This window comes from Streptomyces sp. NPDC007808, assembly GCF_042868655.1.
Taxonomy (GTDB): Bacteria; Actinomycetota; Actinomycetes; order Streptomycetales; family Streptomycetaceae; genus Streptomyces.
Window position 1 is genome coordinate 230,111 of sequence record NZ_JBIAEQ010000005.1, and the last position, 55,118, is coordinate 285,228.

52 protein-coding genes (2 of these 52 running past the window's edge) are annotated in these 55,118 nt (G+C 71.9%); 24 read left to right on the plus strand and 28 right to left on the minus strand.

Features of this window, described 5'->3' with window-relative positions:
- The 3 genes in view from ACFYNL_RS20165 to ACFYNL_RS20175 are tightly spaced (at most 1 nt apart) and all read left to right on the plus strand, a layout consistent with a single transcriptional unit that may run on beyond the window.
- Positions 1–184, plus strand: the 3' end of a protein-coding gene (locus ACFYNL_RS20165) for an HlyD family efflux transporter periplasmic adaptor subunit (RefSeq protein WP_388805146.1). Its footprint begins 623 nt before the window's first position; only the last 184 of its 807 coding nucleotides appear in the window; its start codon lies beyond the left edge, outside the window; the stop codon is at positions 182–184.
- Entirely contained in the window at positions 181–2,403 is a 2,223-nt protein-coding gene (locus ACFYNL_RS20170) for an NHLP family bacteriocin export ABC transporter peptidase/permease/ATPase subunit (protein WP_388805149.1), read from the plus strand. The genes ACFYNL_RS20165 and ACFYNL_RS20170 overlap by 4 nt, the downstream gene beginning before the upstream one ends.
- A gap of 1 nt (position 2,404) precedes the next feature.
- Positions 2,405–5,257 (plus strand): NHLP bacteriocin export ABC transporter permease/ATPase subunit, encoded by a 2,853-nt coding sequence (locus tag ACFYNL_RS20175; protein WP_388805152.1) that lies wholly within the window; start codon positions 2,405–2,407, stop codon positions 5,255–5,257.
- Positions 5,258–5,261: 4 nt separating this feature from the next.
- Here the strand turns inward: ACFYNL_RS20175 and ACFYNL_RS20180 are convergent, their stop codons facing one another.
- Both ACFYNL_RS20180 and ACFYNL_RS20185 read right to left on the minus strand, forming a co-directional pair.
- Positions 5,262–5,792 (minus strand): SRPBCC family protein, encoded by a 531-nt coding sequence (locus ACFYNL_RS20180; protein WP_388805155.1) that lies wholly within the window; start codon positions 5,790–5,792, stop codon positions 5,262–5,264.
- Positions 5,789–6,178, minus strand: a complete 390-nt coding sequence (locus tag ACFYNL_RS20185) for an ArsR/SmtB family transcription factor (protein WP_388805158.1) — start codon at positions 6,176–6,178, stop codon at positions 5,789–5,791. Before ACFYNL_RS20185 ends, ACFYNL_RS20180 begins: the two co-directional genes overlap by 4 nt.
- 102 nt (positions 6,179–6,280) lie before the next feature.
- Between ACFYNL_RS20185 and ACFYNL_RS20190 the strand changes: the two genes are divergently transcribed.
- The 5 genes from ACFYNL_RS20190 (at position 6,281) to ACFYNL_RS20210 (ending at position 9,652) form a co-directional block, all read left to right on the plus strand.
- Positions 6,281–7,300: a Ppx/GppA family phosphatase gene (locus tag ACFYNL_RS20190; RefSeq protein WP_388805161.1), complete on the plus strand. Its 1,020-nt coding sequence runs from the start codon at positions 6,281–6,283 to the stop codon at positions 7,298–7,300.
- Positions 7,301–7,329: 29 nt separating this feature from the next.
- Positions 7,330–7,527, plus strand: a complete 198-nt coding sequence (locus tag ACFYNL_RS20195) for a hypothetical protein (RefSeq protein ID WP_388805164.1) — start codon at positions 7,330–7,332, stop codon at positions 7,525–7,527.
- 231 nt (positions 7,528–7,758) lie between these two features.
- Positions 7,759–8,790 (plus strand): iron-containing redox enzyme family protein, encoded by a 1,032-nt coding sequence (locus ACFYNL_RS20200; RefSeq protein ID WP_388805167.1) that lies wholly within the window; start codon positions 7,759–7,761, stop codon positions 8,788–8,790.
- On the plus strand, positions 8,791–9,465 hold the full coding sequence (locus ACFYNL_RS20205) for a HemK2/MTQ2 family protein methyltransferase (protein ID WP_388805169.1): 675 nt from the start codon (positions 8,791–8,793) through the stop codon (positions 9,463–9,465).
- Complete coding sequence (locus ACFYNL_RS20210; RefSeq protein WP_388805171.1) at positions 9,446–9,652, plus strand: CDGSH iron-sulfur domain-containing protein; 207 nt, start codon at positions 9,446–9,448, stop codon at positions 9,650–9,652. The genes ACFYNL_RS20205 and ACFYNL_RS20210 overlap by 20 nt, the downstream gene beginning before the upstream one ends.
- A 33-nt stretch (positions 9,653–9,685) precedes the next feature.
- On the opposite strand, the gene ACFYNL_RS20215 is transcribed toward ACFYNL_RS20210, so the two are convergent.
- Together ACFYNL_RS20215 and ACFYNL_RS20220 are read right to left on the minus strand one after the other, a co-directional pair.
- Entirely contained in the window at positions 9,686–10,807 is a 1,122-nt protein-coding gene (locus ACFYNL_RS20215; protein ID WP_388805174.1) for an amidinotransferase, read from the minus strand.
- A 244-nt stretch (positions 10,808–11,051) separates the two neighbouring features.
- Positions 11,052–11,486: a protease inhibitor gene (locus ACFYNL_RS20220; protein WP_388805177.1), complete on the minus strand. Its 435-nt coding sequence runs from the start codon at positions 11,484–11,486 to the stop codon at positions 11,052–11,054.
- Between the two features lie 325 nt (positions 11,487–11,811).
- Here ACFYNL_RS20220 and ACFYNL_RS20225 point away from each other — a divergent pair, with 325 nt between their 5' ends.
- The 3 genes from ACFYNL_RS20225 to ACFYNL_RS20235 all read left to right on the plus strand — a co-directional run bounded on the left by ACFYNL_RS20225 (position 11,812) and on the right by ACFYNL_RS20235 (position 13,922).
- The gene (locus ACFYNL_RS20225) at positions 11,812–12,363 is read left to right on the plus strand and encodes a hypothetical protein (RefSeq protein ID WP_388805180.1); all 552 of its coding nucleotides are present in this window, start codon (positions 11,812–11,814) and stop codon (positions 12,361–12,363) included.
- Between the two features lie 76 nt (positions 12,364–12,439).
- A complete protein-coding gene (locus ACFYNL_RS20230; RefSeq protein ID WP_388805183.1) occupies positions 12,440–13,609 on the plus strand; it encodes a lactate 2-monooxygenase in 1,170 nt (389 codons plus the stop codon).
- Between the two features lie 37 nt (positions 13,610–13,646).
- A complete protein-coding gene (locus ACFYNL_RS20235; protein WP_388805186.1) occupies positions 13,647–13,922 on the plus strand; it encodes a hypothetical protein in 276 nt (91 codons plus the stop codon).
- On the opposite strand, the gene ACFYNL_RS20240 is transcribed toward ACFYNL_RS20235, so the two are convergent.
- The 5 genes from ACFYNL_RS20240 to ACFYNL_RS20260 form a co-directional block, all read right to left on the minus strand.
- Positions 13,919–15,547 carry an RICIN domain-containing protein gene (locus tag ACFYNL_RS20240; protein WP_388805189.1) on the minus strand — a complete coding sequence of 543 codons (1,629 nt, stop codon included), beginning with the start codon at positions 15,545–15,547 and terminating at the stop codon, positions 13,919–13,921. The genes ACFYNL_RS20235 and ACFYNL_RS20240 overlap by 4 nt on opposite strands.
- A 299-nt stretch (positions 15,548–15,846) precedes the next feature.
- The gene (locus tag ACFYNL_RS20245) at positions 15,847–16,224 is read right to left on the minus strand and encodes a toxin Doc (protein ID WP_388805192.1); all 378 of its coding nucleotides are present in this window, start codon (positions 16,222–16,224) and stop codon (positions 15,847–15,849) included.
- Positions 16,225–16,227: 3 nt separating this feature from the next.
- On the minus strand, positions 16,228–16,473 hold the full coding sequence (locus ACFYNL_RS20250) for a hypothetical protein (RefSeq protein ID WP_388805195.1): 246 nt from the start codon (positions 16,471–16,473) through the stop codon (positions 16,228–16,230).
- Between the two features lie 91 nt (positions 16,474–16,564).
- Positions 16,565–17,029: a hypothetical protein gene (locus ACFYNL_RS20255; RefSeq protein ID WP_388805198.1), complete on the minus strand. Its 465-nt coding sequence runs from the start codon at positions 17,027–17,029 to the stop codon at positions 16,565–16,567.
- A 48-nt stretch (positions 17,030–17,077) separates the two neighbouring features.
- Positions 17,078–19,321 (minus strand): glycoside hydrolase family 9 protein, encoded by a 2,244-nt coding sequence (locus tag ACFYNL_RS20260; RefSeq protein WP_388805201.1) that lies wholly within the window; start codon positions 19,319–19,321, stop codon positions 17,078–17,080.
- A gap of 341 nt (positions 19,322–19,662) precedes the next feature.
- Between ACFYNL_RS20260 and ACFYNL_RS20265 the strand changes: the two genes are divergently transcribed.
- Entirely contained in the window at positions 19,663–22,047 is a 2,385-nt protein-coding gene (locus tag ACFYNL_RS20265) for a SpoIIE family protein phosphatase (protein WP_388805204.1), read from the plus strand.
- Positions 22,048–22,312: 265 nt separating this feature from the next.
- Here ACFYNL_RS20265 and ACFYNL_RS20270 read toward each other — a convergent pair whose 3' ends face one another.
- Both ACFYNL_RS20270 and ACFYNL_RS20275 read right to left on the minus strand, forming a co-directional pair.
- A complete protein-coding gene (locus ACFYNL_RS20270) occupies positions 22,313–24,349 on the minus strand; it encodes a ricin-type beta-trefoil lectin domain protein (RefSeq protein WP_388805206.1) in 2,037 nt (678 codons plus the stop codon).
- Positions 24,350–24,693: 344 nt separating this feature from the next.
- Complete coding sequence (locus ACFYNL_RS20275; protein WP_388805209.1) at positions 24,694–25,614, minus strand: helix-turn-helix domain-containing protein; 921 nt, start codon at positions 25,612–25,614, stop codon at positions 24,694–24,696.
- A gap of 62 nt (positions 25,615–25,676) precedes the next feature.
- Here ACFYNL_RS20275 and ACFYNL_RS20280 point away from each other — a divergent pair, with 62 nt between their 5' ends.
- A complete protein-coding gene (locus tag ACFYNL_RS20280; RefSeq protein ID WP_388805212.1) occupies positions 25,677–26,498 on the plus strand; it encodes a phytanoyl-CoA dioxygenase family protein in 822 nt (273 codons plus the stop codon).
- Positions 26,499–26,511: 13 nt separating this feature from the next.
- On the opposite strand, the gene ACFYNL_RS20285 is transcribed toward ACFYNL_RS20280, so the two are convergent.
- Together ACFYNL_RS20285 and ACFYNL_RS20290 are read right to left on the minus strand one after the other, a co-directional pair.
- Positions 26,512–27,480, minus strand: a complete 969-nt coding sequence (locus ACFYNL_RS20285) for an aldo/keto reductase (protein WP_388806229.1) — start codon at positions 27,478–27,480, stop codon at positions 26,512–26,514.
- A gap of 61 nt (positions 27,481–27,541) precedes the next feature.
- Positions 27,542–29,662, minus strand: coding sequence for an alpha-galactosidase (locus ACFYNL_RS20290; RefSeq protein WP_388805215.1), 2,121 nt, complete (start codon positions 29,660–29,662; stop codon positions 27,542–27,544).
- Positions 29,663–29,712: 50 nt separating this feature from the next.
- Between ACFYNL_RS20290 and ACFYNL_RS20295 the strand changes: the two genes are divergently transcribed.
- Positions 29,713–30,783 (plus strand): LacI family DNA-binding transcriptional regulator, encoded by a 1,071-nt coding sequence (locus tag ACFYNL_RS20295; protein ID WP_388805218.1) that lies wholly within the window; start codon positions 29,713–29,715, stop codon positions 30,781–30,783.
- A 144-nt stretch (positions 30,784–30,927) separates the two neighbouring features.
- Positions 30,928–33,393, plus strand: a complete 2,466-nt coding sequence (locus tag ACFYNL_RS20300; protein ID WP_388805221.1) for a cellulosome protein — start codon at positions 30,928–30,930, stop codon at positions 33,391–33,393.
- Positions 33,394–33,439: 46 nt separating this feature from the next.
- Here the strand turns inward: ACFYNL_RS20300 and ACFYNL_RS20305 are convergent, their stop codons facing one another.
- Both ACFYNL_RS20305 and ACFYNL_RS20310 read right to left on the minus strand, forming a co-directional pair.
- Positions 33,440–33,967 carry a flavoprotein gene (locus ACFYNL_RS20305; RefSeq protein WP_388805224.1) on the minus strand — a complete coding sequence of 176 codons (528 nt, stop codon included), beginning with the start codon at positions 33,965–33,967 and terminating at the stop codon, positions 33,440–33,442.
- A gap of 91 nt (positions 33,968–34,058) precedes the next feature.
- Positions 34,059–34,517 carry a nuclear transport factor 2 family protein gene (locus tag ACFYNL_RS20310; RefSeq protein ID WP_388806231.1) on the minus strand — a complete coding sequence of 153 codons (459 nt, stop codon included), beginning with the start codon at positions 34,515–34,517 and terminating at the stop codon, positions 34,059–34,061.
- 111 nt (positions 34,518–34,628) lie between these two features.
- On the opposite strand from ACFYNL_RS20310, the gene ACFYNL_RS20315 reads away from it, so the two are divergent.
- Positions 34,629–35,180, plus strand: coding sequence for a TetR/AcrR family transcriptional regulator (locus tag ACFYNL_RS20315; RefSeq protein WP_388805227.1), 552 nt, complete (start codon positions 34,629–34,631; stop codon positions 35,178–35,180).
- A gap of 63 nt (positions 35,181–35,243) precedes the next feature.
- On the opposite strand, the gene ACFYNL_RS20320 is transcribed toward ACFYNL_RS20315, so the two are convergent.
- Positions 35,244–35,492 carry a ferredoxin gene (locus ACFYNL_RS20320; RefSeq protein ID WP_388805230.1) on the minus strand — a complete coding sequence of 83 codons (249 nt, stop codon included), beginning with the start codon at positions 35,490–35,492 and terminating at the stop codon, positions 35,244–35,246.
- A gap of 12 nt (positions 35,493–35,504) precedes the next feature.
- Positions 35,505–36,722: a cytochrome P450 gene (locus ACFYNL_RS20325; RefSeq protein WP_388805233.1), complete on the minus strand. Its 1,218-nt coding sequence runs from the start codon at positions 36,720–36,722 to the stop codon at positions 35,505–35,507.
- Positions 36,723–37,056: 334 nt separating this feature from the next.
- Here ACFYNL_RS20325 and ACFYNL_RS20330 point away from each other — a divergent pair, with 334 nt between their 5' ends.
- Together ACFYNL_RS20330 and ACFYNL_RS20335 are read left to right on the plus strand one after the other, a co-directional pair.
- Complete coding sequence (locus tag ACFYNL_RS20330; RefSeq protein WP_388805236.1) at positions 37,057–37,683, plus strand: LysE family transporter; 627 nt, start codon at positions 37,057–37,059, stop codon at positions 37,681–37,683.
- Positions 37,684–37,779: 96 nt separating this feature from the next.
- On the plus strand, positions 37,780–38,223 hold the full coding sequence (locus tag ACFYNL_RS20335) for a nitroreductase family deazaflavin-dependent oxidoreductase (RefSeq protein WP_388805239.1): 444 nt from the start codon (positions 37,780–37,782) through the stop codon (positions 38,221–38,223).
- Positions 38,224–38,308: 85 nt separating this feature from the next.
- On the opposite strand, the gene ACFYNL_RS20340 is transcribed toward ACFYNL_RS20335, so the two are convergent.
- Positions 38,309–39,280 (minus strand): cation diffusion facilitator family transporter, encoded by a 972-nt coding sequence (locus ACFYNL_RS20340; RefSeq protein ID WP_388805242.1) that lies wholly within the window; start codon positions 39,278–39,280, stop codon positions 38,309–38,311.
- A gap of 139 nt (positions 39,281–39,419) precedes the next feature.
- On the opposite strand from ACFYNL_RS20340, the gene ACFYNL_RS20345 reads away from it, so the two are divergent.
- Together ACFYNL_RS20345 and ACFYNL_RS20350 are read left to right on the plus strand one after the other, a co-directional pair.
- Entirely contained in the window at positions 39,420–40,433 is a 1,014-nt protein-coding gene (locus ACFYNL_RS20345; protein WP_388805245.1) for a glutathione S-transferase family protein, read from the plus strand.
- 23 nt (positions 40,434–40,456) lie between these two features.
- Positions 40,457–40,756 carry a DUF4235 domain-containing protein gene (locus ACFYNL_RS20350; protein WP_388805248.1) on the plus strand — a complete coding sequence of 100 codons (300 nt, stop codon included), beginning with the start codon at positions 40,457–40,459 and terminating at the stop codon, positions 40,754–40,756.
- 70 nt (positions 40,757–40,826) lie between these two features.
- On the opposite strand, the gene ACFYNL_RS20355 is transcribed toward ACFYNL_RS20350, so the two are convergent.
- The 3 genes from ACFYNL_RS20355 to ACFYNL_RS20365 all read right to left on the minus strand — a co-directional run bounded on the left by ACFYNL_RS20355 (position 40,827) and on the right by ACFYNL_RS20365 (position 42,535).
- Positions 40,827–41,219 (minus strand): VOC family protein, encoded by a 393-nt coding sequence (locus ACFYNL_RS20355; RefSeq protein ID WP_388805251.1) that lies wholly within the window; start codon positions 41,217–41,219, stop codon positions 40,827–40,829.
- Positions 41,220–41,297: 78 nt separating this feature from the next.
- On the minus strand, positions 41,298–41,762 hold the full coding sequence (locus tag ACFYNL_RS20360; protein ID WP_388805254.1) for a pyridoxamine 5'-phosphate oxidase family protein: 465 nt from the start codon (positions 41,760–41,762) through the stop codon (positions 41,298–41,300).
- Positions 41,759–42,535 (minus strand): TetR/AcrR family transcriptional regulator, encoded by a 777-nt coding sequence (locus tag ACFYNL_RS20365; protein WP_388805257.1) that lies wholly within the window; start codon positions 42,533–42,535, stop codon positions 41,759–41,761. Before ACFYNL_RS20365 ends, ACFYNL_RS20360 begins: the two co-directional genes overlap by 4 nt.
- A 123-nt stretch (positions 42,536–42,658) precedes the next feature.
- Here ACFYNL_RS20365 and ACFYNL_RS20370 point away from each other — a divergent pair, with 123 nt between their 5' ends.
- The 3 genes from ACFYNL_RS20370 (at position 42,659) to ACFYNL_RS20380 (ending at position 47,984) form a co-directional block, all read left to right on the plus strand.
- Positions 42,659–44,161, plus strand: a complete 1,503-nt coding sequence (locus tag ACFYNL_RS20370) for an APC family permease (protein ID WP_388805260.1) — start codon at positions 42,659–42,661, stop codon at positions 44,159–44,161.
- A 20-nt stretch (positions 44,162–44,181) separates the two neighbouring features.
- Complete coding sequence (locus ACFYNL_RS20375) at positions 44,182–45,816, plus strand: amidohydrolase (RefSeq protein WP_388805262.1); 1,635 nt, start codon at positions 44,182–44,184, stop codon at positions 45,814–45,816.
- Positions 45,817–46,244: 428 nt separating this feature from the next.
- Positions 46,245–47,984, plus strand: coding sequence for a hypothetical protein (locus ACFYNL_RS20380; RefSeq protein ID WP_388805265.1), 1,740 nt, complete (start codon positions 46,245–46,247; stop codon positions 47,982–47,984).
- A gap of 51 nt (positions 47,985–48,035) precedes the next feature.
- On the opposite strand, the gene ACFYNL_RS20385 is transcribed toward ACFYNL_RS20380, so the two are convergent.
- The 7 genes from ACFYNL_RS20385 to ACFYNL_RS20415 all read right to left on the minus strand — a co-directional run bounded on the left by ACFYNL_RS20385 (position 48,036) and on the right by ACFYNL_RS20415 (position 54,528).
- Complete coding sequence (locus ACFYNL_RS20385) at positions 48,036–49,280, minus strand: cytochrome P450 (protein WP_388805268.1); 1,245 nt, start codon at positions 49,278–49,280, stop codon at positions 48,036–48,038.
- Positions 49,277–49,882, minus strand: a complete 606-nt coding sequence (locus ACFYNL_RS20390) for an ATP/GTP-binding protein (RefSeq protein WP_388805271.1) — start codon at positions 49,880–49,882, stop codon at positions 49,277–49,279. Before ACFYNL_RS20390 ends, ACFYNL_RS20385 begins: the two co-directional genes overlap by 4 nt.
- Entirely contained in the window at positions 49,863–50,234 is a 372-nt protein-coding gene (locus ACFYNL_RS20395) for a DUF742 domain-containing protein (RefSeq protein WP_388805274.1), read from the minus strand. Before ACFYNL_RS20395 ends, ACFYNL_RS20390 begins: the two co-directional genes overlap by 20 nt.
- Positions 50,231–50,641: a roadblock/LC7 domain-containing protein gene (locus ACFYNL_RS20400; protein WP_031485587.1), complete on the minus strand. Its 411-nt coding sequence runs from the start codon at positions 50,639–50,641 to the stop codon at positions 50,231–50,233. Before ACFYNL_RS20400 ends, ACFYNL_RS20395 begins: the two co-directional genes overlap by 4 nt.
- 4 nt (positions 50,642–50,645) lie before the next feature.
- Positions 50,646–52,373 (minus strand): ATP-binding protein, encoded by a 1,728-nt coding sequence (locus ACFYNL_RS20405; RefSeq protein ID WP_388806233.1) that lies wholly within the window; start codon positions 52,371–52,373, stop codon positions 50,646–50,648.
- 251 nt (positions 52,374–52,624) lie between these two features.
- The gene (locus ACFYNL_RS20410; protein ID WP_388805278.1) at positions 52,625–53,476 is read right to left on the minus strand and encodes a hypothetical protein; all 852 of its coding nucleotides are present in this window, start codon (positions 53,474–53,476) and stop codon (positions 52,625–52,627) included.
- A gap of 77 nt (positions 53,477–53,553) precedes the next feature.
- Complete coding sequence (locus ACFYNL_RS20415) at positions 53,554–54,528, minus strand: GlxA family transcriptional regulator (RefSeq protein ID WP_388805281.1); 975 nt, start codon at positions 54,526–54,528, stop codon at positions 53,554–53,556.
- Between the two features lie 71 nt (positions 54,529–54,599).
- On the opposite strand from ACFYNL_RS20415, the gene ACFYNL_RS20420 reads away from it, so the two are divergent.
- A protein-coding gene (locus ACFYNL_RS20420; RefSeq protein WP_388805284.1) for an NADP-dependent oxidoreductase crosses the window boundary here: on the plus strand, positions 54,600–55,118 show its 5' portion. Its footprint extends 432 nt past the window's final position; only the first 519 of its 951 coding nucleotides appear in the window; it begins with the start codon at positions 54,600–54,602; the stop codon falls past the right edge of the window.

The following is a 55,118-nucleotide window of genomic DNA, read 5'->3' on the forward strand; positions in this document are numbered from 1 at the left end:
GCAGTTCACCAAGGAGGGCAGGCCCGTGGCCGTACTGGTGAAGCTGGACCGCGCGTCGGGCACGAAGAGCGGCTACAAGTGGTCGTCCGCGGACGGGCCGCCGTTCGCCCTCACCTCCATGACCACGGCCGACGCCTCGATCCGGCTGGCCGACCAGCGTCCCGTCGATTGGCTGCTGCCGTGAGCACCGCACAGGAGACCCGCGGCAGGCGCCGCGCCGCCCCGCCCAAGCGCCCGGTCCCCAAGGGCAGGACGAAGACGGTGCGCACACCCACCGTCCTGCAGATGGAGGCCGTGGAGTGCGGGGCCGCCTCCCTCGCGATGGTGCTGGGCCACTACGGCCGTCACGTCCCGCTGGAGGAGCTGCGCATCGCGTGCGGCGTCTCCCGCGACGGCTCGCGCGCCAGCAACCTGCTGAAGGCGGCCCGCAGCTACGGCCTGACCGCCAAGGGCATGCAGATGGACACGGCCGCCCTCGCCGCGGTGAAGACGCCGGCCGTGCTGTTCTGGGAGTTCAACCACTACGTCGTCTACGACGGCATGGGGCGTCGCTTCGGCCGCCGGGGCGTGTACGTCAACGACCCCGCCAAGGGCCGCCGCTTCGTGCCCATGGAGGACTTCGACGGCAGCTTCACCGGGGTCGTGCTGGTGATGGAGCCCGGCGAGGGCTTCAGCAAGGGCGGTCGCAGGCCCGGGATCCTGGGCGCGATGCCGGCCCGGCTGCGCGGCACCGCGGGCACGATGCCCGCCGCCGTGCTGGCGAGCCTCCTCCTCGTGCTGGTCGGTGCGGCGGTGCCCGCGCTGAGCCGCACCTATATCGACATGTTCCTCATCGGCGGCCAGACCTCCCTGCTGGGCGTGCTGTTCGCCTCGATGGGGTCCTGTGTCGCGCTCACCCTGGTGCTGACCTGGCTGCAGCAGGCGAACCTGCTGCGCGGCCGCATCATCTCCTCCACCCTGTCCAGCGCCCGCTTCCTGCGGCATCTGCTGCGGCTGCCGGTGACGTTCTTCTCCCAGCGCAGCCCGGCCGACCTGGTGCAGCGCCTCCAGTCGAACGACGCGGTGGCCGAGACGCTGGCCCGCGACCTCGCGGCGGCGGGCGTGGACGCCGTGGTCGTCGTCCTGTACGCGATCCTCCTCTACACCTACGACCCCCAGCTCACCTTCGTCGGCATCGGCGTCGCCCTGCTGAACGTCGTCGCCATGCGGGTGGTCATCCGGCTGCGCGCCACCCGTACCGCCAAGCTGCGCGCGGACAACGCCCGGCTCACCAACACCGCCTACACGGGCCTGCAGTTGATCGAGACGATGAAGGCGACCGGCGGCGAGGACGGCTACTTCCGCAAGTGGGCCGGGCAGCACGCCACGACCCTGGAGGAGCAGCAGCGCCTCGGCGTCCCGAGCGCCTGGCTGGGTGTGGTCGCGCCGACGCTCGCCACGCTGAACAGCGCGCTCATCCTCTGGATCGGCGGCATGCGGGCGGTCGAGGGCGGTATATCCGTGGGCCTGCTGGTCGCCTTCCAGGCACTGGTCACCCGCTTCACCGCCCCCATCACCCGGCTGAACGGCGTCGCGGGCCGCATCCAGGACTTCGCAGCCGACGTGGCCCGCCTGAAGGACGTGGAGAACTTCGAGGCGGACCCGCTGTACGGCCGCCCCGGCGCGGGCGACTCGACGCGCCGGCTGCAGGGCCATGTCGAGCTGCAGAACATCACGTTCGGCTACAGCCCGCTCGACAAGCCCCTGCTCACCGGTTTCGACCTGACCGTCGGCCCGGGACGGCAGGTGGCACTGGTCGGCGGCTCGGGCAGCGGCAAGTCGACGGTCTCCCGGCTGATCTCGGGTCTGTACGCGCCGTGGGAGGGCGTCATCCGCATCGACGACCGGCGCATCGAGGACATCCCGCGCGGCGCGCTCGCCGCCTCCGTCTCCTTCGTGGACCAGGAGGTGTTCCTCTTCGAGGGCACCGTCCGCGACAACGTGGCGTTGTGGGACCCGTCGATCCCGGACGACGCGGTGGTCGACGCGCTCCGTGACGCGGCGCTGTACGACGTCGTCATGCGCCGCCCCGGCGGCATCCACAGCAGGGTCGAGCAGGACGGCCGCAACTTCTCCGGCGGGCAGCGCCAGCGCCTGGAGATCGCGCGGGCCCTGGTGCGCCGCCCCAGCATCCTGGTGCTGGACGAGGTGACGAGCGCGCTGGACGCCGAGACCGAGCTGGTCGTGATGGACAACCTGCGCAAGCGCGGCTGTGCCTGCGTGGTGATCGCGCACCGGCTGAGCACCGTGCGCGACAGCGACGAGATCGTCGTACTGCAGCACGGCACGATCGTTGAGCGCGGGCGGCACGAGGAACTCGTGGCGCGGGGCGGCGCGTACGCGGCACTGGTCAAGGAGCGGTGAGATGACGTCCGTCCACGAGGGCGACCTCGTTCTCGACACGCTCGGCCAGATGGGCACGCGCATCGACTGCGCGGGGTTCAGCCGGCTGGACCTCGAAGGCCCGCAGGTGCTGTGGCTGGTGGCGTCCGGCGCGGTGGACCTGTTCGCCGTCGACGCCGGGCAGCAGGGCCACTGGCACCACCTGGGCCGCCTGGAGGCGGGCTCACTGCTGCTCGGGCCGGTCGCGGGGCCTCAGCACACGCTGGTGGCGCGACCGCTCAGGGACTGCGTCGTCCACCGCATCGGGCTGCGCGAGCTGTACCAGCCCGCGCACACCCAGACCTGGTCCTACGACGAGTACGGCAACCCGAGTTACGTCCCGCCGCAGACGAGCCCTCTGGAGTACGCCCTCGCTCTCGGCGTCGGCCGCAGCCTCTCCATCCTCTTCCAGGCGCCGATGGCCACCGAGCGAACCGCCGCGGATGGGGGTGCCCCCGTGCGAGCGTATTCGAGCACGGGGGACGACGACGACGTCTTCTGGATGCAGGTGCCGCCGGGCAGTGTGCAGTACGGCTCGCTGTACGGCGCGGAGGCCGCCGCCGACCTGCTGATGGACCCGGCGGTCTGGCAGTCGATGGTGGACCAGCAGTACCGCCTGCTGACCACCCTCGACCGCTGGATCGAGCAGCTGGAGCGCACCCACGAGACACGGACGGCGGAGGGCATCAAGGCCGGTGAGGCGGTACGCGCCCAGGCCGACCGGACCCTGCTGGCGTCCATCGGCAAGCGGCGCGGCACACGTACGACGGCCGCCGACGCGGACGCCGGCTACGCGGCCTGCAAGCTGGTCGCGCAGGCGGCCGGGATCACGCTGGCCGAGCCCGCGCAGAGCGGCACCGAGAGCGACCGGCTCGATCCGGTGGAGCGGGTCGCCCTCGCCTCGCGGGTGCGCACCCGGGCCGTGCGCCTGGACGGTCGGTGGTGGCGGGACAACATCGGCCCGCTGGTCGGGCATCGGGCGCTGTCCGGTGCGCCGGTGGCGCTGCTGTGGCGGCGCGGCGGCTATGTCGCCGTCCATCCGGCGACCGGCCGGGAGACGCCGATCGAGAAGGCCAACGCGGAGGAGTTCGAGCCGCGGGCGGTGATGTTCTACCGTCCGCTCCCGGACCGCGCGCTGAGCCCGCTGCGGCTGCTGAGGTTCAGCATGCGGGGCAGCGGCGGTGACCTCGCCAACCTCCTGCTGAGTGGTCTGGTGACGGTGGCGATCGGCGCGCTGGTGCCCATCGCGACCGGCAAGGTGCTCGGTGAGTTCGTGCCGAAGGCCCAGACCTCTCTGATCGTGCAGTTCTGTCTGGCCGTGATGGTCAGCAGTGTCGTGGCGGCGGCCTTCATGCTGCTGCAGAACCTGACGATCCTGCGGCTGGAGGGCCGGATCGAGGCGACGCTCCAACCGGCCCTGTGGGACCGGCTGCTGCGGCTGCCGACGAAGTTCTTCACCGAGCGTTCGACCGGCGAGCTGGCGAGCCAGGCCATGGGCATCAGCGCGATCCGCCGCCTGATGGCCGGAGTCGGGCCGGTCGTCGCCCAGTCGGTGACGGTCGGCGCGATGAACCTGGCGCTGCTGTTCTGGTACAGCGTGCCGATGGCGCTGGCGGCGATCGGCATGCTCGTCGTCATCGCGGGCGTGTTCCTGGGGCTGGGGCTGTGGCAGGTGCGCTGGCAGCGGCGGCTGGTGGTGCTGAACAACAAGCTCAACAACCAGGCGTTCCAGACGCTGCGCGGACTGCCGAAGCTGCGCGTCGCCGCGGCCGAGAACTACGCCTACGCGGCCTGGGCGGACCGGTTCGCGCACAGCCGCGAACTCCAGCAGAGGGTGGGACGGATCAAGAACCTCACCACGGTGCTGGGCGCGGTGTACCTGCCGGTGTGCACCCTGCTGATGTTCATGCTGCTGGCGGGTCCCGCGCGTGGGTCGATGTCGGCGGCCGCGTTCCTCACCTTCAACACCTCGGTGACGATGCTGCTGACCTCCGTCACCCAGCTGACCGGCGCGTTCGTCTCGACAGTGGCCGCGCTGCCGCTGTTCGAGGAGATCAAGCCGGTGCTGGAGGCCACTCCCGAGGTGCGCGCGGCCAGCACCCGGCCGGGCCCGCTGACCGGGTCGATCGAGGCGCGCCGACTGTCCTTCCGCTACTCCGACGACGGCCCTCTCGTCCTCGACGACGTGTCCTTCGAGGTGCGCCCGGGCGAGTTCGTGGCCATCGTCGGCCCCAGCGGATGCGGCAAGTCGACGCTGCTCAGGCTGCTGATCGGCTTCGACAAGCCGGTCTCGGGCAGTGTGCTGTACGACGGCCAGGACCTCGCCGCGCTCGACCAGTCGGCCGTGCGCCGGCAGTGCGGGGTCGTGCTCCAGCACGCGCAGCCGTTCACCGGCTCGATCCTGGACGTCATCTGCGGTACGGAGCCGTACACGCCGGAGGAGGCGATGGCGGCGGCCGAGATGGCGGGGCTCGCCGAGGACATCAGGCGGATGCCGATGGGGCTGCACACGATCGTCTCGGGCAGCGGCGCGATCTCCGGCGGCCAGCGGCAGCGCCTGATGATCGCGCAGGCGCTGATCCGCCGTCCGCGCATCCTGTTCTTCGACGAGGCCACCAGCGCCCTCGACAACGAGACCCAGCGCACGGTCATCGAGTCGACCAGGGCCCTCAACGCCACCCGCATCGTCATCGCGCACCGACTGTCGACGGTGCTGGACGCCGACCGCGTGATCGTGATGGAGGACGGAAAGGTCGCCCAGCAGGGACCGCCCGCGCAGCTCCTCGCGGACACCGGCGGGCGCCTGCACGAGCTGGTACGACGCCAGATGGCCTGACCGGTCAGGCGTCGAGGCCCGGCACGGGGGCTCCGGAGGGCACACCCGCGGCCACATAGCCGTCGTAGAGGTCCTTCCACGGAGCGTCCGCCCCTGCGTGCGGCCCTTCGAAGCGCTCCCCGCGCGCGTGTGCGTCCAGGGCGGCGAGGCACACCTCCCAGCCCGCGCTGTTGCGGGCGGCGGTGTTCTCGGCGACGAGCACGTTGGTGAGCGTGAAGCGGGTGCGCCCCTCGCCCACGGGCTCCAGGTCGAAGTGCAGTTCGTCGCCGCCCCACTCGAAGGACAGGTGCCGGGGCTCGTCGACGGCGATGACCCGGCCGGTGGCGTCCGCGGTGTTCGGGTCGCCGCTGAAGGTGATGGTGCCACCGGGGCGCAGCTCGATCTCGGCGCGCGAGGGGAACCAGTGGGCGAGTTCGCCGGCGTCGGTCACGAACCGCCAGACGCGTTCGACGGGGTGGTCGTAGGTGCGGCTGAAGCGGACGGCAGGGCGGCCGTCGTCCAGGGTGAGGTAGGTGCCGGTGAGGTCCGCGGTCATGGTGGATCAGCCCTTCGTGGTGGCCCCTCGGTGTCGTCCGAGGTGTGGTCCGAGGCGGCGTCGTCCGAGGTGGCGTCCGACGTCTCGTCGAGGCGGCGGCCCAGGGCGTCCAGGCTGTCGTTCCAGAGCGTGCGGTACGGCGCGAGCCAGGCGTCGAGGGCGGCGATCGGGGCCGGGTCGAGGGCGTAGACGCGGCGCTGGGCGTCCTGCCGCACCCGCACCAGTCCCGCCTCCCGCAACACCTTCAGGTGCTTCGACGTGCTCGGCTGGCTCAGCCCGCATGCCTCCACGATCTCCCCGACGGGCCGCGGCCGCTGAAGGAGCAGCGCGACGATGGCCCGCCGGTGGGGGTCGGCGAGGGCGCTCCAGAGCGAGGCATTGGACATGGCACCAATATGCCCACGCGGTTATATTCCTGTCAAGGAATACTCAGCCCCCGCTCCCGTGCGCCCCCGTTGCACCGGCTTCGAAACGGGTACACGCCGCGCATGCGAATCAGCGTGGTGGATGTGGGGTCGAACACGGTCCGGCTCGTGGTGGCCGACGCGCAGGACGGGGTTCCACTGCCGGTCCATACGGAGAAGTGGCGGCTGCGGCTGTCCGAACAGGTCAAGCCGGGGGACAGCATTCCCGAGGAGGCCGTCGAACGGCTGGTCGGCGCGGTCCGCGCCGCGAGTCGGACCGCGACCAGATGGGGCGCCACAGCTCCCCTGGCCTTCGCGACGGCGGTCGTACGCAACGCGCCGAACCGCCGGGAGGTGCTGCGTACCGTTCACGCCCGCACCGGCGTGAGCCTGTGCACGCTGCCGGGTGAGCTGGAGGCCGAGCTCACCTTCCTCGGGGCACGGCGGTGGATGGGCTGGCGGGCCGGGCCGCTCGCCCTGCTCGACATCGGCGGCGGCTCGCTGGAGGTCGCCTTCGGCCGGGGCCGGCTGCCCGACTTCGTCGCGTCGCTGCCGCTCGGCGCCCAGAAACTGACCCATGAGTTCTTCGCAGACGAGGACCCGCCGGACCCGCGGCGCATCCGGGAGTTGCGCCGCAAGGTGCGCCACCAGCTGCGGGACGTGGCGGCCCGGATCCGCTGGGAGGGGCCGCGCACGGCCGCGGCCACGTCCCGTACGTTCCAGCAGCTGGGCCGGTTGTGCGGAGCCGCGCCGGGGCGGCACGGACCCTTCGTGGAACGCAAGTTGACGCGCTCGGACCTGAGCGAGGCGATCGACCGCCTGACCCCGCTGTCGGCCGCCGAGCGCGCCCTGCTCCCCGGTATCTCCGCGCCACGTGCCGCGCAGAGCCTGGCCGGCGCGGTGGTCGCGCACACGGTGATGAAGCTGACCGCACTGGGGTCGGTGACGATCTGCCCCTGGGCGATCCGCGAGGGGATCATGCTGCGGCAGATCGAGGACGGCGCGTCCTGGTGGGCGGAGGTCAGCCGCCTCGACGAGGAGGAAGCCGTCGCGCCCGAGCCGCCGGTGCCCCTGCGGATCGCCGGCGCCCCCGCGACCAGCTGACGTACGACCGACCACGGAAGGAGACCTTCGTGTCCCAGAACAACGAGCACACCGGCGAGAGGCACACCGACGAGCACCCCGAGACGGCGGTCGAGGAGGTCATGGCGGAGATCGCCGACGCCGAGCACCGTACTCACGACACCGCCGAGCAGCGCCGCCGCAGGGGTGAGGCCGGCGAGGCCATCACCCCCAACACGCGCGCGCAGGAGGAGTCGGAGGGCGACTGACCCGACGACGGGCCGCAAAGGCCACCGGCCCCCGGCCGCCCCGGTCCGACGCGGCCGCTTCGCGCCCCGCCCTTCGTCGGGGCAGTCGCGCCGGGGCGGGGCCCATGTGCCGGAAGGTGCACGCCCGGCCCCGGCCCGTCCACGCCCCCACGGCTTCGCTCGGCCTGGAGACCCGATACCGCCGACTCCTCATCGACGGGTGGTCGGGCAGCCCACGGGTACTCGGCGGCCATGACACACCACGTCCGTAGTGCACCCGTCGGCGAAGGCCCCCGGCTGCCGTCCGCGCGCGGCCCCGTCTCCGCCGCCGTCCAGGGCTATCTGCGGGGCACGGACCCGCCGCCCCGGCCCGAGGACATCGCCGGTGCGACCGCCTACGGCGACGACCTCCAGCTGGCGCTGTACCTCTGCTACGAACTCCACTACCGCGGATTCGCCGGCGTGCCGGAGTCCCACGAGTGGGATCCGGACCTGCTGCGGGTGCGCGCCGCGCTGGAGCATCGCTTCCTGACCGCCCTGCGCACGGACGTGCCCTGCCACGACAGCGTCGAGGACGCGCTGGCGGACCTGCTGGTGGAGCCCGTCGACGGCACGGGTGTCAGCCACTACCTGTGCGCCGAGGGCGAGTTGTGGCAGCTGCGCGAGTACGCCGCCCAGCGCTCCCTGTACCACCTCAAGGAGGCGGACCCGCACGCCTGGGTGCTGCCCCGGCTGTGGGGCAGGGCAAAGGCCGGCATGGCGGCGGTGGAGTTCGACGAGTACGGCGGCGGCCGGCCCGACCGCGTCCACGCACATCTCTTCGCCGAACTGATGACGGACCTCGGCCTGGACACCACGTACGGCCACTACGTCGACGCGGCGACGGCACAGGCCCTGGCCACGGTCAACGTCATGTCGCTGCTCGGCCTGCACCGGGAACTGCGGGGAGCCCTGGTCGGCCATTTCGCGGCGGTGGAGATCACCTCGTCGCCCGGCTCCCGGCGGCTGGCCGAGGCGATGCGCCGTGCGGGCGCCGGGCCGGCCGCCGAGCACTTCTACGACGAGCACGTCGAGGCGGACGCGGTGCACGAGCAGGTCGTACGCCACGAGGTCATCGAGGGCCTGCTCGCCGAGGAACCCCACCTGGCCTCCGACGTCACCTTCGGGATGGACGTCACCGGGTATCTGGAAGACCGCTTCGGTGACCGGTTGCTCGACGCGTGGCGCGCCGGCCGTTCGTCGCTGCGCACGTCCCAGAGTTCTGCTATCTCCCTTATCTCCTGAATGTCGGGGTACCCGGACGGCGTGAAACCACTGGTGCCTCCGGGCGTGTACGCCCCTCAGGACGACACCGACCTGCTGGTCGGTGCGCTGCTCGACGAACCCTTGCCCGGCGGGGCGGACGTCCTCGACGTGGGAACCGGTTCCGGCGCACTGGCCATCGAGGCCGCACGCCGCGGTACACGGGTGACCGCGGTGGACGTGTCATGGCGGGCGGTGTGCACGGCCCGGCTCAACGCCTGGCTCGCCCGCAGTCCGGTGCGGATCCGGCACGGCAACCTCTTCGCACCGGTGCGCGGGCAGTCGTTCGACCTCATCCTGGCCAATCCCCCGTATGTGCCCGCCCCCGAGACGGGCCGCGCGCCGCAGGGGGCGGCACGGGCGTGGGACGCGGGCCGTGACGGACGGCTCGTGCTGGACCGGATCTGCCGGGAGGCCCCGGCCATGTTGCGCCCCGGCGGTGTCCTGCTGGTGGTGCACTCGGCGTTCAGCTGTCCCGACCGGACGCTGACGCACCTGCGCGGTGAGGGGCTCAAGGCCTGCGTGACACGGCGCAGGACGGTTCCGTTCGGTCCCGTACTGCGATCCCGGGAGGGCTGGCTGCGTCGGCGCGGCCTGCTGGTCGATCCGGAGCCGAGGGAGGAGCTGGTGGTCGTCCGTGCCGAACTCCCGGTCTGAGGAACCGCGCCGGATCAAGGTCCGGCGCCAGGGCCCCCTGTTGGTGGAGGGCCCGGTCGAGGTGGAGCTGGAGGACGGCACGACCGTCTCCTGCGACCGCTTCCGGGTCGCCCTGTGCACCTGCCGGCGCAGCCGCCGCTACCCGTGGTGCGACACCAGCCATCGCGACCGGGGCAGGGCCCGCTGAGAGCCCTGCTCCGGGGCCGACGGGACGGACCGGTCAGTCGAAGTACGACTGGAGGGTGCCGCGTCGGCGGATGTCGAGTGTCGCGCAGTGGAACGAGCCGCCGAACGGCGCGTAGTGCAGCAGGTCGCACGGGATCGGCTCGAACCCCCACCGCTCCAACTGGCGCAGCATCCCGGTGTGGTGACGTTCGGCGATGACGCGCTTCTCGTCGACCATGAGGACGTTCATGCTGAGCCACTTGCCGCACATCGAGGTGATGCCGAGCAGCCGGTCGTCGATCGGGTCGGGCTCGGGGGCGACCAGGACGTCCCAGGAGCGCAGGATCCCGGGCAGCCGGTCGACGTCGATGTACTCGGGGTTGATGAGGACCTTGCCGGGCGCCAGCAGGACGAACGTCGTGTCGATGTGCATGGGCGTACGGCAGCGGCTCTCGATCTCATGGATGCGGTAGCCGGGTCCGAGGTGACGGCGCAGCCACTCGATGCCCATCCGGTTGGTGACGTTGCTCCGGGTCACGAACAGATCGCGTCCCGCGCGCACGAAGTCCGCCGCGTCGAAGACGGGCTCGAACTCGGTGAGGATGTGGCGCGGGGGCTCGCCGGGCCGGGGTGCGCGGAATCCCCGCTCGAACAGCTCGTCGGTGAGCTGCGGCTTGGGCGCCGCCGTCCAGCGCGCGCCGCGCCGGAAGTAGTCCTTCAGGACGGGCCGGTAGGAGTGGGTCTCGAAGTACCGGCAGGGCCAGGCCATCGGCGTCTCGATGATCTCGTCGCCGATCACCAGCATGCTGTCGCGCGGACAGGTGTTGCAAAAGCCGCGCGAGGTCCAGTGCGGGGTGCCGAAGCGGCGCCTGTGCTCGACCTTCTCCGGGCGCCTGACCGTGACCCCGAGCGTCTGCAGGAGGTCGATGAACCCGTCGAGTTCGTGCTGCGCCCTGTCGACCAGCACCCGCGGGTACCTGAGGCCGCCGACCAGGCCCATCATCCGCCCCGTCCAGGACGGGACGTTGCATGACACGACCGGGTGACGGGAGGGGATCGTCGCGCCGTCGAGACGCCCTACGAGGATCTCCTCCAACGGGTCCCACTCGTTGTGCGAGTTGACCGGTGAGACGAGGGATTCCACAGCAATGTCGGTGGCGGCCGATGTCGCCGTCATCTCACACCCGCTTTCGGACACGGAAACGAACCAGCAGTTCCGTGTACCCCGCCCCCCACCTGATCACTCAGTGCGGTCGCTTGTGAGCTGTCGGTCGACGAGTCGAGTAATCCGAGGTGTCGGCCGGGCGGCCCCACTCCGCCCGGCCGACCCCCGGTGCGAGACCGCGTCGGCTCCCTCGGCAGGCCGCACTCCCCATCCGCGGACCACTGCCGTCTGCACGGGAACCGGGCGATCCCGGTCCTTAGAACGCGAAGAGGCTCGTCGCGTAGGAGCCCTTCACGCACTCGTTGGCGAAGGTGCGCTCATAGGAGACGCGCCGGCCCTGCCAGACCCCGTCGACCGTCACCACGACTGGGTCGTACTGCTTGGTGCACAGCACGCCGTCTCTGCTCTTCAGGGCATTGAAGTCGCCACCCACCCCTCGTAGTTCGGCGCAGGCGGCGCCGGGGGCGGGATGGGTGCCCGACGGCGTCGGGGCGCAGCTCAGAGTGACCGCGCGCACCGGCGTGGTCATGGCGGCGTCTTCCCCGTGGGCCACGGTGAGCACCAGGGCCGAGGGGGCGTAGAGGGAGGCGGGGGCGGCGTTGGGGGTGGCGAGGGCGGATCCGGTGAGGGGTCCGCAGACGGCGGTGGCCGTGAGGCCGAGGGTCGCTGCCCAGCGCGCGGTGTTCCGCATTGTGTGCATCCTTCCGCTCGATTCGAGGGTTGTGTCGGCTCCGGCGCGATCGGTGCCGGAGCGACGAGCGGGAGTCTGCCGAGTCCGCCGCCGAAACTCACATCGACGGCACGGGTTTCAGTAACCTTGCGTATTGAATCAGTGGCGTGAAGTAACGGACTTCGAACGTTCCAATGCCGGAAGTTGGCGGCTCTTGATCGTTCCAAGCCCTTGAGTGGCCGGTTTACGCACGCTCATTAATAGGCCTGAAACATTCCGGTTGAACCCTCCGTGGACCGCTCCTCCACCCCTTGTGTTCATGGACGGGACGAGTAATCGTCATTACATGATTACCAGCGACCAACGAGAGAAGATGCGCGGCTGGTTCGCCGGCCGCCTGCCCGAGGACCTCTTCGAGGAACTGACCGACGTCACGGTCGACCGCGAGGAGATCACCGTGATCGGCCGCATCCCCGAACCCCGCCTGGCCGAGGGCGCCTCGGCCGCCGAACGGGGGGCGGCCGTGGAGGGCCGTATCCAGGAGTTCAGGGAGCGCACCCGGCAGACCCGTATCGAGGTGGCCCGCGAGGCGGAGCACCGATTCGGCCGCAAGGTCTCATGGGGCGTGGAGTGCGGCGGGGGGCGCGCCCTGTTCACCCATGTCGCCGCCCCGGTCATGACCCGGCTGCGGCAGCCGGAACGCCAGGTCCTCGACACCCTGATCGCCGGCGGGGTCGCCCGCAGCCGCAGCGACGCCCTCGCCTGGTGCGTCCGGCTGGTCCAGCGGCACACCGACGACTGGCTCACCGACCTGCGCGAGTCCCTGGAGAACGTCCACCGGGTACGCGCCCAGGGACCGGACACCGAACCCGAGGAGGCTCCCACGGACGGCGACTGAAGGGCACACCCATCACCAACCGGTCGGTATGGTCTGCGTACAGCGCGTTCTCAGTGACGAGAGGCGGGGCCTGCGCATGGGTGAGCACTGGGCGGACTTCCAGTACGAGATCTACCTGAACGGGATGACCGGGGCCGTGCCCCGGCTGCCCACCGATCTGACCCGGCTGGAGGAGCTGACCGAGCGACGCCTCGGCCCGGGCCCGGTCGGCTACGTGGCGGGAAGCGCCGGCGACGGCAGCACGGCCCGCGCCAACCGGGAGGCGCTGCGGCGCCGCCGCATAGTGCCGCGCATGCTGCGGGACGTGCACGAGCGGGACCTGTCCGTGGAGGTGCTCGGCCGCTCCCTGCCCGCGCCGCTGGCGCTGGCGCCCGTCGGCGTGCTGTCGATCATGCACCCGGACGCGGAGTGCGCGGCCGCCCGGGCCGCCGCCGCGCAGGGTGTGCCGTTCGTCCTGAGTTCGGCGTCCAGCACCCCCATGGAACAGGTGGCCGAGGCGATGGGGGACGCCGAGCGCTGGTTCCAGCTGTACTGGCCGAAGGATCCGGAGGTGGCCCGCAGTTTCCTGGGCCGGGCGAAGGCGGCCGGGTTCACCGCGCTAGTCGTCACGCTGGACACGCCGATGCTGGCCTGGCGGCCGCGCGACCTCGACCAGGCGTACCTGCCGTTCCTGCACGGCGTCGGCACCGCCAACTACTTCACCGACCCGGCCTTCCGGGCGGGCCTCGCCAAGCCGGTGCACGAGGATCCGAACGCGGCCGTCATGCACTTCGTGGGGATGTTCTCGGACCCTGCCAAGACCTGGCCGGACCTGGCGTTCCTGCGGGAGAACTGGGACGGCCCGATCGTGCTGAAGGGCGTCCTGCACCCGGACGACGCCCGCGAGGCAGCCGAAGCCGGGATGGACGGGGTCGTCGTCTCCAACCACGGCGGCCGCCAGGTGGCCGGCTCCGTCGGCGCGGCCGACGCACTGCCCCGGGTCGTGGCGGCGGTCGGGGACCGGCTGACCGTGCTGTTCGACAGCGGTATCCGCACCGGCGACGACATCTTCAAGGCACTCGCCCTCGGCGCGCGGGCGGTGCTCGTGGGACGGCCGTACGTCTACGGACTCGGCCTCGACGGGCAGGCGGGGGTCGAGCATGTCATCCGCTGCCTGCTCGCCGAACTCGACCTCACCCTCGCCCTGTCCGGCCACGCGGGCCCCTCCACCCCGGGCCCCGCCGACCTGGACGAGAAGCCCGCATGACCGCCACGCGGAACGTCCTCGCGTCATCTCGCCGCTCGTGAACGGCCGTACCGACGGCACCGGCCTGGCCGCGCTCTTCCCCGAGCGGACACATGCCGACCGCCGCACGGCCGCGCCCGACCCGGCCGTCGTCCACACCGGCCACCACCGGCCGCCACCCGAGGTGGCGGCCGAGTCCGGCGCCGCCCGCCCCGAGCCGCTCGGCGAACCGCCACCCACCGCCGCGTCCGTCCCCCCGCGCTCCCCGACCACCGACGAGACGCGGCACCGGGCGGCAGCGGGTGCTGCGCGGGGCTGCCGAAACACCCCCTAAGCCCGCTCCCGCTCCTCCCCCGCCCGCACCGCCCGAGCCCCCGGCGCCCCGGTCTGCGCGCTCGACAGCGAACCCGGATGCGCCGATGTCACCGGATCGGTCAGCCAGCGCTGCCCGTCGGAGCCGTCGCGGACCTTGACGACGATGTCGGCGCCCGTGTCCACGGTGGTGGAGGCGAGGGCGAGTTGCTCGTCCCAGCGCGGCAGCAGCTCGCCCCGCACGGTGAGGTCGTAGCGCACGTCGTCGGCGCGCCGTGAGTCGTCGTCGGCGCAGGTGCCGAGGATGACCACGCCCGCGTCCGCGTGCGAGTCCAGGCACAGGTCGCGATCGGCCACGCTGCGCAGCAGCCCGTCCTTCTCGTAGGTCCACTGCTGGCCGGCGTCGTCCGAGCAGGCGGCCAGTTCGGTGCCGGCGCCGTCCTTCGGCTCGCCCTCGATACCGAGGCACAGCTCGGCGTCGGCGTTGCGCAGCCTGGTCCGCAGCGGTGCGGTGGGCAGTTGTGCCGTACCCGGCGGGGAGGCGGACACCGCGGGCGGGACCTGGGACGCGCTGCCGCCGCCGGTCGCGGAGGCGGCCGGATCGACGCCGTCGTCGTCGGAGAGCAGACCCGCGGCGAGCATGACCGCGATCAGCCCGGCGGAGGCGAGGCCCACTCCCGTGAGGAGTGTGCGGGGCGAGCGCGGTCCGCCGGGCACCCCGCGGACCTGCGCGGGGATCCGCGCGAGCAGCCGGCGTCGCCCTGCGCCGTGCCGGGCGGAGCGGGAGCGGCGCGGTCCGGGCCCGTCGCCACCGGTACGGCCCGGCCGGGTGTCCAGATAGCGGCGGGCGCCCCAGCCGAGCACCGCCTCGGCGATGAGCACACCCAACCCGCCCTCGAAATGGCTCAGTTGTTCGGCGGCGTTACGGCAGTAACGGCAGTTCGCCAGATGCTGCTGGACATCGGGGAGCAGGGCACCGCCCCGGCGCATGGGGACATCGAGGAGGCGGTTGTAGAACCGGCAATCCTTCGTCGGTGCGAGTTCCCGATGGGCATGTACACAACCTTCACGGAATTTATCACGCGCTTGTTCGAGAGCGGCCGCTGCGGTAACGGTGTCCATACCCGACAGACCGGCGGGTATGGACAGCGGTTCGCCCTCCACCTCGGTATGCCAGAGCAGGCAGCGGGCCAGTCCTGGAAGCGCCTGGAACGACCGATCGGCGAGCTTGCGATTGTCGGGCGTCATGAAGTTCGCCGAACGCATGCCGCGTCCGCCCGCGGGTTTCGCCAGGTCCGGCAGCACGGCCGCCGTCCGCTCCTCGGCCGCCCACCGCCGCACCGTGTCGCGGACCGCGACAAGGAGCCGCGGGCGCAGCGCGGCGGCCGGTTCGCCCAGCGCCAGGCGGTCCAGGACCTGGTGAAAGGCGGCGGCCGTGACCATGTCGGCGACCTCGCCCGGGGCGGCGAGACAGATCACCGCGTATGCGTGGCCCGACTGCCAGTGCCGCGCCATCAGCAGCGCGACGGCCGAAGCGGCCTCTCCGTCCGGACTGCCCCGCAGCCGGGCGGCGAGACCTTCGTCGGATTCCTCGGGAACGCCTCCGGGCGGGGGGTAAGGGGGGCGAGGGGGGTGGGGGGTGGGCACTGAACGGATTCCTTCCCGCGCAGGTGACACAGAAGGTCTGGCCGCCGAAAAGGACGAGTGGTCTGATGCGTACCTTTTCGACGCGAGCGAGGGGAGCGTGAATTCACCGATACCCTTCCGCCCCGGTTCCCCTCGGCACGAATGAGCCAGGCCTTTTCCACCCCCCACGGGTACTTCACCCTTGCACAGCCCGCTCATGACCAACAAGGCACTCGGGCAACATCCGTACCGTTGAGGGAAAGTCGGATACGGTGGTGAACTCGCCGCCCCCGCGCACCTTTCGGCATTCCCCGCGGGACTCAGATCTGCCAGGAACGCAGCCGGTCCGCCGCGCCGTACACATCGGTGCTGCCGGCGATCAGGTCGCGGGCGAGATCGACGAGGGCGCCGTAGGGCGGGTCGATGCCGACACCGCTGACGAACATGTAGGCGACCGCGGACGCGCAGGCGAAGCGGGCGTTGGCCGAAGGCAGCGGCTTGAGCAGGGCCAGGGTGTGCAGCAGTGCGGCGGCCCGCCAGGCCGGGTCGGAGTCGACGCCCAGACGGGGCGGATCCACGCGATGGCGGGCGACGGCGGCGACCAACGCCGAGAAGTCGTTGATCGTGGGCTGGTCCGGCAGGACCTCTTCGTGACGCTGGAGCAGCCAGGGCACGTCGATGTGGATGACAGCAGCCATCGGTCAGGCGGCCCGCCCCTCGCCCTTCGCGGGCGGTTCGTCGTCGGGGAAGGCGGCCGCGAACTCCTCGGCGTGCGTCGAGAAGAACCGTCGGAACGCCTCGGCGCCCTCCTGCAGCGCCCGGTGCCGCGCTATGTCGGCCGCGGCCGCCTCCCGCACGAGCGCCTTCATCGACGTACCGCGCTCCTTGGCGATCTGCCGCAGGTCCTCAAGCTCGCGGTCGCTGAACTCCACGTTGAGAGCTGGCATGCCCCTCACGGTACCGCTCGGGTACTTACCCGTAAATACCTGCAGGTCAAGTGTGATGTACGCCGGTACCGGAGCCGGAGGGACGAGTGGTCTACCAGGCCGGGCGGGGGTCACGCAGATGTTCCGGGGTCTGCTCGGGACGCCAGTACCCCTCGCCCTGGTCCGTGCGTACCAGAAGTCCCGGGCTCGGCGCGAACTCGAAGGTCTCGGGCGCCGGGCCGTGGAACCGCTCGGTACCGGGGAGCGGGATCTCCACCAGCGCGCCGTCGTGGATCATCCACAGCCCGAAGCAGTCGTCCTCCTCGTCGTGGATCAGCACCTGGACGCTCTCCGGGCGGTCCCAGGGCAGCGACTCCAGGTGCTTCAGCAGCCCCGTCCGGGAACCCATCCGGACGAACTCCGACGCCCAGCCGTACCCGATGGCCCCGCCCAGGGGACTCGGGATGGGCACGAACCTGCCGGTCCAGGTGCGCTCGTCGTCGTGCTCAAGGAGGGGCTCCATGACCTCGGGGGAATTTCCCAGGGCCAGCACGATGACCTCCGCGATTCTGCTCATGTCCGCAGTATCGCCGCGGTCATGGAACCCCTACCAGCGGATTTCCGCTTACGCCTGGTCCGCCACGAACGACGCCATCCGGGTCAGCGCCGAGTTCCAGTTGATCGTGTGCTCGTTCGTCGACCAGGACTGGATGTCGTCGATGTAGCAGAACTGCCCGACGCAGCCCTTGAGTTTGCTCTGTGCGTAGGGGTCCTGGATACCGGAGTTCGGCCCGCCGGCCAGCGTGCCCACCGGCGGGTTCGGCTGGCTGGGGTCGAGCTGGTGGGCGTACCAGCGGGCGTGCTGGTTGCGGGCGGCGACCTCGCCGTAGCCGGTCACGTACGACATGTTCAGCGCGTTGCGCCCGAGGATGTAGTCCATGCTCTGCACCGCGCCGTCCCGGTACTTGGAGGCACCGGTGATGTCGTACGCCGTGGCGATGACGACGGCGTTGTGCAGGATCTGGTGGTTGGAACCCCAGTCGTAGAGGTTGCCCTCGGGCGCGTACGGCATGCCGTACGGGTGGGACCTCAGCGTGGCCAGGTAGCGGTCCGCCCCCTTGACCACGGACTGGCGCACCTTGTCCCGGCCGGGCAGCCTGCTGGGCACGGTCGCCAGGTCCAGCCGCGCCGCTGCCGCGGTCCTTGCCCAGTCGTAGCCGACGGGAAGAAAGATGTCGGCCGTGTGGACCGGGGAGTTCAGGACGTGGTCCGCGAACTCCTTCTCGCCGGTGCTGAGATACAGCTCCGCAGCGGCCCAGTAGAACTCGTCGGTGACGTTGTTGTCGGCGTAGGTGCCGCCGCCGATGCCGTCGCTCTCCGAGGCGTACCGGTCGGGGTGCGCGAGCGCCGCCGACCAGGCCGTGCGGGCGGCGGCCAGGGTCTTCGCCGCGAACTCCTTGTCGTACGGCTTGTACAGGCGCGCCGCCTGCGCGGCCGTCGCCGCCAGGTTGAGGGTCGCCGCGGTGGACGGCGGATGCAGTTCGCGTTTCTGCGGGTCCTCGTGCGGCATCAGCGGCAGGCCCGTCCACTGCTCGTCGTGGATCTTGTGATGCGCCATGCCGGCCAGCGGCTGTCCCGCGGGCACCTGCATCTTCAGCAGGAACTCCAGCTCCCAGCGGACCTCGTCCAGGATGTCGGGCACCTTGTTGCCGCTCTCCGGGATGGCGAGCGTGCCGTCGCGCAGCTTCTGCGGTTCCCCGGTGCGGGCGAGCAGTTCGCGTTCGTAGGTGCTCAGCAGCTCCCACACGGAGATGCCGCCGTTGACGACGTACTTGCCGTGGTCGCCGGCGTCGTACCAGCCGCCGGTGACGTCGAGCCGGTAGTCGCACACGCCCGGCTGGCAGGGCACGTCGCCGTCGCCCCGGTTGGGGGCCACGTCGACGTGTCCGGCGGGGCGGGCGTAGCCCGGGCGCAGGTCGTCGCGGATCGCGATGCCGCTGCGCTGGGTGTAGTAGTACTTCGCGGCGTCGAGGCGCAGCCGCTCGTAGGCGGCCGTACCGATGTCGAAGGGGCGGCTCGCCTCCCCGTCGGCGACCAGCGTGAAGTCCTTGCCCTGCTTGCGGTACGGGCCGAAGTCGATGGAGTGGACGTTCTGCGCGGAGGAGGCGTCGGTGCCGCGGGGCACGGTCCAGCCCTGGGCCACCACGGCCCCGGACCCGTTCTTCAGCTGCCAGGGAAGCCTGCGGGTGGCGTCGGTGACGAGCGTGGCGTTCTTCGGCCCGGCGGGCAGATAGCCGACCTGGTTCACCCGTACTCGCGGCCCGGTGTCGGGCTCGTACACCTCGGGCGGGACGCCGCCCAGCAGTGAGGCGTTGTCCATGCAGAAGCGCCAGGCGTCCGCACTGCCGCCTAGCTGGAAGGCGACCTGGCCCTGCGAGGTGTCCACGGGCGAGGTGAAGGTGTAGGAGTACGCATTCCCGGAGACGCTCAGCTCCGGCGTCACCTCGAAGTAGGTGTCGTACGGCGCGGCGGCCAGGCCGACGATCGCCCGCACCACATGTCCCTCGGGCGAACCGTTCGCGGTGAAAGAGAAGCGGTACGACTCCCCCTTCACCAGCGTGATGTCGTTCTGCCCGACGGCGGCGTCCCAGCGGTTGGCGGTGCCACCGGGGACCTCGGCGCACAGCCGCCCTTCGGACAGGCCCGCGGTGACGTTGCTGGTCGCCCACCACGGCTCGGTGGTGGTGTCGAAAGTGCCGTTCTTGAGCTGCTCGACCTCTTCCGCTCCCGCGGGGGCGGCAGGCAGTGCGACGAGTCCCGCCGCCAGTAAGGCCGTCAGGGACAGCAGGGTTCTTCTGCGTCGTTTCACGTCTGGGCTCCTCGGGTGAGGTACGGGTGACGCTCGCGGTGGGAGCGCTCCCAGCCGCGGATGGGGCCATGCTTGTCGGCAACATGACACGCCGTCAACGGTCCGGACGGGACTGGTTGCGCCCGGACCGCCCGGCGGCTCGCCCGGCAGACACCACCGGCCTCCTCGCCGTTGCGGTGGCCGGAGGAGTCCCTGTGGACGCCGTCGAACCTCCCGGCATCCGGGTGCCCGCGAGGGCGGTCGTGTGACGGTCATTCCGATACGGGCGGGTCGCCGACGCACTAGGCTGGGGCCCCGGTGACACGCTTGTTCACGGTGAGTGTGCGCAATGGAGTGCCGAGATGAGCCCGGATTATCCGTTCGACGAGGCCGCGACGGCCCGGGCGGTCATCGACGCCGACGGCACGCTCGTGGAATGGAACGCCGGCGCCGAGCGACTGCTGGGCCACCGCGCCGCCGAGGTGCTGGGGCGGCCCGCCGCCGACCTGCTGGCCGACGCGGACAGGGGCAGACGTCCCGCTTTCGAGGGCGACCGCTGGGACGGCGTCCTCACCCTGCGTCGCCGTGACGGCGGCACACTGCCCGTATGGCTGCTCGCACACCGGGTGCGTGCGCAGGACGACGGCCCGCACCGCTGGCTCGTGGTCACGCCGGTCGAGCAGGACGGCCGGCGTCTGCCCGACGATCCGCTGGACGACGTCGGACTGCTCGACTCGCCCTGCGCCATCGCGATCTACGACGACCGGCTTCGGCTGCGCAGGATCAACCCCGTCATGTCGGAGATCCTCATGCTGGCCGAGGAGAACGTCCGCGGGCTGCGGGCGCCCGAAGTGACCGGCCGACCGCAGAGTTACGACGTCGAACGACAGCTTCTCCGCGTCCTCACGACCGGACGCGGCACCGACGTACGGACCTACGTCCCGGTCGGCGGCGACCGGACGCACGCCTGGCTGGCCCGCCTGGCGCCGGTCGTCGACGGCAAGGGGCGGGTGCGTGGAGTGGCCGTCGCCGCCCACGACTTCACCGAGCAGTACGTGGCCCAGGAACGGCTGCAACTGGTGAACGAGGCGAGCGTGCGCATCGGCACCACCCTCGACGTCACCCGCACGGCCCAGGAGCTCGCGGACGTCTGCGTGCCCGCGCTCGCCGACTTCGTCAGCGTCGACCTGCTGGACCCGCAGGAACACGGCAGCGAACTGCCCTCCGGGCGACTCACCGCGCCGGTCGCCCTGCGCCGGACCGCCCACCGGTCCGTCAACGCGGGCAACCCGGAAGCGGTGGCCCGGCCGGGGCGGCTCGATGTGTATCCCACCCCCTCGCCCCAGGCGGACGCCCTGCTGGCGGGCCACACCATCGTGGCCTCGACGTCGACCGGGGATCTGGAGGACTGGCTGGCCTGGGATCCGGCCCGCACCGAGCGGATCAAGGAGTACGGCATCCACACCACCATGTCGGTGCCGATCCAGGCCCGTGGCACCACCCTCGGGGTCGCCGTGCTCACCCGGTTCAAGAACCCCGAGCCGTTCACACCCGACGACGTCCTGCTGGCCGAGGAGATCACGGCCCGCGCGGCCGTCTGCATCGACAACGCCCGCCGCTACTCCCGCGAGCGCGAGACCGCCCTGGCCCTGCAGCGCAGCCTGCTGCCCCGGTCCCTGCCGCGCACCGCCGCCGTCGACGCGGCCTCCCGGTATCTGCCGGCGGCGCGGTCCGGGGTGGGCGGCGACTGGTTCGACGTGATCCCGCTGTCCGGGCTGCGGGTCGCGCTGGTGGTCGGGGATGTCGTCGGCCACGGCGTCCAGGCCTCGGCCACCATGGGCCGGCTGCGCACCGCGGTCCGCACCCTGGCCGACATCGACCTCGCCCCCGACGAACTGCTCACCCACCTCGACGATCTCGTCGTACGGCTGTCCGAGGAGACGGGCAACGACAACAGCCCCGGCGAGGTCGGCGCCACGTGTCTGTACGCGGTGTACGACCCGGTCTCGCGGCGCTGCACGATGGCCCGGGCGGGCCACCCCTCGCCGGTCATGGTGCCGCCCGGTGGCCGGGCGCGGGAGATCGAGTTGCCGGCCGGGCCGCCGCTCGGCCTGGGCGGGCTGCCGTTCGAGTCCGCCGAGATCGAGCTGCGCGAGGGCACGGTGCTCTCCTTCTACACCGACGGCCTGATCGAGAGCCGTGAGCGGGACGTCGACGCCGGCCACGCGCTTCTGTGCGACGCGCTGTCGGCCGCCGCCGACTCCCTGGAGGAGACCTGCGACCACGTGCTGCACGCCCTGCTCCCGTCGGGCGGCGCCGCCGACGACGTGGCGCTGCTGCTGGCCCGCACCCAGGGGCTGCCCGCCGCCCGGGTGGCGACCTGGGACATCCCGGCGGACCCGGCGCTCGTCGCCCCCATCCGCAAGCAGGTCCTGGAGCAACTCGGCACCTGGAGCCTGAGCGAGGCGTCGTTCACCGCGGAGCTCGTGGTCAGTGAGCTGGTGACCAACGCCATCCGCTACGGCGCCCACCCCATCCGGCTCCGGCTGATCCACGACGCGGCCACACTGATCTGCGAGGTGTCGGACACCAGCCACACCGCTCCGCATCTGCGCCGCGCCAAGGTCTTCGACGAGGGCGGCCGTGGACTGCTGCTGGTCGCTCAGCTGACCCAGCGCTGGGGCAGCCGGCACACGACGGAGGGCAAGACGATCTGGGCGGAGATCGGCCTGCTCGGCGAGGTGTGACGCCGCCGGGCGCACTGATCCCTCCCCGAGCCCGGCACGCCCTGACTGTCGGGCCGGCCCCGGACGCGTCGCGTGAGCCGGGGTGAGCCGCGCCGGTCCCGGGGTCAGCGGCGGCCGTCACCGCCGTGTCCGCCCCCGTCGCCTCCGGTGCCGCCGTGGCCGAAGCCCCCGTACCCGCCGCCGGACGGACCGTGGGGGTCGTCCGCGACCACGCGGACGGGTGGGAGGAGCAGGTGTCGGTGGGCGACGGGCTCGTGGCCGTCGGCTACGGGTTCGACGGCGCGGCCGACGGTGTCGCGGTCGGGCCCGGCTTCCGCGCGGATTTCGGGGTGCGGGGCGGCGTGGCGGTCGCCTTCTCGGCCTCCGCCTCCGAGACCCAGGTGACCGCCTCCATCTGGAGCTCCGTCCTCGACGTGTCGATGACCCAGTGCTGGGCGTCACCGTCGTCGTCGCGGGCCTTGAGGACCAGAGCGCCCGAGCCGTCGGTGGCGGCGGGAGTGAGGGCCAGCTCCTGGTCGAAGCGCGGCACCAGCATGCCCTGGAGCGTGAAGTCGTAGCGGACGTCGTCGGCCACCGCCTCCGAGGCGCCCGTGCAGGGGGCAAGGCGGACCGAGTAGCCGAGGTGGGAGTCGAGGCACAGATCGGGGTTCGCGGCGCTGCGCAGCAGGCCGTCGGTCTCGTACGCCCATTGCTGACCGGGGGCCGAGGAGCAGGTGGCCAGTGCGGTCTCCGCTCCCTCGACGACCTTGCCGCCGACGACGTCGACGCACATCCCGGACCCGATGTTGTGCAGCCGACCGCGCAGATCACCCTTGGCGGCCTCGGCGGCGCCGGCCCAGGAGGGATTGCCGGTGGTGGTGCCGCCGGAGTCGGGGGCGTCGGAAGGGCGGTCCTGCGCGGCCGGGGCGGAGTCGTCGCCCGAGTCGAGGGACGACCAGACGACGAGCGGGAGGACGACGAGGGCGCTGACGGTCGCTACCGCGGCCGTGAGGTGGCGGCGCCGGGTCGCACGGCGGGCGGCCTTCAAGGCCGCGCGGCCCGAGTAGGCGCGGGCGCCGGAGCGGGGCGCGGCGTCGCCGGCGCGGGGTTCGCCGGAGGGGGACGGGGCCGCGGCGCCGGTGCGCGGGGTGGTGCGTCGGCCGGCCTTACGGGCCCGCCGGGGGCCCATCGGCGCGGGTGCGGAGGCCCCGGCACCGGCACGGGGCGCACCGGACGTGACGGGCATGCCGGCGGCGGGGTCGGCCGTCGCTCCCACGGGCTCGCCCGCAGGGGGGAAGGGCGCGGTCACGGAACCGGGGCGTTCTCCCACGAGGGCCTCGCCCCACGGGGCACCTGACACCGGGCGGCCGGGGGCGGCTTCGGGAGGGCCGGGGGTCTTCGCCTCGGGCGCGCCGGTGGCCCCGTCGCAGAAGAAGGACTCGCCCGCTATCGCCGCGGCCGGCTCCGGCGCGGGCTCCGTCGGCTCGTCGAGCCGGCTCGCTCTCGCCTCCACGTAGGCGCCCGCACCCCAGCCGAGCACCGCCTCGGCCAGGGCGGGACCGAGCCCGGTGTTGAAGACGTGCAGTTGCTCGGCGGTCTGGCTGCAGTGCCCGCAGCGGTTGAGGTGCTCGCGCAGGTCGGGGTCGACGTCGACGCCGCCGCGCCGGTAGGTCACGTCGAGCATCCGCAGGTACCGCCGGCACTCCTGCTCGGGGGCGAGCTCCCGGTGGACCTGGAGGCTCTCCTCGCGCAGCCGGTCGCGGGCCCGGCCCAGGTCGACGCGGGCGGACTCCTCGTCCAGGCCGAGGAGCGCGGCCGGTACGGCCGTCGGCTCCGACTCCACCTCGGTGTGCCACAGCAGACAGCGAGCCGACTGGGGAAGCCGTATGAAGGCCTCGGACAGCAGCCGGCGGTTGGCCGGCGGCAGCAGTCGGGCGGCGGCGCGCTCCGGATGGTTCGCGTCGGACCGCAGTTCGAGGTGGAGCATGTCCCGTCTGTGGTCGGTGTCCCACTCGGTCGCGATACGGCCCACGGTGACGAGCAGTTGGGGACGCCATGCGGCACTCGGCCCGGTGTGCCGCAGAGTCTCGCCGAAAAGCCGGGTGAATGCCGCGGTGGTGAGCATCCCCGCGGAACGGGCGTCCACGGTGCACAACCGCGCATAGGCGACGCCCGCTTCCCAGTGCCGGTCGAGGAGTTCACCGACGGGGTGAAGCGCTGGTGTCGCCCCTGTCCACCGCTTGAGCTCGGTGCTCAGTTGAGCGTCCGTCACTTCGAGGTGACGGGCGTCGCGAGGGGAATTCGACAGGCCAGCGTCGTGCACGGTGGCATTCCTCCGGAGGGCATGCGGCATTGAAGGTCCATACCATTGAGTATGCTCCGGGCGCGCCTGGCGAAGCGCGGGAAGTGCGGGAGCGAAGCACACCTTTGCACAGGTCAGGGGCAGGGAACAAGGGACTCCGGATTATTGTGCATTGCCCGCGCGACCGTCGTTGTTTGACGAATGGTCAATAGTGGGTGCTCACCCATTGCCGCCAATCCCCGCGGCCAATCGAAAATGGCATTCCCTCATTCGCCATGAACACGAGTGCAAACCATTGGGACACCGCACTGCCGCTTTTTCTCCTGGTCATAGGGCCACGCATGCCTTCACCGCGCCTTCACAAGTCACCCGCCAACCATTGAACCGTGAACCCGGTACGCGCCGGGCGGTGTCCCGTACCGCTCGCGGAACACCCGGTTGAAGTGGAACGGGCTCGCGAACCCGGAGGCCGCGGCCACGCGTTCCACGGACAGGTCGGTGCTCTCCAGCAGCCGGGCGGCATGGCGCAGACGCGCCTCGCGCAACGCGCGCATCGGTGACCGGCCGAGCTGCTGCGTGAAGAGGTGGGCGAACCGGGAGGGCGAGAGCGCCACGTGCGCGGCGAGGGAGCGCACCGTGTGCGCTGCGGCCGGGTCGGCGTCGATCAGGGCCTGGGCCCGGCGGATCCGGGAGTCCACGCCGGGGCCGTGCGGCGTCGTGCGCGCGGTGCCCGCCGTGAGCAGGACGATCTCCTCCAGGGCGCACAGGGCGAGTTCGCGGGCCGCGGTGCCGTGCGCCACGGCCACGCCCTCGGCGCCCGGCACCGGGACCGGCGGCGCCTGCGTCCCCGTCCAGCGGGCGTCGGCGAGCATCCGGTGGAACGCCGCCTCGACACGGCCGTGCACCGCGTCCGGCGTCGCGGGCACGACGTACAGACCGGCGCCGGTGCCGTACGGGCGCAGCCAGGACCGCCAGGAGGGCCGGGCCTGGCAGTGCACCCACCAGAACTCCCAGTGGCCGGCGCCCGGTTCGACGCCGTAGCCGTGCGGGACGTCCGGCGCGAGCACCACCAGGTCCCCCGGGCCGGCTCCCGTCCCGGCGTCCCCGTGCCGCAGCCGGCCGCGGCCCGCGGTCGTCCAGGTGAACAGCCAGCTGTCCGCGCCGCGTGGACGGTCGACCCGGTACCCGGGCGGCTGGTCGTATCGCCCGACCACCACGAGGCCCGGCGGCGGGGCGGGGACGGCGGGCGCGGCAGTCCCGGGCAATCCGTCAGCGCTCACGGTCATCCTCCCGGGATCCGGATCGTCCTAGCGTGGCGGGCGAGGCCGCCTGACCGAGGAGTGGACGCATGACAGCCCTGGACATCGGCGCCGCCGGCGCCCCCATCCTGCCCGAGGCCGGGCTGCGTCGGTTCCGCGAGGACGGCTTCACGGTCACGCGCGGGCTGTTCGGGCCTGACGAGATCGACCGGCTGTGCGCACGGTTCGCCGCGCTGCACGCGGCCGGGCCGGTGCCCGGGCACTTCGAGCCCCACCCGTCGGACGACGACCCGCTGCGCGTGTACCCGAGGGTGATGCACCCGCACGAGATCGACGAACTGTCGCTGCGGGTGCTGCTCGACCCCCGACTGCGCGCCGTGCTGGAGGCGCTGCTCGGGGAGGAGGTGCTGGCCGCGCAGAGCATGTTCTACTTCAAGCCGCCGGGGGCCCGCGGGCAGGCACTGCACCAGGACAACTTCTATCTCCGGGTCGAACCGGGCACCTGTGTGGCCGCGTGGATCGCCTGCGATGTGATCGACCGGGACAACGGCGGTCTGGAAGTCGTCCCCGGCACCCATGCCATGGACCTGTTCTGCCCTCGGACGGCGGACGCGCAGGTGTCCTTCGCGCGGGAGTACGTACCGCCGCCGCCCGGTCTGACGGCCGTGCCGGTCGACATGGCCCCCGGTGACGTGCTGTTCTTCAACGGCAGCCTGGTGCACGGTTCCCAGCCGAACCGTTCGGCCGACCGCTTCCGCCGTTCCTTCATCGGCCACTACGTGGGCCGCTCCGCCGAGCGCATCGGCCGCTACTACCGCACCCGGACGATGAACGGCGACCCCGTCGCACTGCCCGAGAGCGAGGGCGCGGGCCCGTGCGGCACGGAGTTCGCACCGCACGGTCCGCACTGAGCGCGCCCGACGGTCAGTGACCGATGACCGGATGCGGCACGTAGGGCTGCTGGAGTTCCTCCAACTCCTTCTCACTGAGCGCGAGTTCGACCGCGGCCACCGCGTCCTCGATGTGGTGCGGCTTGGCGGCGCCGACGATCGGGGCCGCCACCGTGTCCTGGTGCAGGAGCCAGGCGAGGGCGATCCGGGCGCGTGGGACACCGCGTTCGTCCGCCACGCGGGCGACGGCCTCGACGACGGTGCGGTCACCGTCGACGTACAGACGACTGCCGAAGTCGTCGACCGCGCTGCGCTCGGTGACCGTGCCCCAGTCCCGGGTGAGCCGTCCGCGGGCCAGCGGGCTCCAGGGGAGCACGCCGACGCCCTGGTCCGCGCAGAGCGGCAGCATCTCGCGCTCCTCCTCGCGGTAGAGGAGGTTGTAGTGGTTCTGCATCGAGACGAACCTGGTCCAGCCGTGCCGCTCGGCCGTGTACTGCATCTTGGAGAACTGCCACGCGTACATCGAACTCGCCCCGATATAGCGGACCTTGCCCGCCTTGACCAGGTCGTGAAGTGCCTCCATCGTCTCCTCCACCGGCGTGTGCGGGTCGAAGCGGTGGATCTGATAAAGGTCGACGTAGTCGGTGCCGAGACGGGCGAGGCTGTGGTCGATCTCCGCCATGATCGCCTTGCGGGAGAGTCCGGCACCGTTGGGTCCGGGCCGCATCCGGCCGTTCACCTTCGTCGCCAGCACGATCTCGTCCCGGCGGGCGAAGTCGCGCAGCGCCCTGCCGACGATCTCCTCGCTGGTGCCGTCGGAGTAGACGTTGGCGGTGTCGAAGAAGTTGATGCCGGCGTCCAGCGCCTGCCTGATCAGCGGCCTCGACTCCGCCTCGTCGAGGGTCCACTCGTGCACGCCGCGGTCGGGCAGCCCGTAGGTCATGCAGCCCAGACAGATCCGCGACACGTCCAGGCCCGTCGAACCGAGCTTCACGTACTGCATCGTTGCTGCTCCTGTCTTCGGGTCGGCCATCAAGGGGAGCGTACGCGGCGTCTTCATCCCGCTACGCGGCCGACGTGAGCCGTATCAACAGCACTCCGGGGGCGCGCGGCAGGCGCACCCGCAGTCCGTCGCCGTCCCACACCGCCGTGCCGGAGGCCGGGGCCGAGGGGTGGAGGATCTCGGTGCGTACCTCCCGGCCCGCCAGATGCGAGACCGGCAACCGCAGTTCTTCCTCCCCCGCCCGGCGCCGGACCGAGACGTACGACGTCCGGTCACCGGGCACCCGCATGCCCAGCGCCAGCCACTGGTCCGTCCAGCCCGGCAGCCCGAGCGGCCAGAACGGCACGGCTGTCGCGAGGTCCCCCCGGATCGTCCGGTACGCGCTCACCGCCTCGCGCACGAGCCCGCGCTGGTGGTCGGACATCCGGTTCAGGTGGCCGGACAGATGGACGCGGCCGAGCAGGGCCCCGCCCAGGGTGAAGGAGATCAGGTCGTCGTCGTACTCGGGCTGCGGGTAGGCCCAGACGGCTCCCTGCTCGGGCGGGACCGCCGTCGGCGCGGCGGCGGCGATCGCGGAAAGGAGCAGGGGGTCCTGCTGGTCGCTGGTGGACTGCAGCTGGGTGGCGGCCAGGGTCGCGCCGTCCATGCGCATCCCGCCGGAGGCGCAGTTCTCGACGACCAGTCCGGGATGGCGGTCCAGGGTCGCGGTCAGCCATTCCAGGTAGGCCCGGGCGTGGCCGAGCAGGCCGGCGCCGGGTGCGAGGTCGCCGGGCGCGCAGGTGCCCGGGTCGACGACGATGTTGTAGTCGAGCTTGAGGTAGCCCACGCCCCAGTCGCCGACGATCCGGTCCACGGTCCGGTCGAGGTGGGCGCGGGCTTCCGGGTGCCGCAGGTCGAGCTGGTGGCGGCCCTGTTCGCTGAGGCGGACGCCGTCGCGCTGGAAGAAGGCCTCGGGCGGGAGCACGGAGGCGACGGGGCTGCGGACGCCGACCACCTCGGGCTCCAGCCACAGCCCGGGCACCATGCCACGCTCGCGGATCCGGTCCAGGACCCGCTGGATCCCGCCGTCGGGGAAGCGCCGCCGGGAGGGCAGCCATGCGCCGACGCTGTCCCACCAGCCGCCGTCCGCCCAGTCGTCGTACCAGCCGGAGTCGATGCAGAAGTACTCCGCGCCGACGTCGGCTGCCGCGTCGATCAGCGGCAGCAGCTTCTCGGTCGTCGGGTCGCCCATCAACGTGTTCATGTAGTCGTTGAAGACGACCGGGAGAGCGGTGTGGTCCGGGTGCGGGCGGCGCACGGCCCGGCGGTACGCGGTCAGGGCGCCCGTCGCGGCGTCGAAATCGGAGCCGAGCGCGAGCACCCCGGGCACGGTGGTGAACCCCTCGCCCGGCGCGATCCGGACCCGCCACTGGTGCTCGGCGTCGGTGGGGCCGTTCAGTGCGAGATACGTGCCGTGGGCGCGTTCGCCGAGGTCCCAGCGCCAGCCGGCCGGGGACTCGATCTGCCACAGCCAGGTACGGCCTCCTTCGCGCTGCGTCAACGCCCCCATCGCCAGGTGGCCGTCGGTGGGCCAGCTGCCGCGGCCGGTGAGGACGAACGCGGCCCGGCTGTCGTGCTGATGGGCGTCGGCGTCGATGTCGGCGACGGCCAGGCGCAGCGGCTCGGCCTGCCAGCGGCACTCGGCGAGCCAGTCGTTGCGGGCCCGGTGCACGTCGAGGGTGTCCGCGGAGGGCAGGCCGCCGAGCAGCAGGCTGCTGACCGACTGGACGACGAGGGGTTCGGCGCCCTCGTTGCTCAGCCGGACGCGGGAGCGCAGCACCGGCACGCCGCGGGGGGACGACAGGTCGACGTCGGCTCTCAACCCGCTGACGGGGTCGTGGAGTTCGACGGTCAGCCGCTCCCAGTCGCCGCGTCTCGCGGTGCGGTGGCCCCGGTACCGCAGGCGGGTGCCGAAGGCCGTGCCGGTGAAGCGGGGCCCCGACCAGCCGCTGCCGTGGCCGAACGCGGTCAGGTCGACGAGCGGGAGCGCGGCGGTTTCCGGGTCGGCGGAGTCGGTGTCGCCCAGCCGGATCAGCCGCGGGGTCCCGTCGGAGGCGACGGCGAACTCGGCCTCCAGGGCGGCGTGGCCCCAAGTGAACGTCCTTGGCGGCTCGTCGGCATCCGCGTTCGCCGTACCGGTCAAGATGCTGCCCCCTCGGCGAGCGCTCGCTGCGCTCTCTTGACGACCCCTGTGTGACCGGTCACAATCCTCGCGTGAATGTGACCGGTCACACAAGGAGCCCGGCGAGCATCAGAGACGTCGCGGCGGCCGCGGGAGTCTCGCACCAGACCGTCTCCCGGGTCATCAACGGCCACCCGAGCGTGCGGCCGGCCACCCGCCGGCGGGTGCTCGCCGCCGTCGAGGAGCTGGGCTTCCGCCGTAACGCCTCGGCCTTCGCCCTGGCCAGCGGACGCAGCCGGGTCGTGACCGTGCTCACCGCCGACACCACCCACTTCGGCCACGCCTCGATCCTGCGGGGTGTCGAGGAGGCCGCCCGCGCGGCGTCCTACGCCGTCGGGATCGGCGTCCTGGAGTCGGCCGAGGAGGCCGCCGTCGCCGCCGCGGTGCAGCGCGCTGCGGACGCGGGCGGCGGGCTCATCGTGATCGCCTACGACCCGGCCGGCGTCCGGGCGCTCACGACCGTGCCGGCCGGGCTGCCGGTCGTCGGTGTGGTCGAGACCCCGGCGCGCCCGCCCGCCGACGAGAGCCCCTGGGTGTGGACCGACGACCGCGAGGCCGCCTACCGGGCGACCCGGCATCTGCTCGCCCTGGGCCACGAGACCGTGCACTACGTCGCCATCCCCTCCAGCACCCGCCGCACCAGCGCCCGTACCAGCGGCTGGCGGCAGGCACTGAAGGAGGCCGGCGCCCCGCAGCCCCGTCCGGTGCAGGGCAGTTGGGGGCCGGCGGGTGGGCACGCGGCCGGGCTGGGGCTGGCGAGGGACCCGTCCGTCACCGCGATCCTGTGCGGCAACGACGACCTCGCGCTCGGTGTGCTCCGCGCGCTGCACGAGTCCGGCCGCCCGGTGCCGGACGAGGTCAGCGTGGCCGGTTTCGACGACGCCCCGCACTCCGCCTTCCTGACCCCGTCCCTGACGACCGTGCGTCTGGACTTCACCGGCCTCGGACGGGCCGCGTTCGCCCTGCTGCACGGCGTGCTGGAGGAATCCGCGCCCATCGCCCCGCACCCCGTCTCCGTACCGGAACTGGTGGTGCGCGAGAGCTCGGGCCCACCGCCCGCCGACGCCCGGCCCGCCCTGTGAGCGCCGCGGCCGGGTCCGCACTCACCGGTGGAGGAGTCACGTGACGGGAGGCACAGCAGCGTGCTCACCTGCACCGGCACGAGATCGCGCGTGACGTCCCGCCCCGCAACCGCCTTGATCGCGACACTGTTTGGAGCAGCAGTCATGGCAGTCACTCCCCCCGCGACGAGCCACGCGGCGCCCGCCGACCCGCAGCGCCTCACCGTCGACCTCAGCGCCTCCGAGGGCCCGGTGATGCTCGGCGCCAACGGCTCGCTGTACGGGCTAAGCGACGACGGGGTGCCCGGCGATGCCGCGCTGGAGCCCCTGAAGCTCACCAGCATCTCGCAGAAGCCGGAGGGCGGCGCCCAGCACCCCAACGGCGACGCGCTCACGGTCTCGAAGTCGTTCTTCCGCAACGGCGGTGGCGAGATCAACGTGATGATGCAGGACGTCTACGCCAAGTGGCCGTACGAGGACCTCGGCATCGACGACTACCTCCCCAGGGTCGACAAGATCGTCGAGGCGGTCTCGGCCGACCCGAACAGCGACCGCTTCGTCTACATCCCGTTCAACGAGCCCGACCAGATCTGGTACGAGCTCGGCGTCGAGGACCAGGCGCAGTACGAGAAGAACCGCGACCGGTTCTTGGGGGACTGGAAGACGGTCCACCACCGGATCCGCGCGATCGACCCGGACGCGCGGATAGCCGGCCCCAACGAAGCCGCCTACCACCCGCGTCTGCTGAGGGACTTCCTCGCCTTCGCCAAGCGGGAGGACGTGCTGCCCCAGGTGATGACGTGGCACGAGCTGGACTCCGGATCCCTGCGTGACTTCCAGGCGCACTACGACGACTACCGGCAGCTGGAGCGCGCGGCGGGCGTCCCACCACTGAGGATCAGCATCGACGAGTACGCCAACCGCCGCGACCTGTCCGTGCCCGGGCAGCTGGTGCAGTGGGTGTCCATGTTCGAGCGCAACAAGGTGTACGCGAACATGGCGTACTGGGACGCCGCCGGCAATCTCAGCGGCCATGTGGTGCGCTCCAACGTCCCCAACGGCGGCTGGTGGCTGCTGCGCTGGTACGCGGGCCTGACCGGTGACACCGTGAAGGTGACGCCGCCGCGGCCGAACACCGTCGACACGCTCCAGGCTCTCGCCTCCCTCGACACCTCCCGCCGCCAGGCCCAGGTGCTGCTCGGCGGCTCGGACGGTGACGCGGACGTCGTCGTGCGCCATGTCCCCCGGTCCGTGTTCGGCCGTACGGTGACGGCGACCGTCGCCGAGGCCGCCTGGTCGGGTTACGAAGGGCAGCACGCGGCGCCGCGCGTCCTGGCGCGCACCGAGGTGAGGGTCGCGGACGACGGTTCGGTGACGGTCCCGCTCCGCGGCCTGCACCGGATGTCCGCGTACCGCGTCGTCCTCACACCCGGTGGCTCCGCAAGCCCCTCCCCCGCCTCCGTCCCCTGGTCGGCCTCGTACGAGGCCGAGGACGCGGCCATCACCGACGGCAAGGTCCACACGCACGGCACGGTCCACAACGCCAACGGCTACGCGGCCTCCGGCACCAAGGACGTCGGCTCCCTCGACCGGCCCGGCAGCAAGGTCGCCTTCTCGGTGACGGTGCCGAAGGACGGCATGTACGACCTGGCCATCCTGTACGGCAACCAGTCCGGCGGGCCGGCCACTCAGCAGCTGTCCATCGACGGTGGCGACCCGGTCACGGTCACCTACCCCTCCACCGAGAACTGGACGTACCGCGCCAGGAAGGACGTCCGCATCCGACTGCGGGCGGGCGAACACCTGTTGACGCTGGCCAAGGGTGACGCCGAGGTCACGCTCGACCGCATCGACCTGACGGCCCGTACCGCCGCCGACTCCACGTCGTACGAGGCGACGCTGGCGGACATCAGCGGCAGACCGTCGTACGACTACTCGTCCTCGGCCGGCGTCGGCACGGGCGCCCTCGTCCTGCGCACCGGTGACAAGGCGGTGTTCGACGTCTACGCGCCGCGCGACGGCTATTACACGGTGACCTCGCGGGCCACGGCGGCCGTCGAGCTCAGCCTGCACGGTGAGACGGTCACCGCGGCTCCCGACCACCCGCTGCGGCTCTACCTCCTCGCGGGCAACAACCGCCTGGCGATGACATCGGGCCACGCGGCCGTCCGCTCCCTGGACGTCTCGGGCGACGGCTCGACGACCGGCACCCTGTCCCGCGCGGGCGCCTCGGCCACCCTCTCGGGCGGCGCCCGGCTCGTGGACTCCCCGCACGCCTTTGCGGGCTCGTACATCGGCCGGCTGGGCAACAGCCCCTACAGCACCGCCGAGTTCACGGTGGACGCTCCCCGGTCCGGCCGCTACCTGCTGGTCGTCCACTACGCGCACGACGACCGCCGCGACAACGGCCACGCCTACAACACGGACATCATGTCCCGTACGGCGGACGTCACGGTGGGCTCCGCGGCACCGCTGAAGGTGACCTTCAAGAACACCTGGAGCTGGGACGACTACTGGACCGTGGGCGTCCCGGTCGACCTGGTCAAGGGCGCCAACAAGGTGACGTTCGGCAACGCGAGCGCCTGGGCGCCGAACATCGACCGGATCGAACTGGGCCGAGTCATCGGCTGACCACGGCCCGCCGCGACCCGGGCCGAGGGGCCCCGGGTCGCCCGTCTCATCCCAGCAGGTCCAGCGCGCGCTCCCACCCGAAGTCCGGGCGCTCACCGCCCACCCCGGCCTCGCCGGTGTACGGCTGGCCGAAGCGCACTCCCATCCCCCTGAGCCGTATCAGGCTCTCCTGGTACGCCGGATGGGCGGCCAGGGCGTCGGCGACGCAGGGCAGGGCCGCGATGGGGACGCCGAGGCCGTACGCCTCGCTGAGGGTCCCCAGAGCCAGCGTGTCGGCGATACCGGCGGCCCACTTGTTGACGGTGTTGAAGGTGGCCGGTGCCACGACGACGGCGTCGGGCGTGGGGAAGGGGCGCGGGTCGGCGGGCGTACGCCATGCGGACCGCACCGGACGGCCGGTGAGGGCCTCGACGGCGGCGGTGTCGAGGAAGCCGTTCGTCGCGACCGGCGTCGCGATGACACCGACCTCCCAGTCCCGCTGCTGCGCGGCGGTGATGAGCTCGCTGACGTCCCGGGCGATGCCGGCGGCGCAGACGACGACGTAGAGGAAGGGCTTCGGGGCCTGTGGGGTCACTCGGGAACCCTACTCAACGCGCTCGGGGCCAGGTCGTGTCCGTACGGTCCCGCCGTCCGCGCGCGGGGCTGTGCGGACTGTGCGGACAGCACTAACGCACGGGGGAGGCCGACCCGCGCTCGTTCTCGGGCCGCGGGCCGTGGATGCGGCGCTGACCCTCCTCGATCGGCACGTCGTTGATGCTCGCCTCGCGCCGGGTCATGAGGCCGTGGCCGTCGAACTCCCACAACTCGTTGCCGTACGAGCGCCACCACCGGCCGTCGGGGTCCTGGCACTCGTACTGGAAGCGGACCGCGATGCGGTTGCCGTCGAAGGCCCACAGGTCCTTGCGCAGCGCGTACTGCCGCTCCCGCGCCCACTTCGCGGTGAGGAAGGCGACGATCTCGGCGCGACCGGTGAGGAAGGTGTCGCGGTTGCGCCACACCGAGTCCTGCGAGTAGGCGAGCGCCACCCGGTGCGGGTCCCTGGTGTTCCAGGCGTCCTCGGCGGCCTGCACCTTCTGTGCGGCGCTCTCACGGGTGAACGGCGGCAGGGGCGGGCGGGCGGTCATGGCGTCCTCCAAGGCCGGGCGCGCTGGGCGCGGCATGCGGAGAACGTACGTTCTCCGGCGGGCTGCTACCGTAGGAGAACGTACGTTCTCTCGTCAAGGAGTGGGTCGTCCATGGACAGCGCAACCGCCCGGGAGCACGCACTGGACGCCGCGGAGAGGCTGTTCTACGGGCGGGGCATCCAGTCCGTCGGCATGGATGACATCCGGGGCGCGTCCGGGGTCTCGCTCAAGCGGCTCTACCAGCTCTTCCCGGCGAAGGAACAGCTCGTCGAGGCGTACCTGGAGCGACGTGACGTGCGCTGGCGCGCGCTCCTCGCCGCCCATGTGGAGCGGCACGCGGACCCCGAGCGGCGGATCCTGGCCGTGTACGACTGGCTGGAGGAGTGGTTCGGGCAGGAGGGCTTCCGCGGGTGCGCCTGGATCAACTCGTACGGGGAGCTGGGGGCGCGGTCGGAGCGGGTGGCGGACCAGGTCCGGGCGCACAAGCGGGCGTTCCGCGACTACCTCGCCTCCTTGGTGACCGGGGCGGGGCTGCCCGAGGCCCTCGCCGGGCCGCTGTACCTGCTGGCCGAGGGCGCCATGGTCACGGCGGGCATCACCGGCGGTACGCGACCGGCCGCCGAGGCCCGGGAGGCGGCGCGGTCTTTGCTGGCGGCGCGCTGAGGCGGGCCCGACCTCGGGGTGCGGGCCCGCCACGGTCGTGACCGCCGGGCGCTGTGCCCGGCGTCAACTCCCGTTTTCCGACACGGTGATGGCGCTGACCGGACAGGCCCGGGCGGCCTCCCGGACCATCGGGTCGCCGCCGCCGTCCTCCATGCCGGGCAGCAGGGTGCTGAAGCCGTCGTCGTCCTGCGTGAAGACGGACGGGGCGGCGAGGGCGCACTGGCCGGCGCCCACACAGAGGTCGTGGTCGATGTCGATGTGCAGGTCGCGCGTTTCGCGCGTTCCGTCTGATTCGTGCGTTTCGTTGTGCATGACCGGAGCCTCTTACCAGGCCACGGGGAGTTCCAGCATCCCCTGGATCGTGTCGCCGGGTTTGAAGGGGATTTCCTCCGCAGGGACGGCCAGGCGCAGGGTCGGCAGCCGGTCGAGGAGGGAGCCCAGGGCTATCTCCATCTCGGCCCGGGCCAGGTTCTGACCGAGGCACTGGTGGATACCGAACCCGAAGCCGAGGTGGTGACGGGCAGGCCGGTGCCAGTCCAGGGCGTCGGGGTCCGGGTAGACGGCCTCGTCGCGGTTGACCACCGAGGTGGAGAAGATCACGCCGTCGCCGGCCCGGATCGTCTCGCCGGCCGCCTCGATGTCCTCCACGGCGACCCTCAGCAGGCCGTCGGCGATCGACAGCAGCCGCATCAGCTCCTCCACGGCGGCGGGCACCAGCCCCGGGTCGGCGCGCAACTCGGCCATCCGGTCGGGGTGCTGGAGGAGGGTGAAGGTGCCGAGGGAGATCATGTTGGCGGTCGTCTCGTGGCCGGCGACCAGCAGGATGATCGCGATCGCGATGAGCAGCTCGCGGTCCAGCTCACCGTCCCGCAGCTGCTGGTGCACGAGTTCGTCGAGGACACCGTCGCCGGGCTCCCGCTGCCGCTGCTTGCGGTCGATCAGCTCCTCGAAGTACGCCTCCATGCGCTCGCGCGCGTCCAGGGAGTCGGCGGCCGTCGGGCCCCGCAGCAGCCGGCGGGACTGATCCTCGAAGAACTCGTGGTCCGCGTAGGGGACGCCGAGCAGGGCGCAGATCACCATCGAGGGCACCGGCAGGGCGAAGGCGCTCACCAGCTCGGCCGGAGGCCCCTGGGCGATCATCGCGTCGAGCCGTTCGTCCACGACCTGCTGGATCCGCGGACGCAGGGCGGCCGCTCGCTTGAGACTGAAGCTGGGGATCATCATCCGCCGCTGGACGCGGTGTTCGGGGTCGTCGACGCCCAGCAGCGCGGTCCTGCGGCGGCGGACCTCCGCGAAACGCGCGACGGGCCACGGGAAGTCGGGACGCCGGGGGTCCGAGGACAGGCGCTGGTCGGCCAGCAGGGTGCGGGCGAGGGCGTGACCGGTGACCATCCAGACGAGGCGGCCGTCGTAGAGCTTCACCCGGGTGAGCGGGCGCGCGTCGCGCAGGGGGGCGTAGGCGGTGGGCGGGTGGTAGGGGCAGTTACGGCTCGCGGGGAAGGCGACGGGGTGCGATTCCGTCCCGCCCGCCCCCTCTGCCATGACCGTCATATCCGTCGTGTCTGTCACGGAAGACCTCGCAGACGAAGGGTGGTCGTGCCGATCTTCATTAGATGCCCGAGGCACCTAGAGGGCCACGACAAGTTCGGCCAGATCGAGCGCACCGGCAATCTGGCCGAAGATCGCCGCACCGGCGTCCGATCACCCGGACGGCGCGACGGACGCTCCGGGAAAACCGCTTGTCGCAGGGCGGCCGCTGCCCGCAGAATCCGGCCATGCCTACGACCATCGCCTTCCTGCCGCTGACCGCCGCCGCCCTGCCGACGCGGTACCAGCAGCAGACCGGCGTCCCCCGGAGGCCAACGCCCTGCGCGTCGTGACCGCCGCACTCGTCGCGGGCCTGCTCGCGGGGTACGGCATCGCCGTCCCGGTCGGCGCGGTCGCGACCTACCTCGTCTCCCTCACCGCCCGCACCTCCCTGCGGACCGGGATCTGCGCCGCGCTCGGCGTCGCGACGGCGGACGGGCTCTACGCCCTCGTGGCCGCCCTGGGAGGCTCGGCCCTCGCCCCCGCGCTGCGCCCGGTCCTGACGCCGCTGCGCTGGGCGTCCGCCCTGGTCCTTGCCGTACTCGCGGTCAGGGGCGCCGTCGTCGCCGTACGCCGCTACCGCGACCACCGGCTCGCCGCCCCACGCTCGACGCCCCCTCCCCCGAGCCCGGCGCGCGCCTACCTGGCGCTGCTCGGCATCACCGTGCTCAACCCGACCACCGTCATCTACTTCACGGCACTCGTCCTCGGCACCCGGGCGACGGACCCCTTGTCGCCGCTGGAACAGGGCGTGTTCGTCCTGGCGGCGTTCGCCGCGTCGGCGAGCTGGCAACTGCTGCTCGCCGGCGGCGGGGCCTTGCTGGGGCGGGTACTGACGGGACATCGGGGGCGGCTGCTGACGGCGCTGGTGTCGAGCGGCGTGATCCTTGCGCTGGCCGTGCGGATGCTCGGGTAGCCGCACCTGTGTCCGGGGCCCGCAGGATGAATCCCGCGCGCCCCGGTGTTGAGGATCGACGTCAGCCGACAGGATCACGACGACGGGACCGACGACATGCCTCTCGATGGCGAGTACGCGCCCAGCCCGACCAAGTGGGTGCGCGACCAGGTGGAGCTGTACGAGAGCTCCGGCGGCACCAAGGGGACGACCATGCAGGGAATGCCGGTCGTCCTGCTCACCACCCGGGGTGCGAGGAGCGGCAAGCTCCGCAAGACGCCGCTGATGCGCGTCGAGCACGAGGGCCGTTACGCCGTGGTGGCCTCGCTCGGCGGGGCACCCGAGCACCCGGTCTGGTACCACAACGTCAAGGCCGACCCCCATGTGGAGCTGCAGGACGGGCCGGTGAAGCGGGACATGAGGGCCCGTGAGGTCACCGGTGCGGAGAAGGCGCGGTGGTGGGAGCGTGCCGTGGCGGCGTATCCGCCCTACGCCGACTACCAGAAGAAGACCGACCGGGTGATCCCGGTCTTCGTGCTGGAGCCGCTCGACCAGGACTGAGCGGCCCGGCAGCGCGTCCCGTACCGGTTTCCCGGAATTTTTTCCGTCAGGGCGCATGAACCCGCGTTCGTCGGGCACACGTGCGTCAGGCCCCGCCGCGCTCCCCCGTCGCGGCGGGGCTTCCTTGTGCCTCGCAGGCGGAGCGTTCGGTCACGTCGAGGAAGATCTGGTCGGCCTCGGCGACGGTACGGGCTATGGACCGCTTGATCCGCACGGCGACCTCCTCGACCTGTTCGCTGTCGAGGCCGGGCACCAGGTCGACGCGGGCGGCCACCAGAGCCGTCTCCAGGCCGGTCTGCATGGTGAAGAGCGCCTCCACGCTGTCGATCTCGGGCTGTGCCTGGAGCAGGGCACGGATCCGGGCGGCGGCCTCCGGATCGGCGGCCTGCCCGATCAACTGGTCGCGGGCGTCACGCCCGAGCCGGTAGGCGACGTACACCAGCAGCGCGCCGATCGCGAGGGAGGCGGACGCCTCCCACACGACCTGGCCGGTGACCATGTGCAGCGCCATGCCGGCGAGGGCCAGGGTCACGCCCAGCACCGCCGTGCCGTCCTCGGCGACCACCGTGCGCAGAGCCGGGTCGCGCAGTCCGTCGCCCAGGCCGCCCTGCCGGCGCACCTGGTGCAGGGCCCGCAGCAGTGACACTCCCTCGGCCACCAGGGCGACACCGAGGACGATCATGCCCGCCACATAGCCGCCGAACGACTCCTCCGCGCCCCCGCGCAGGGCCTCCACGCCCTGGTAGAAGGAGAAGCAGCCGCCCATCACGAAGATGCCGACGGCCGCGAGCAACGACCAGAAGAAGCGTTCCTTGCCGTAGCCGAAGGGGTGGCGGCTGTCGGCAGGGCGTCGGCTGCGGCGCAGCGCGGCCAGGAGGAAGACCTCGTTCAGGCTGTCCGCCACGGAGTGGGCCGCCTCGGACAGCAGGGCGGGCGAGTGGGCGAGGAGGCCGCCGATCGTCTTGGCGATCGCGATGACGAGGTTGGCCGCGAGGGCCACCAGCACGGTCACTCGGGTGGTGCGATCCGTCTTCGGTGCCTTGGGCGTGTCGGTCATTGAACGCTGATTGCCCCAGCCGATCGGGCTCACACCCGTGCCGTCGGCGTAAATCGGGGGACCCGTCGGTACAACGGGGGCCCGGAAGGACGGGGAACCCTGCTACGGCAGAGGGCGTACGTCAGAGAGGAGTCCGATCATGAGCGGCGGGGGCAACACCGCGTACGGGCGGACATCGTTCCAGCGGTCGAAGGCCCACTTCACCGACCGGATCACCGCTGACGGCCGGGACGGCTGGCCCGTGGAGGCGGGCCGCTACCGGCTGGTGGTCAGCCGCGCCTGCCCGTGGGCGAGCCGGGCGGTGATCTCGCGCCGGCTGCTCGGGCTGGAGGACGCCCTGCCGATGGCGATCACCGACCCGATCCAGGACGACCGCAGCTGGCGGTTCTCCCTCGACCCGGGTGGACGCGACCCGGTCCTCGGCATCCGCTTCCTCAGCGAGGCCTACGACAAGCGTGAGAGCGACTATCCGGGCGGCGTCAGCGTGCCCGCGATCGTGGACGTGCCGAGCGGGCGGCTGGTGACCAACGACTACCAGCGGATCACGCTCGACCTCGCCACCGAGTGGACGGCCCTGCACCGCGAGGGCGCGCCCGACCTCTACCCGCCGGCGCTGCGCGACGAGATCGACGCCGTGACGGCCGACGTCTACGAGGACGTCAACAACGGTGTGTACCGGGCGGGCTTCGCCACCGGCCAGGAGGAGTACGAGGGGGCGTGCACACGGCTCTTCCGGCGGCTGGAACTGCTGTCCGAGCGGCTGGCCGACCGGCGGTACCTGGTCGGGGAGACGATCACGGAGGCGGACATCCGGCTGTTCACCACACTGGTGCGTTTCGACGCCGTCTATCACGGTCACTTCAAGTGCAATCGCTGGAAGCTGACGGAGAACCAGGTCCTGTGGGCGTACGCGCGTGATCTCTACCAGACGCCCGGATTCGGTGACACCGTCAACTTCGACCACATCAAACGGCACTACTACCAGGTGCACAGCGGCATCAACCCGACCGGAATCGTGCCCCTCGGGCCGGATCTGTCGGGCTGGCTGACACCGCATCGTCGTGAGGAACTGGGTGGCAGGCCGTTCGGTGACGGCACGCCACCCGGGCCGGTTCCCGGGCCCGAGGTGGTCCCGGAACGGGGACGGCCCTGACCATGAAGGAGGCGCAGACACACATGGCCAAGAAGAAGATGACACTCCCGCTCGCCTACAAGCCCGTGGGGTTCGCACTGGGCTGGGCGAGCGGGGCGCTCGCGGGGCTCGCCTTCCGCAAGACCTGGATGGCGATCCGGCACGAGGAGGACGCCCCCGACGCCCTGGACCGCGACCGCGGCTGGGGGGAGATCCTGCTGGCGGCCGCGGTCCAGGGCGCCCTCTTCGCGATGGCCCGCAGCCTCGCGGACCGCACGGGCGCGAAGGCCATCGAGCGCTCGACGGGGGTGTGGCCGGTCAGCGAGAAGGGCGGACGGGACTGAGGAGCGCTCCTTCGCCGGGCCGGCCGGACGGGACTGAGGAGCGCTCCTCGCCGGGCCGGCCGGACGGGCCTCAGCCCTGCTTCGGTGCCGTGGCCGCGACCCGGCGCAGGGTGAAGGAGTGGCCGGCCGGGTCGGCGTACCCGCGTTCCTCGTACGGGCCCGGCGCCTCCTTCGCCTCCAGCGGACGGCCACCGAGCCCGACGATCCTGCGCTCGGCCTCGTCCAGGTCGTCCACCACGAAGTCCAGGTGGGCCTGGAGGGAGTTCTCGGGGCGCGGCCAGCTCGGCGGAGTGGCGTTCATGTCGCGGCGGAACGCCATCCGGGTTCCGTCCGCACCCCTGATCTCGACGAGGTTGGCGCTCGCGTCGGTCTGCTCGCCTTCCAGCAGTTGCGTGTAGAACACGGCGAGCTTCTCGGGCTCGGCACAGTCGAGCACCACGAAGCCCGCTTTCACCAATGGCATGGCTCCTCCGGAGTGTCCTGGGCGCGGCACGGTCCTGCCCCGCGCCCTGTTCCCTCCGGGTGTCCCGGCCAGGCCGTTTCAGTCCGCCACCAGCCACTGCCCGTTCCGCATCAGTTCCCGCCCGTCCAGTTCGTCGGCCTCCCGCCAGGCCTGCACCCGAAGCGGCCGGACCCGGAAGTACAGGTAGCGCGTGGTCAGTCGACGCGGATCGAAGCCGGTCTTCGCCGCGAAGAGGTCACCCTCCTCCTGGTCCAGCTCCGCCAGGGGGATCGTGTCGACCGTGCCCTCGATCATGACGACGTCCCTGGTCGGCCCGATACCCAGGCGGGTTCTGCCGGTCGCTGCCAGGTTCCGGCCGGTCGGGCCGGCCGCGGGCGTGGCGAGCAGCAGCGTCGAGCCGTCCCAGCGGAAGGAGAGCGGGACGAGGTACGGCACTCCCCCCGCGGCGTCGGCCGTGGCGACCCACACGTCCTCATCGTGCTCCAGACGGTGCAGGGTGTCCTGCTTGCGCTGCTCGGCGGTGCGCGGGGGCGGCGGGGTCATCGGTGAACGGCCTCCTCGTGGGACGGATCTGACGGTGTGTCCATGATGGCCGCCGGGTTCGCGGGCCGGGAACGGAGTTCGGTGAGCCGGGCCGCCGCGGCTCGCAGCAGCAGGTCCAGGACAGCCGGGTAGGAGCTGTGCCGCATCTCCGCCACGAGGTGCCGGGCGGTGGCGGCGATGTGCGGGTGGGTGTCGGCCGGCAGCCGGGCGTACGTCGCCCGCCAGACGGCCGTCTCCGCTGACCGCGCGGCCTCGGGCATCGCCGCGCTCGCCGAGTCGAGGGCGCCGTGCGCGAGGGCCTGGTCGACGAACGCGTGGTAGATCCGCACCGCCTCGACGTCGGGGAACCCGGCGCCGCGCAGCACGCCGAGGATGGTCTCGACGGCCTGGATCTCGTGGACCCGCCCGGTCACCCGGTACGAGCTGAGCACCGCCGCACGGGGGTGGGCGAGGGCACCGGCGTGCATGCGCAGGCCGAGGTCGCGCAGGTCGGTCTGCCAGTCGCCGGTGGGGCGCCAGGTGCGCAGGGTACGGCCGATGAGTTCGTCGGCGATGGCGAGCATCAGGTCGTCGGTGTGCCGGAAGTACCGGTACAGGGAGCTGGGGTCGGCGCCGAGGGCGCGGCCGAGGCGGCGCACCGACAGGGCGTCGGCACCGTGCTCCTCGATGAGCCTGAGGGCCGTCTCGACGATCAGCTCCTCGGACAGGACGACGCCCTGCTTGGTGGGGCGCCTGCGACGGCGTGCGCCGGGCGGGACGACGCGCTCGGTCATGGACTGCCTCCCTGTCGGCGGTGCCCGCACTTTATGACAACACCGTTGACCTGTTAAGTCCCCCGGCAGTTTCATGTCCGCTCATCGGGGCCGCCCAGGCCCCCGGTGCGAGCGGAGACCGCCATGCCCGGCAAGCACGATCAAGTCGACCCACCCGCGCAGCCCGCGCTGCGCAGGTCCCTCGGTGTCCTGGACGGCGTCGCCATCGCCGCCTCCAGCACGGCCGCGACCACCAGCATCGGTATCGGGCTCGGCGTCACGGCCGGTGTGGTCGGGCTGCATCTGCCGGCGATCATGCTGCTGGCGTTCCTGCCGGTCCTCGGCATCGCGGGCGCCTACGCGCGGCTCAACCGCGTCGAGCCGAACGCGGGCAACGGCTATGTGTGGGTGGGCCGTTCACTCACGCCGTGGCTGGGCTTCATGGTCGGCTGGGTGAACATCGTGGCCGTGGTGGCGTTCCTCGCCTACACCACCGCGGTCACCGGCTCGGCGCTGATCCAGCTGGCGGGCGACGCCGGAGTGCACCGGCTGGGCGGCCTCGCCCTGGACGCGGGTTCGACCGCGCAGACCACGGCGGTCGGCGTCCTGGTCCTGATCGCCGTCACGCTGACCGCCGTGACCGGCATCCGCACCGCCGCGCGGCTCCAGGCGGGACTGCTGGTCTTCGAGTACGTCGTTCTGCTGGGCTTTTGCGGATACGGCATCGTCACCGGCCCGCACGACTTCAGCCTGAGCTGGTTCGACCCGTTCGCCATTCCGTCGGCCACGGCGCTGGCGCAGGGGCTGCTGCTGTCGGTGTTCTGCTACTGGGGGTTCGAGTCGGCGTTCAGCGTCAACGAGGAGGTGCGTGACCCGCGCGACGCCTCCCGGGCCGGGCTCACCACCCTGTTCACCATGCTGGCCCTCTTCCTGCTGGGTTCGGTCGCCTTCCAACGGGTGCTGTCCGAGGAGGAGCTGGTCGGCCACGGCGCCGAGGGCCTGGCCTTCTTCGGCGAGCGGCTGGCGTCCCAGCCGTGGGCTGCGCTCCCCCTGATCGCCCTGATGTTCTCGGCGGTGGCCTCGCTGCAGGCCGGGGTGATCCCGACGGCACGGGCGATGTTCGCGATGAGCCGGGACCGCACGCTCGGGCCGGTGTGGTCCAAGGTCAGCCCCCGGTACGGGACTCCGGCCGCCGGCACGGTGCTCATCGGCGCGCTGGCGGCAACGGTCGCGGCACTCGCGCTGGTCATTGAGCGGCTCGCCGACATGATCATGGCGACGGTGAGCGCCGTCGGCATCGTGGTGGCCCTGTCGTACGCGCTCACCGCCCTCGCGGCCGCCGTGCGCTTTCGTTCGCTCCTGCGTGAGGACTGGCGCCAGGGCGTACGGGCGGTGGTGTTGCCCGCGCTCAGCGCGGCGGCCCTCCTCGGCCTCGGCGGCTACCTCGGCTGGTCCTTCTACACCTCCGCCGACCACTTCGAGGTCAGCGCCGACAACGGCTGGTTCCTGCTGGCCACCCCCCTGGCGATGATCGCGTCGGGCTTCGTGGCCGCCGCGTGGGCCAGGTGGGTGCGCAGGTCGCCGTACTTCCGTACCGGCAAGGGCACCGACGCCGACGCGCCGCAGCTCCTCGCCACCTCCCGATGACCCCGACCAGGAAACGGAACATGCACGCAGATCTGCTCTTCACCGGCGGTCCCGTCCTCACCCCCGAGGGTCGTACCGCGACCGCCGTGGCCGTAACCGGCGACCGCATCACGGCCGTAGGACGCGAGGAGGTGCACGATCTCGCCGGGCCACGGACCGAGGTGGTGGACCTCGCCGGGCGGCTGCTGCTGCCCGGCTTCCAGGACGCACATGTGCATCCGGTGCCGGCCGGACTGGAGCTCACCCAGTGCGATCTGACCGGGGCGAAGACGGCCGACGACACCCTCGCCGCGGTGCGCGCGTATGCCGACGCGCACCCCGAGCGGGAGTGGATCACCGGTGGCGGCTGGTCGATGGAGGCCTTCGAGGGCGGTACGCCGACGAGGGATCTGCTGGACGCGGTGGTGCCCGACCGGCCGGTGTATCTGCCCAACCGCGACCATCACGGCGCCTGGGTCAACGGCCGTGCCCTCGCACTCGCCGGCATCACACGCGACACGCCCGACCCGGCTGACGGGCGGATCGACCGGGACGCCTCCGGTGAGCCGAGCGGCACCTTGCAGGAGGGGGCGATGCAGCTGGTGGGACGGCTCACCCCGGTCGCCACCGCGGCCGACCGGGTGGCAGCCCTGCTGCACGCCCAGCGGCATCTGCACGCCCTCGGGATCACCGCCTGGCAGGACGCGCTGATCGGGTCGTTCCTCGGTATGGACGACGCCTCGGAGGCGTATCTCGCGGCCGCACGGGACGGCTCGCTCACCGCGCGTGTCGTCGGCGCGCTGTGGTGGGACCGCGAGCGCGGAGCCGAGCAGATACCCGAACTGGTCGAGCGGAGGCAGGCGTTGAGCCATGGCCGGTTCCGCGCGGGCAGCGTCAAGCTGATGCTGGACGGCGTCGCCGAGACCGGCACCGCGGCGCTGCTGGACCCCTACCTCGACACCTGCGGGTGCGCCACGGCCAACCGGGGCACGGCCTTCATCGACGCCGAGCAACTTCCCAAGTACGTCACCGAGTTGGATGCGCTCGGCTTCCAGTGCCACTTCCACGCACTGGGCGACCGGGCGGTACGCGACGCGCTGGACGCGATCGAGGCGGCGCGGGCCGCCAACGGGCCGAGCGACACGCGGCCCCACCTGGCGCATCTCCAGGTCGTCCACCCCGTCGACGTGCCGCGTTTCGCCCGGCTCGGGGCGGTCGCGAACATCCAGCCGCTGTGGGCCGCGCACGAACCCCAGATGGACGAGCTGACCATCCCCTTCCTCGGTCCCGAACGGGCCGCGTGGCAGTACCCGTTCGGTGCGCTGCTGCGCTCCGGAGCCCGGCTCGCGGCGGGCAGCGACTGGCCGGTGAGCAGCCCCGATCCGTTGCACGGCATCCATGTGGCGGTCAACCGGGTGGCGCCGGGCGCCGGCGACACGCCGGTGTTCCTGCCCGGCGAACGGATCGGACTCGCCGAGGCGTTGAGCGCGTACACGTCGGGGTCGGCGTATGTGAACCACCTCGACGACACGGGCGAGGTCCGTGCCGGAGCGCTGGCGGACCTCGTGGTCCTGGACCGCGATCCGTTCGACGGGCCGGTCGAGGCGATCGCGGAGACCCGTGTAGCTATCACTTACGTGGGGGGCGCGCGAGTATACGCAGCTCACGGCGGCTGAGCAGTAACGGAGATCACGGTCCGGTTACGCGTAGATCATTTACGCTCTGGGCAGCCTGGTACCGCTTGTCGCTTCAACTTTCGTATGACAAAGACCAGTTCGAGCGCGCGGGTGGTCACGGTGACCGCCCGCGCGCAGAGGCGGGGGGACTCTGCGCTGCCGTCTCCCGAGAGGAAACGCATGCCGCAGGACGTCCGGTTCGATCTCCCTTCGACGAGGGCGAGCCGTTCAGGGGAGACCGCCGGCGGTGTCGCGGACGCGTCTGCCGTGGGCGAGCGGCTCGCCGCGTTCGAGAACCGAGCGGGTACCGCGCGGTTCGTCCCCCGAGCGGCACTGGGGCGACCCGCTCCCCTTTCCCGGAATCGACCGGCCGACGACCACGGCCGCTCGATTCCGTTGCCAGGACCACAGCTTGAAGGGAGACCGGTGTGAAATCTCGAGTCGTAGGCGGTGGTCCGAGGACGTCCGCCGAGAGCTCGCCCCCGACACGGCCGAGCGCCGGGCTCCGGCCGGAGGAGCCGGAGGAGGCGGGGAACGCACTGGCACGCCTCTTCGCGAAACACATCAACGGGTGCACGGATGAGTACCGGGATGACGAGCACGCCGCTCTGCAGCGGCTGGAGGCACTCGGATCCCCCCGCTCCGGCACCACGCTGCGCGTGGAGGGAGCCCTCCGGTCGGCGCCACGCGCGTTCCTCCCGCCCGACGAGGAGGGCCGGGCCAGGTTGAGGCGGCTCGACGCCAGCCTGCGCGTGATCGAAGCGGCCTTCCCTCAAGTCAGCACCGACATCGAGGTCTGCCGACTGACGTGCGCGATGCTGGAAGGAGCCTGGAGGAGCCGGGCGCTCACGCCGCCGCACGAGGAGGAGCGGACGGCCGGCTGCGCCTGCACTCTGTGCCGTCGGCTGCCCACGCCCCCCGCGCGCACGCCGGCTGACTACGGTTGGCGACAGAGCGCCGGTCGTCCCCTCACCGTCAAGACCTGGCCGTACCACCGGGAACTCGACAGCGTCCTGACCGGTGGCTGGGTCCTGGCCCGGCAGTTGAACGACTGCGAACGGGACCTCGGCTACCGCCACCGCTTCGAGGACGACATCCTGCTCTTCCACGAATACAAACGCGTGATCGACACCATAGACACCAGGCACCTCACCCAACTCATAGAAGGCCGCCTGGCCGAGAATTTCAGCACCAACACCGCACGGGCCCTGGTCTGCGGGCTCTACGCGGCCCACAAGCGATCCGCGGACGAGTACTGGCTGCAACAGCACCACGCTGGCAGCGTCGTACTCCCCCAGACGAACCCGCTCGGTCAGAGCACCTACTCACTCCTGCAGATGATGGACTGCCTGTTCTGGCACGTCTCCCCCGACACCGAGCTCTGGCAGGAGGAACACCTCGCCTCCCTGCTGCTGTGCCGCGTCGTCGACGACATGGTCGACGTACGGGCCGACGCCCTCACCGGCGAGATCAGCAACTTCTGGCTCGCAGACATGCCCACCCACACCAAGGCGCTCTACGCCGCCTGCGCCATCGCCCTCGTCAAGTACGGCTGCACGCCCGAGGCGCATTCCCGGATGTGGAACACCTGGCTGATGACCAGCACCATCACCTGGTTGGGGCTCACGGGCCGCCACGGCCTGTGGTTCGACGGCATCACCGCGGACCTCCCCCCGGCCCAGGACTGCCCGCTGTGCGACCTGCAGCCCAACGCCTGCACCGGCATCCTCACCCACGGCGCCACCCTCACCGTCGCCCCGCGGCCCACCGCACCGGCCCTGAGCGCCCGGACCGCCGAGTTGTCCGCACGCTGCCGAGCCCGGTCCCCCGAGGTATGGCCCCTGTTCGACGCCGAGCTCCGCGCCTTCGAAGCACTGCACGGCCCCTGGCACGGCGACACCGACAGCACGTGGGAGATCCTGCGCCGTACGTACATCGCCGCCGTGGAGGCATCCGGCGCCGACGCGTCCACGGCCCGCGCCCGGGAGATCCAGGAGGACTCCGGAGCGGTCGGATCCGAGTTCTTCCATGCCCTGAACGACCCGAGGACAGGCAGGGAGGACACCGCACTGCTCGCCTACATGTTCGGCTGCGCCCACCCGCATTTCCTCTGGAACACCATGGGACACCGTCCCACGGACGTCGCAGGCGACTGGCTCGACGGCTGACCGCTCCCCTGGGGGATGCCGCTGCCCGTCCGGGCAGCGGCATCCTGGGGCCTACACGTCGAACTCGACCGGCAGGCTGTCCAACAGGGACATCCAGGTGGACGCGGTCGAGGTGAGCTCCTCCGGCGGCACGGCCAGGCGCAGACCCGGCAGACGGTGCAGCAGGACGTCCACCGCGATCTCGATGATGGACATCCCGATGTTCTGTCCCGGACACTCGTGCGGGCCCGCGCCGAACGCCAGGTGCGCCTGGTTGCCCTGCACCGAGACGCTCGGGTCGGGCCGGATCTCGGGGTCGATGTTGCCCGGGGCGAGACCGAGCACGAGCAGGTCGCCCTCCTCGATGCGGTGTCCGCCCAGTTCGACATCGCTGGCGGCGAAGCGCCCCGGCAGGACGGCCAGCGGCGGGGAGTTCCACATGGCCTCCTCCACCACCGCCGAGATGTTCAGCTGCCCGCTGATCAGCCCGGAGAGCCGGGAGGCGTCGGTCAGGACCAGTTCCAGCACCCGGGCCAGCAGGTTGGTCGTGACGTGTGCGGCGATCAGCACCGCGCGCAGATGGGCCACGACCTCGTCGTGGTCGAGCGCCGCGTGATGCTCCAGCAGGCCGGTGGCGAGGTCGGAGCCGGGTTCGGACCGCCTGCGCTCGGCGAGCTCACCGAAGATCTCCCTGATCACCCCGTCGTGCATGACGGCGTCCTCGCCGCCCTTCATCACCTGGGCGCAGGACTCGACCAGGCGACGCCCCTCCGCCTCGGCGAGCCCCAGCACGCGGGCGATCACGAGCATCGGCAGATAGTCGGCGTAGTCCGCCACCAGATCGGCCCGGCCGGAGTCCGCGAACGCGTCGATCTGCTTGTTGGCGAAGTGCGTGGCGTGGCGCCGGACACCGCGGCCGGCGGCGGACTGCAGCCCGTCGCTGACGGCCCCGCGCAGTCGACGGTGGGCCTCCCCGTCCTGGGACACGCAGTCGGGGCGCCAGGCGAGCATCGGGACCAGCGGAGAGTTCTCCGCCACCCGGCCCTCCCGCCAGTCCCGCCAGATCCGCGCGTCCCGGGGGAAGTGCAGGGGGTTGTCCAGCACTCGCCGGCTGTCCCGGTAGCCCAGCACCAGCCAGGCGCGGATGTCGCCCTCCAGCAGCACCGGCGCGACGGAGCCGTGCTCCTTGCGCAGCCGCTCGTAGATGCCGCGCGGGTCGGTCGCCGCCTCCGGCCCGTACAGCCGGGTGAGTTCGGTGTCATGGCCGAAGGGGCAGCCGCGGGGCGCCTCGGAATCGTTTAAGGGCTGGGCGTTCATCGGGACTCCAGTGCGACGGCAGAACGTTCCTTCAGGTGACGTATGAGGGCGACGAGGACGTCGCGGCTGGAGGCCCGGTCGCGGGCGTCGCAGGCCACGATCGGGGTGTGCGGGGAGATGTCCAGGGCGTCCCGGATCTCCTCGATCGGGTAGTCCTGGGAATCGGGGAAGACGTTCAGGGCGACGACGAACGGGACGTCCTGCCGCTCCATCTCCTCGATGGCCCGGAAGCTGGAGGCGAGCCGGCGGGTGTCCACCAGGACGATCGCGCCGAGCGCCCCCTTGAACAGGCCGTTCCACAGGAACCAGAAGCGCTCCTGGCCGGGCGTGCCGAACAGGTACAGCATGAGGCTGTCGTTGAGGCTGATCTTGCCGAAGTCCAGGCTGACGGTGGTCTCCGTCTTGTCGGCGACGCCGATGAGGTGGTCGACGTCGGCGCTGGCCTGGGTGAGGGTCTCCTCGGTGGTGAGCGGCTTGATGTCGCTGACCGAGCGGACCATGGTGGTCTTCCCGGTGCCGAAGCCACCGGCGATCATCACCTTCACCGAGCGGGTGCCCCCGCCACCCGGCCCACCGGGCTGGTCAAAGCCTTTGAAGTCCACTGAGTACCTCCTCAAGGAGCGCGAGGTCGGGCCCGCGGTCGGCACCGTGCGCCGGGATGGGGTCACGGGCTTCGACGTGGCCTGCCTCCAGCAGATCCGTCAGCAGCACCGCGAGAATGTTGAAGGGCAGTCCGAGGTGGGCGCCGAGTTCGGCCACCGACAGCGGATCGCGGCAGCGCCGGAGGATCTCCTCGTGCTCGTGCTGCAACCCCGGTGCGGGGGCGGTGCGGGAGACGATGAGGGTCGCCACGTCGAGGGTCGACGCCGAACCGCCCGGTCCGCTGCGTCCCCGGGTGAGGACGTAGTAGCGCTCAAGACCGGACGGGTTCGTGGGCCGGCGGGGAGCACTCATCCAGAGTGCTCCTCCAGGCGCGGAGTGGTGCCGAGCAACTCGCCCATCCTGCGCGCCAGGTCCCTCATCTGATGACCGAGCAGGCCCTGGTCGAGGCCCTCCCGGGCGAGGACGCCGAGATAGGTCTCCACCCCGGCCCGCACGACGAAGAGGTGGCCGCCGTCGACCTCGATCATCGCCAGCCTGAGCTGCCCCGCGTACTTGGGGAACTGCTCGGCGACCGGCTGCGCCAGCGCCTGCAGTCCGGCCACCACCGCCGCGAAGCGGTCCACGTCGTCGGGGTCCTCGGCGCCGTAGGAGGTGATGGCCTTGCCGTCGCTGGATGCCACGAGGGCGAAGTTGATCTCCTGGATGCTCTCCACCAGATCGCGGAGCGCCCAGCTCACATCGGTTCCCTGTTGCGTCATGGGACTAGTCGCTCTCTTCGGTGCGGTGCTGCTCGGTGGACTCGCGGCCGTCGGCCGTCGCGCCTTGCGCACCGGGCTCGCGGCCCGCGGTGGCGAAGGCGGCCAGGCCCGCGAAGGACGCGTCGGGCGGGACGGCGGCGACGGACGTCGTCTCCTCGGTCCGCTCCGGACGCTCGGCCGGCTCGTGACGGGCCGCCTCGTGCCGCCTGCTGCGGCGCCGGGGCAGGCCGCCGGGCGTGGTGTCCACGGCTTCGGCGGTGTCGGCCGGGGCCGCCGCGGCGGTTCCCTGCTCGCGGACCGGTGCGGCCGCGGCGGCCTGTGCCGTCGGGGCGGTCGCCGCCGGGGTGACGGAGGCGGCCGCGGGCAGCGGGCTGAAGTACTTGTGCGGGACCACGACCACGACCGAGGTGCCGAGCCACGGCGAGTCCGCGAAGGTGACGCGGATGCCGTAGCGGCGGGCGAGGGCGCCGACGACGCGGAGGCCGATGTTGGCGTCCTCCGAGATACCGCCCAGGCCCGCGCCGGGCGCGGTGCCGGCGAGGGCGTGCTCGGCCTCGCGCTTCTTCTCCTCGCTCAGGCCCTTGCCCGAGTCCTGGATCTCGATGCCGACGCCGTTCGGGACCTCCTTGCCGGAGACGGTGACCGGCTCGGTGGGCGGCGAGTAGCGGGCCGCGTTGTCCAGGAGGTGCGCGAAGATCAGCGTGAGGTGGTCCACCAGGCCGCCGTCGACGCCCAGTTCGGGCAGATGGCGTACGTCGATCCGGTGGAAGTCCTTGATCCGGCCGATGCCGCCGCGGACCACGCTGAGCAGACGCTGCGGCTCCTGCCACTGCCGACCGGGCCGGTCCGAGCCGCCGAGCACGCCGATGCTGGCGGCGAGACAGTCGGCGGGGCCGATCGCCTGGTCGAGCTCCATCAGGCCCCGGGCGACGGCCGGCAGCCGGCCGTGCTCGCCCTGCATCTCGTGGAGTCGGCCACGGAGCTTGCTGGTCAGGACGTGGATGCGGTTGCCGATGCTGATCACGGCCTGCTCGGCGGCGGTCGAGCGGTCGAACTCCTCCTCGACGGCGATCAGCGAGGTGCGCAGCAGCTTGCGCAGGTTCGCCTGGAGTTCGACGCCGACCTTCGCGCACTGGTTGACCGTCGGCAGGATGTCGTCGATGGCCTCGCCCTGGCGCAACTGGCGCAGCGCGTCGGGCAGTTGCTCGTCGGCGAGCCGGGTGACCGCGGCCAGCTGGTGGGCCAGCTGCTCCTGCCAGACCTCGGCCCGGTCGGCGAGCTGCGCTTCGTAGGACTTGGCCTGGGCGGTGATCCGCTCCTCGTAGGAGGCGCTCTCCTCGGCCAGTCGCTCCTCGTACGCGCGGGCCTGCTCGGCGAGCTGGGCCTCATAGGCTCCGGACTGCTCGGCCAGGCGGCCCTCCAGGGCGGCGCGGTCGGCGCTGAACTTCCGCTCCAGGCCCGCCACGTGGTGCTGCCACTGCTGCGAGTGCTCGGCCTGCGAGGCGCGGAAGTCACCTTCGGCCTTGCGCAGCTGCATCCGGGTGCGCAGCAGAAGGCGTACACACACGGTGCTTGCCGCGGTCGCCGCTGCGCCGGCGACGGCGGCGGTTATTCGCTCCGAGCTCATGAACGTGGCGGCAACCGTCCCACCTCCTAAAGCCAATGGCATCAGCCACCAGCTGTACCAGGCGACAGGGGGCCGCGCCGCCGGGGGCGGAGTGGCGAGTTCCATCTGCATCCTTCGAGGCAACGATCGATCAAGGGGGGGTGTGCAAGGCGATCGCACTCATGAGTACGCACCGCGGGATGACCGATCACGACCGAGTCAACTCGCAGCGCCGATCGGGAGCTTATCGGGTTTGGATGCAAAAGGATCAACCGTGCGCCTTGACGGAAGTGAGGGTTCCGTCACTCTCAGCCAGGTGCGCATACATCGACAAATGCCTTTACCGATCTGCACAGTTGGAGAAAACGGCGTCGTTCTCACTTGCAGCCCACGCCGTCCTTCACCCGGGGCCAGGCCTCGACGCCGTCCGGCGTGCGCACGTACGCCGTCGACGTGTCGTCGGTCAGCCACAACCGCCACGCGCCGAGCCGGTACCCGGTGTCGCGTGCGCCGTCGGGCAGGGGTACGTCGCCGTCGTAGGCGGCGTTCAGCATGCCGGGGGCGAGGACGCCGTCGGGGTCGCGGGCGTACAGCCCGCGGTCCCGGTGGGCTCCGAGTCCGAGGAAGTGCGCCCGCTGCCAGTCGCAGTGGGCCGATCCGGCGGAGCTGCTGATCTCGGTGGTCGGTACGCGGCGGCCGTCCTCGTCGGTCCAGATCTCGACGTCCAGGGTGTCCGTGAAGCTCTCGGGAAGTTCCGCGGGGTCGCAGGACGCGCTCGTCTCCGGCCCCCAGCCGGGTCGGTCCGCGCGGTCCTCGGCCACGACGACCGCGACCTTGGTCCGTCCGGCGACGTCGTAGGAGAACAGGACCCGCCCGCCCTCCTCGCGCTCCACCCGGTAGCCGGAGCGCGGCAGGTCGGGCTGCTCCCTGTCGAAGTAGGCCGCCAGGCCCTCCTCGGGCGTGGCCCCGCCGTCCTGCTCGCTCCACGCCTCGCCGCCGCCACCGGAGTAGATCTCCCCGTCGCACTCCAGCGCCCGGCCCGCGGCGCCCGAAGCGAGGCGTACGGCGCGGGCGCTGTCCTCGTCGAGTTCCTCGGTGGGGACGTACAGCGGCCCGTCGTACGGCACGGTGGGTGCCGCCCCTTCCACGACCAAGCCCTCCCGCGCGCCGCCGCACCCCGAGACGGCCGCCGTCGCCAGCACCGTCAGCACCACGAGTCCTCTGCGCATCCCCGTCCCCTGTTCGTCCCGTCGCCACTGATCGTCGACCTGGTCCTTCGACGCCGGGGCGGGCGGGAACGTTCTCCCTACCGGGCCGCGGTGGTACGGAACGTACGACGGTACGTCTGCGGTGACACCCCGATGGCGGCGTGCAGGTGCTGGCGCAGGGAGGCGCCGGTGGCGAAGCCGACCTGGCCGGCGATCCGGTCGACCGACAGATCGCTGGACTCCAGCAGGTGGCGGGCGCGGGCCACGCGCTGCTGGATCAGCCAGCGGCCGGGGCTGAGGCCGACCTCGTCGTTGAAGCGGCGCGCGAAGGTGCGCATGCTCATCCGGGCGTGGGCGGCGAGGTCGGCCAGGGTGAGGGGTTCGGCCAGGCGCTCCAGCGCCCAGCTGCGGGTGGCGGCGGTGCTCGCGGCTCCGTCGGCCGGGACCGGCTGCTCGATGTACTGGGCCTGGCCGCCGTCCCGGAAGGGCGGCACGACGCAGCGCCGGGCCACCGCGTTGGCGAGTTCGCTGCCGTGGTCGGTGCGGACGATGTGCAGGCAGACGTCGACGCCGGACGCGGCGCCGGCCGAGGTGAGGATCCGGCCGTCGTGCACGAAGAGGACGTCCGGATCCAGGTCGACGTGGGGGAAGCGGCGCCGGAAGGGCTCGGTCACCTGCCAGTGCGTGGTCGCCCTGCGGCCGTCGAGGAGGCCGGCGGCGGCCAGCACGAAGGCGGCGGTGCAGATGGACACGACGCGTGCGTCCGGGCGGATCAGGGCGAGGGCGTCGGCGACCTCGACGGGGAGCTCCGCCGGGATGTGAGGGACGGCCATGGAGGCGACCACCACGGTGTCGGCCGTGGCGAGTATCTCCGGGCCGTGCTGGACCCCGATGGTGAAGTCCGCGTTGCTGCGCACCGGCCGGCCGTCGACGCTGCAGGTCAGCACCTCGTACCGGCCGTCGGCCGCGCCGAAGATCCGGCTGGGGATGCCCAGCTCGAAGGGGTAGACGCCGTCCAGGGCCAGGACGACGACCCGCTCCACCCGCTGGTCTCCGCTTCGCTTCATCGGCATGGCACGATCCTATCGAAGGTTGGCAATCGTGCCATTTCCCGGGGCGGCGGGTCCGGACAGGCTGTTTCACCATGAGCACTGTGAACACCATGCGAGCCATCAGCCAGGACACCCTCGGCGGTCCCGAGGTCCTGAAGGAAGTGGAACTCCGGCGGCCCGAGCCGCGCCCCAACGAGGTACTGGTCCGCGTACGCGCCGCGGGCGTCAACCCGACGGACTGGAAGCACCGCGCGACCGGCGGTTTCCTGGGCGAGCCGCCCTTCGTCCTCGGCTGGGACGTCTCCGGCGTGGTCGAGGCGGTCGGCGTCGGAGTCGCCCGGTTCAAGCCCGGCGACGAGGTCTTCGGCATGCTGTCGTACCCGTTCGGCCACGGCTCGCACGCCGAGTACGTCACCGCCCCGGCCCGCGCCTTCGCGCACAAGCCGGCCTCCGTCGACCACACCCAGGCGGGCGCGCTGCCGCTGGTGTCCCTGACCGCGTGGCAGGCCCTCGTCGAGTACGCCGACGTACGGCCGGGGCAGCGCGTACTGATCCACGCGGCCGCGGGCGGGGTCGGGCACGTGGCCGTGCAGATCGCCAAGGCGAAGGGC

What these genes read in the sequence shown, in the direction of transcription:
- ACFYNL_RS20175 (WP_388805152.1), top strand. Translation starts at nt 2,405, where the DNA reads ATGACGTCCGTCCACGAGGGCGACCTCGTTCTCGACACGCTCGGCCAG.
- ACFYNL_RS20180 (WP_388805155.1), bottom strand. Translation starts at nt 5,792, where the DNA reads ATGACCGCGGACCTCACCGGCACCTACCTCACCCTGGACGACGGCCGC.
- ACFYNL_RS20185 (WP_388805158.1), bottom strand. Translation starts at nt 6,178, where the DNA reads ATGTCCAATGCCTCGCTCTGGAGCGCCCTCGCCGACCCCCACCGGCGG.
- ACFYNL_RS20190 (WP_388805161.1), top strand. Translation starts at nt 6,281, where the DNA reads ATGCGAATCAGCGTGGTGGATGTGGGGTCGAACACGGTCCGGCTCGTG.
- ACFYNL_RS20200 (WP_388805167.1), top strand. Translation starts at nt 7,759, where the DNA reads ATGACACACCACGTCCGTAGTGCACCCGTCGGCGAAGGCCCCCGGCTG.
- ACFYNL_RS20205 (WP_388805169.1), top strand. Translation starts at nt 8,791, where the DNA reads ATGTCGGGGTACCCGGACGGCGTGAAACCACTGGTGCCTCCGGGCGTG.
- ACFYNL_RS20215 (WP_388805174.1), bottom strand. Translation starts at nt 10,807, where the DNA reads ATGACGGCGACATCGGCCGCCACCGACATTGCTGTGGAATCCCTCGTC.
- ACFYNL_RS20220 (WP_388805177.1), bottom strand. Translation starts at nt 11,486, where the DNA reads ATGCGGAACACCGCGCGCTGGGCAGCGACCCTCGGCCTCACGGCCACC.
- ACFYNL_RS20225 (WP_388805180.1), top strand. Translation starts at nt 11,812, where the DNA reads ATGATTACCAGCGACCAACGAGAGAAGATGCGCGGCTGGTTCGCCGGC.
- ACFYNL_RS20230 (WP_388805183.1), top strand. Translation starts at nt 12,440, where the DNA reads ATGGGTGAGCACTGGGCGGACTTCCAGTACGAGATCTACCTGAACGGG.
- ACFYNL_RS20245 (WP_388805192.1), bottom strand. Translation starts at nt 16,224, where the DNA reads ATGGCTGCTGTCATCCACATCGACGTGCCCTGGCTGCTCCAGCGTCAC.
- ACFYNL_RS20250 (WP_388805195.1), bottom strand. Translation starts at nt 16,473, where the DNA reads ATGCCAGCTCTCAACGTGGAGTTCAGCGACCGCGAGCTTGAGGACCTG.
- ACFYNL_RS20255 (WP_388805198.1), bottom strand. Translation starts at nt 17,029, where the DNA reads ATGAGCAGAATCGCGGAGGTCATCGTGCTGGCCCTGGGAAATTCCCCC.
- ACFYNL_RS20265 (WP_388805204.1), top strand. Translation starts at nt 19,663, where the DNA reads ATGAGCCCGGATTATCCGTTCGACGAGGCCGCGACGGCCCGGGCGGTC.
- ACFYNL_RS20275 (WP_388805209.1), bottom strand. Translation starts at nt 25,614, where the DNA reads ATGACCGTGAGCGCTGACGGATTGCCCGGGACTGCCGCGCCCGCCGTC.
- ACFYNL_RS20280 (WP_388805212.1), top strand. Translation starts at nt 25,677, where the DNA reads ATGACAGCCCTGGACATCGGCGCCGCCGGCGCCCCCATCCTGCCCGAG.
- ACFYNL_RS20285 (WP_388806229.1), bottom strand. Translation starts at nt 27,480, where the DNA reads ATGCAGTACGTGAAGCTCGGTTCGACGGGCCTGGACGTGTCGCGGATC.
- ACFYNL_RS20300 (WP_388805221.1), top strand. Translation starts at nt 30,928, where the DNA reads ATGGCAGTCACTCCCCCCGCGACGAGCCACGCGGCGCCCGCCGACCCG.
- ACFYNL_RS20310 (WP_388806231.1), bottom strand. Translation starts at nt 34,517, where the DNA reads ATGACCGCCCGCCCGCCCCTGCCGCCGTTCACCCGTGAGAGCGCCGCA.
- ACFYNL_RS20315 (WP_388805227.1), top strand. Translation starts at nt 34,629, where the DNA reads ATGGACAGCGCAACCGCCCGGGAGCACGCACTGGACGCCGCGGAGAGG.
- ACFYNL_RS20320 (WP_388805230.1), bottom strand. Translation starts at nt 35,492, where the DNA reads ATGCACAACGAAACGCACGAATCAGACGGAACGCGCGAAACGCGCGAC.
- ACFYNL_RS20325 (WP_388805233.1), bottom strand. Translation starts at nt 36,722, where the DNA reads ATGGCAGAGGGGGCGGGCGGGACGGAATCGCACCCCGTCGCCTTCCCC.
- ACFYNL_RS20335 (WP_388805239.1), top strand. Translation starts at nt 37,780, where the DNA reads ATGCCTCTCGATGGCGAGTACGCGCCCAGCCCGACCAAGTGGGTGCGC.
- ACFYNL_RS20340 (WP_388805242.1), bottom strand. Translation starts at nt 39,280, where the DNA reads ATGACCGACACGCCCAAGGCACCGAAGACGGATCGCACCACCCGAGTG.
- ACFYNL_RS20345 (WP_388805245.1), top strand. Translation starts at nt 39,420, where the DNA reads ATGAGCGGCGGGGGCAACACCGCGTACGGGCGGACATCGTTCCAGCGG.
- ACFYNL_RS20350 (WP_388805248.1), top strand. Translation starts at nt 40,457, where the DNA reads ATGGCCAAGAAGAAGATGACACTCCCGCTCGCCTACAAGCCCGTGGGG.
- ACFYNL_RS20355 (WP_388805251.1), bottom strand. Translation starts at nt 41,219, where the DNA reads ATGCCATTGGTGAAAGCGGGCTTCGTGGTGCTCGACTGTGCCGAGCCC.
- ACFYNL_RS20360 (WP_388805254.1), bottom strand. Translation starts at nt 41,762, where the DNA reads ATGACCCCGCCGCCCCCGCGCACCGCCGAGCAGCGCAAGCAGGACACC.
- ACFYNL_RS20365 (WP_388805257.1), bottom strand. Translation starts at nt 42,535, where the DNA reads ATGACCGAGCGCGTCGTCCCGCCCGGCGCACGCCGTCGCAGGCGCCCC.
- ACFYNL_RS20370 (WP_388805260.1), top strand. Translation starts at nt 42,659, where the DNA reads ATGCCCGGCAAGCACGATCAAGTCGACCCACCCGCGCAGCCCGCGCTG.
- ACFYNL_RS20375 (WP_388805262.1), top strand. Translation starts at nt 44,182, where the DNA reads ATGCACGCAGATCTGCTCTTCACCGGCGGTCCCGTCCTCACCCCCGAG.
- ACFYNL_RS20385 (WP_388805268.1), bottom strand. Translation starts at nt 49,280, where the DNA reads ATGAACGCCCAGCCCTTAAACGATTCCGAGGCGCCCCGCGGCTGCCCC.
- ACFYNL_RS20395 (WP_388805274.1), bottom strand. Translation starts at nt 50,234, where the DNA reads ATGAGTGCTCCCCGCCGGCCCACGAACCCGTCCGGTCTTGAGCGCTAC.
- ACFYNL_RS20400 (WP_031485587.1), bottom strand. Translation starts at nt 50,641, where the DNA reads ATGACGCAACAGGGAACCGATGTGAGCTGGGCGCTCCGCGATCTGGTG.
- ACFYNL_RS20405 (WP_388806233.1), bottom strand. Translation starts at nt 52,373, where the DNA reads ATGGAACTCGCCACTCCGCCCCCGGCGGCGCGGCCCCCTGTCGCCTGG.
- ACFYNL_RS20410 (WP_388805278.1), bottom strand. Translation starts at nt 53,476, where the DNA reads ATGCGCAGAGGACTCGTGGTGCTGACGGTGCTGGCGACGGCGGCCGTC.
- ACFYNL_RS20415 (WP_388805281.1), bottom strand. Translation starts at nt 54,528, where the DNA reads ATGCCGATGAAGCGAAGCGGAGACCAGCGGGTGGAGCGGGTCGTCGTC.